Annotated in this window: 47 protein-coding genes and 2 pseudogenes (1 of these 49 running past the window's edge); 21 read left to right on the top strand and 28 right to left on the bottom strand. The window is 72.3% G+C overall.

All coding sequences use genetic code 11. The annotated features are described in order from the left end of the window. Window positions 1-303 carry the beginning of a ferritin-like domain-containing protein gene (locus AB0472_RS39690; protein WP_366364171.1) on the bottom strand. It extends 492 nt beyond the left edge of the window, so 303 of the gene's 795 nt are visible here — the first part of the coding sequence; it begins with the start codon at window positions 301-303; the stop codon falls past the left edge of the window. Between the two features lie 166 nt (window positions 304-469). Between AB0472_RS39690 and AB0472_RS39685 the strand changes: the two genes are divergently transcribed. The 3 genes and pseudogenes from AB0472_RS39685 to AB0472_RS39675 all read left to right on the top strand — a co-directional run. Continuing rightward, window positions 470-967, top strand: a complete 498-nt coding sequence (locus tag AB0472_RS39685) for a hypothetical protein (RefSeq protein ID WP_366364169.1) — start codon at window positions 470-472, stop codon at window positions 965-967. 148 nt (window positions 968-1,115) lie between these two features. Next, window positions 1,116-1,682, top strand: a complete 567-nt coding sequence (locus AB0472_RS39680) for a DinB family protein (RefSeq protein WP_366364167.1) — start codon at window positions 1,116-1,118, stop codon at window positions 1,680-1,682. Window positions 1,683-1,923: 241 nt separating this feature from the next. Then, a pseudogene (locus tag AB0472_RS39675) lies at window positions 1,924-2,049 on the top strand (GntR family transcriptional regulator); the annotation flags it as partial. Here AB0472_RS39675 and AB0472_RS39670 read toward each other — a convergent pair. Next, the gene (locus AB0472_RS39670) at window positions 2,046-2,579 is read right to left on the bottom strand and encodes an HAD domain-containing protein (protein ID WP_366364194.1); all 534 of its coding nucleotides are present in this window, start codon (window positions 2,577-2,579) and stop codon (window positions 2,046-2,048) included. The pseudogene AB0472_RS39675 and the gene AB0472_RS39670 overlap by 4 nt on opposite strands. Window positions 2,580-2,810: 231 nt before the next feature. Between AB0472_RS39670 and ettA the strand changes: the two genes are divergently transcribed. From ettA to AB0472_RS39655, 3 genes are read left to right on the top strand one after another with little or no spacing between them, the layout of a single operon-like run. After that, window positions 2,811-4,475 carry an energy-dependent translational throttle protein EttA gene (gene ettA, locus AB0472_RS39665; protein WP_366364166.1) on the top strand — a complete coding sequence of 555 codons (1,665 nt, stop codon included), beginning with the start codon at window positions 2,811-2,813 and terminating at the stop codon, window positions 4,473-4,475. Between the two features lie 6 nt (window positions 4,476-4,481). Continuing rightward, entirely contained in the window at window positions 4,482-4,895 is a 414-nt protein-coding gene (locus AB0472_RS39660; protein ID WP_366364164.1) for a thioesterase family protein, read from the top strand. Then, a complete protein-coding gene (locus AB0472_RS39655) occupies window positions 4,892-5,572 on the top strand; it encodes a hypothetical protein (protein WP_366364163.1) in 681 nt (226 codons plus the stop codon). The genes AB0472_RS39660 and AB0472_RS39655 overlap by 4 nt, the downstream gene beginning before the upstream one ends. Window positions 5,573-5,590: 18 nt before the next feature. On the opposite strand, the gene AB0472_RS39650 is transcribed toward AB0472_RS39655, so the two are convergent. The 15 genes from AB0472_RS39650 to AB0472_RS39580 all read right to left on the bottom strand — a co-directional run bounded on the left by AB0472_RS39650 (window position 5,591) and on the right by AB0472_RS39580 (window position 25,285). Continuing rightward, the gene (locus AB0472_RS39650) at window positions 5,591-5,995 is read right to left on the bottom strand and encodes a globin (RefSeq protein WP_366364161.1); all 405 of its coding nucleotides are present in this window, start codon (window positions 5,993-5,995) and stop codon (window positions 5,591-5,593) included. A 96-nt stretch (window positions 5,996-6,091) separates the two neighbouring features. After that, window positions 6,092-7,849 (bottom strand): FHA domain-containing protein, encoded by a 1,758-nt coding sequence (locus AB0472_RS39645; RefSeq protein ID WP_366364159.1) that lies wholly within the window; start codon window positions 7,847-7,849, stop codon window positions 6,092-6,094. A 68-nt stretch (window positions 7,850-7,917) separates the two neighbouring features. Continuing rightward, complete coding sequence (locus tag AB0472_RS39640) at window positions 7,918-9,258, bottom strand: VWA domain-containing protein (RefSeq protein WP_366364157.1); 1,341 nt, start codon at window positions 9,256-9,258, stop codon at window positions 7,918-7,920. A gap of 154 nt (window positions 9,259-9,412) precedes the next feature. Further along, window positions 9,413-10,828, bottom strand: coding sequence for a protein phosphatase 2C domain-containing protein (locus tag AB0472_RS39635; RefSeq protein ID WP_366364155.1), 1,416 nt, complete (start codon window positions 10,826-10,828; stop codon window positions 9,413-9,415). A 3-nt stretch (window positions 10,829-10,831) separates the two neighbouring features. Then, entirely contained in the window at window positions 10,832-13,348 is a 2,517-nt protein-coding gene (locus tag AB0472_RS39630) for a tetratricopeptide repeat protein (RefSeq protein ID WP_366364153.1), read from the bottom strand. 3 nt (window positions 13,349-13,351) lie between these two features. Then, window positions 13,352-14,677, bottom strand: a complete 1,326-nt coding sequence (locus AB0472_RS39625; RefSeq protein ID WP_366364151.1) for a hypothetical protein — start codon at window positions 14,675-14,677, stop codon at window positions 13,352-13,354. A gap of 47 nt (window positions 14,678-14,724) precedes the next feature. Then, on the bottom strand, window positions 14,725-15,765 hold the full coding sequence (locus AB0472_RS39620; protein ID WP_366364192.1) for a glutamate ABC transporter substrate-binding protein: 1,041 nt from the start codon (window positions 15,763-15,765) through the stop codon (window positions 14,725-14,727). A gap of 14 nt (window positions 15,766-15,779) precedes the next feature. Further along, window positions 15,780-17,135: a hypothetical protein gene (locus tag AB0472_RS39615; protein ID WP_366364190.1), complete on the bottom strand. Its 1,356-nt coding sequence runs from the start codon at window positions 17,133-17,135 to the stop codon at window positions 15,780-15,782. A 335-nt stretch (window positions 17,136-17,470) separates the two neighbouring features. Continuing rightward, window positions 17,471-18,442 carry a BadF/BadG/BcrA/BcrD ATPase family protein gene (locus AB0472_RS39610; RefSeq protein WP_366364149.1) on the bottom strand — a complete coding sequence of 324 codons (972 nt, stop codon included), beginning with the start codon at window positions 18,440-18,442 and terminating at the stop codon, window positions 17,471-17,473. Next, entirely contained in the window at window positions 18,433-19,701 is a 1,269-nt protein-coding gene (locus tag AB0472_RS39605) for a 6-phospho-beta-glucosidase (protein ID WP_366364147.1), read from the bottom strand. The genes AB0472_RS39610 and AB0472_RS39605 overlap by 10 nt, the downstream gene beginning before the upstream one ends. A gap of 7 nt (window positions 19,702-19,708) precedes the next feature. Further along, complete coding sequence (locus AB0472_RS39600; RefSeq protein WP_366364145.1) at window positions 19,709-20,602, bottom strand: carbohydrate ABC transporter permease; 894 nt, start codon at window positions 20,600-20,602, stop codon at window positions 19,709-19,711. 2 nt (window positions 20,603-20,604) lie between these two features. After that, a complete protein-coding gene (locus tag AB0472_RS39595; RefSeq protein ID WP_366364143.1) occupies window positions 20,605-21,546 on the bottom strand; it encodes a sugar ABC transporter permease in 942 nt (313 codons plus the stop codon). 2 nt (window positions 21,547-21,548) lie between these two features. Further along, on the bottom strand, window positions 21,549-22,892 hold the full coding sequence (locus tag AB0472_RS39590) for an ABC transporter substrate-binding protein (RefSeq protein ID WP_366364141.1): 1,344 nt from the start codon (window positions 22,890-22,892) through the stop codon (window positions 21,549-21,551). Between the two features lie 66 nt (window positions 22,893-22,958). Continuing rightward, window positions 22,959-24,170 (bottom strand): ROK family transcriptional regulator, encoded by a 1,212-nt coding sequence (locus tag AB0472_RS39585; RefSeq protein ID WP_366364139.1) that lies wholly within the window; start codon window positions 24,168-24,170, stop codon window positions 22,959-22,961. A gap of 287 nt (window positions 24,171-24,457) precedes the next feature. Beyond that, window positions 24,458-25,285 (bottom strand): hypothetical protein, encoded by an 828-nt coding sequence (locus AB0472_RS39580; protein WP_366364137.1) that lies wholly within the window; start codon window positions 25,283-25,285, stop codon window positions 24,458-24,460. Window positions 25,286-25,534: 249 nt separating this feature from the next. Between AB0472_RS39580 and AB0472_RS39575 the strand changes: the two genes are divergently transcribed. Next, entirely contained in the window at window positions 25,535-26,071 is a 537-nt protein-coding gene (locus AB0472_RS39575; RefSeq protein WP_366364135.1) for a hypothetical protein, read from the top strand. Between the two features lie 167 nt (window positions 26,072-26,238). On the opposite strand, the pseudogene AB0472_RS39570 reads toward AB0472_RS39575, so the two are convergent. Together AB0472_RS39570 and AB0472_RS39565 are read right to left on the bottom strand one after the other, a co-directional pair. Continuing rightward, a pseudogene (locus tag AB0472_RS39570) lies at window positions 26,239-26,376 on the bottom strand (ABC transporter permease); the annotation flags it as partial. A 385-nt stretch (window positions 26,377-26,761) separates the two neighbouring features. Further along, the gene (locus tag AB0472_RS39565; RefSeq protein WP_366364133.1) at window positions 26,762-27,865 is read right to left on the bottom strand and encodes a mechanosensitive ion channel family protein; all 1,104 of its coding nucleotides are present in this window, start codon (window positions 27,863-27,865) and stop codon (window positions 26,762-26,764) included. A 365-nt stretch (window positions 27,866-28,230) separates the two neighbouring features. On the opposite strand from AB0472_RS39565, the gene AB0472_RS39560 reads away from it, so the two are divergent. From AB0472_RS39560 to AB0472_RS39545, 4 genes are all read left to right on the top strand, one after another. Continuing rightward, window positions 28,231-28,767, top strand: coding sequence for an HNH endonuclease (locus AB0472_RS39560; RefSeq protein ID WP_093502957.1), 537 nt, complete (start codon window positions 28,231-28,233; stop codon window positions 28,765-28,767). A 331-nt stretch (window positions 28,768-29,098) separates the two neighbouring features. After that, window positions 29,099-29,308 (top strand): hypothetical protein, encoded by a 210-nt coding sequence (locus tag AB0472_RS39555; RefSeq protein WP_366364196.1) that lies wholly within the window; start codon window positions 29,099-29,101, stop codon window positions 29,306-29,308. Next, the gene (gene malQ, locus AB0472_RS39550; RefSeq protein ID WP_366364131.1) at window positions 29,309-31,354 is read left to right on the top strand and encodes a 4-alpha-glucanotransferase; all 2,046 of its coding nucleotides are present in this window, start codon (window positions 29,309-29,311) and stop codon (window positions 31,352-31,354) included. 125 nt (window positions 31,355-31,479) lie between these two features. After that, on the top strand, window positions 31,480-32,523 hold the full coding sequence (locus AB0472_RS39545; protein WP_366364128.1) for a WYL domain-containing protein: 1,044 nt from the start codon (window positions 31,480-31,482) through the stop codon (window positions 32,521-32,523). Here AB0472_RS39545 and AB0472_RS39540 read toward each other — a convergent pair. Then, window positions 32,514-33,533: an SDR family oxidoreductase gene (locus tag AB0472_RS39540; protein WP_366364126.1), complete on the bottom strand. Its 1,020-nt coding sequence runs from the start codon at window positions 33,531-33,533 to the stop codon at window positions 32,514-32,516. The genes AB0472_RS39545 and AB0472_RS39540 overlap by 10 nt on opposite strands. A gap of 133 nt (window positions 33,534-33,666) precedes the next feature. On the opposite strand from AB0472_RS39540, the gene AB0472_RS39535 reads away from it, so the two are divergent. Then, window positions 33,667-33,918: a hypothetical protein gene (locus AB0472_RS39535; protein WP_366364124.1), complete on the top strand. Its 252-nt coding sequence runs from the start codon at window positions 33,667-33,669 to the stop codon at window positions 33,916-33,918. A gap of 143 nt (window positions 33,919-34,061) precedes the next feature. Here AB0472_RS39535 and AB0472_RS39530 read toward each other — a convergent pair whose 3' ends face one another. After that, window positions 34,062-34,673 (bottom strand): TetR family transcriptional regulator, encoded by a 612-nt coding sequence (locus tag AB0472_RS39530; RefSeq protein WP_366364122.1) that lies wholly within the window; start codon window positions 34,671-34,673, stop codon window positions 34,062-34,064. Window positions 34,674-34,817: 144 nt separating this feature from the next. Between AB0472_RS39530 and AB0472_RS39525 the strand changes: the two genes are divergently transcribed. Next, entirely contained in the window at window positions 34,818-36,311 is a 1,494-nt protein-coding gene (locus AB0472_RS39525) for an FAD-dependent monooxygenase (RefSeq protein WP_366364120.1), read from the top strand. A gap of 29 nt (window positions 36,312-36,340) precedes the next feature. On the opposite strand, the gene AB0472_RS39520 is transcribed toward AB0472_RS39525, so the two are convergent. The 4 genes from AB0472_RS39520 to AB0472_RS39505 form a co-directional block, all read right to left on the bottom strand. Further along, window positions 36,341-36,799, bottom strand: coding sequence for a DUF5707 domain-containing protein (locus AB0472_RS39520; protein WP_366364118.1), 459 nt, complete (start codon window positions 36,797-36,799; stop codon window positions 36,341-36,343). A 210-nt stretch (window positions 36,800-37,009) separates the two neighbouring features. Continuing rightward, window positions 37,010-39,583 (bottom strand): aminopeptidase N, encoded by a 2,574-nt coding sequence (gene pepN / locus AB0472_RS39515; protein ID WP_366364116.1) that lies wholly within the window; start codon window positions 39,581-39,583, stop codon window positions 37,010-37,012. 101 nt (window positions 39,584-39,684) lie between these two features. Then, entirely contained in the window at window positions 39,685-40,473 is a 789-nt protein-coding gene (locus tag AB0472_RS39510) for a glucose 1-dehydrogenase (protein ID WP_366364114.1), read from the bottom strand. A 258-nt stretch (window positions 40,474-40,731) separates the two neighbouring features. After that, window positions 40,732-41,748, bottom strand: a complete 1,017-nt coding sequence (locus AB0472_RS39505; RefSeq protein ID WP_366364112.1) for an aspartate-semialdehyde dehydrogenase — start codon at window positions 41,746-41,748, stop codon at window positions 40,732-40,734. A 329-nt stretch (window positions 41,749-42,077) separates the two neighbouring features. On the opposite strand from AB0472_RS39505, the gene AB0472_RS39500 reads away from it, so the two are divergent. Together AB0472_RS39500 and AB0472_RS39495 are read left to right on the top strand one after the other, a co-directional pair. Then, on the top strand, window positions 42,078-42,605 hold the full coding sequence (locus AB0472_RS39500) for a sigma-70 family RNA polymerase sigma factor (protein WP_366364110.1): 528 nt from the start codon (window positions 42,078-42,080) through the stop codon (window positions 42,603-42,605). Window positions 42,606-42,607: 2 nt separating this feature from the next. Beyond that, window positions 42,608-43,390 carry a hypothetical protein gene (locus tag AB0472_RS39495; RefSeq protein WP_366364108.1) on the top strand — a complete coding sequence of 261 codons (783 nt, stop codon included), beginning with the start codon at window positions 42,608-42,610 and terminating at the stop codon, window positions 43,388-43,390. 66 nt (window positions 43,391-43,456) lie between these two features. On the opposite strand, the gene AB0472_RS39490 is transcribed toward AB0472_RS39495, so the two are convergent. Beyond that, window positions 43,457-46,765, bottom strand: a complete 3,309-nt coding sequence (locus AB0472_RS39490; protein WP_366364188.1) for a S8 family serine peptidase — start codon at window positions 46,763-46,765, stop codon at window positions 43,457-43,459. Window positions 46,766-46,976: 211 nt separating this feature from the next. Here AB0472_RS39490 and AB0472_RS39485 point away from each other — a divergent pair, with 211 nt between their 5' ends. The 5 genes from AB0472_RS39485 (at window position 46,977) to AB0472_RS39465 (ending at window position 52,653) form a co-directional block, all read left to right on the top strand. After that, complete coding sequence (locus AB0472_RS39485) at window positions 46,977-47,441, top strand: NUDIX hydrolase (protein ID WP_366364106.1); 465 nt, start codon at window positions 46,977-46,979, stop codon at window positions 47,439-47,441. Between the two features lie 244 nt (window positions 47,442-47,685). Further along, the gene (locus AB0472_RS39480; protein ID WP_366364104.1) at window positions 47,686-49,461 is read left to right on the top strand and encodes a TIGR03767 family metallophosphoesterase; all 1,776 of its coding nucleotides are present in this window, start codon (window positions 47,686-47,688) and stop codon (window positions 49,459-49,461) included. A gap of 96 nt (window positions 49,462-49,557) precedes the next feature. Then, window positions 49,558-49,974 carry a YciI family protein gene (locus tag AB0472_RS39475; RefSeq protein ID WP_366364102.1) on the top strand — a complete coding sequence of 139 codons (417 nt, stop codon included), beginning with the start codon at window positions 49,558-49,560 and terminating at the stop codon, window positions 49,972-49,974. Continuing rightward, a complete protein-coding gene (locus AB0472_RS39470) occupies window positions 49,974-51,131 on the top strand; it encodes a DUF6596 domain-containing protein (RefSeq protein WP_366364100.1) in 1,158 nt (385 codons plus the stop codon). Before AB0472_RS39475 ends, AB0472_RS39470 begins: the two co-directional genes overlap by 1 nt. 310 nt (window positions 51,132-51,441) lie before the next feature. Continuing rightward, on the top strand, window positions 51,442-52,653 hold the full coding sequence (locus AB0472_RS39465) for a glycosyltransferase (protein WP_366364186.1): 1,212 nt from the start codon (window positions 51,442-51,444) through the stop codon (window positions 52,651-52,653). 203 nt (window positions 52,654-52,856) lie between these two features. Here AB0472_RS39465 and AB0472_RS39460 read toward each other — a convergent pair whose 3' ends face one another. Then, window positions 52,857-53,894, bottom strand: coding sequence for a hypothetical protein (locus tag AB0472_RS39460; RefSeq protein ID WP_366364098.1), 1,038 nt, complete (start codon window positions 53,892-53,894; stop codon window positions 52,857-52,859). 207 nt (window positions 53,895-54,101) lie between these two features. Continuing rightward, window positions 54,102-56,687: an aminopeptidase N gene (pepN, locus tag AB0472_RS39455; protein ID WP_366364096.1), complete on the bottom strand. Its 2,586-nt coding sequence runs from the start codon at window positions 56,685-56,687 to the stop codon at window positions 54,102-54,104. Between the two features lie 148 nt (window positions 56,688-56,835). On the opposite strand from pepN (AB0472_RS39455), the gene AB0472_RS39450 reads away from it, so the two are divergent. Beyond that, window positions 56,836-57,498, top strand: a complete 663-nt coding sequence (locus tag AB0472_RS39450; RefSeq protein WP_366364094.1) for a DsbA family protein — start codon at window positions 56,836-56,838, stop codon at window positions 57,496-57,498. Window positions 57,499-57,671 lie beyond the last annotated feature (173 nt).

Below are 57,671 nucleotides of genomic sequence, written 5' to 3'. Positions count from 1 at the left end.
GTGCCCGCTCAACGTCGGCACGCCCCCCGCGGCCAGCAGCAGGGCCAGCAGCCGGGCGTGGTTCTGCTCCTCGGCGACGAAGAGCCGGACCGCCTCCCCGTAGTCGGCGTCGCCGGCCTGGTCCGCCTTGCCGATCAGGTTGGCGCCGTCCCCGTCCTCGCCGACCTGGAAGCGCTGGATGCTCGCCCACACCGCCGGATGCAGCGCCGCGCCCCGCCCCCAGTCCGGATCACCCTGGGCATCCCTGCGCGCACGCTCGTCCTCGAACCGTCTTGTCCACCCCGCGAAGCCGCCCGTACGCACCCGGTCTCCCCTCTCCGGTGCACGATCACCGTGCCCCGGAGAAGGACGACGCAGCCCGCCGCCGAAGCGTTCCGCGAACGGCCGCCTTCCCGGCGCTGTCGGTGCCGCCTGCTCTACTCGAACCCAGAACCCAGAACCCGTAACCCGGTGACCTACGGAGACCTGCATGGGCGTGCTGTACGACTACTTCCGCGCGAGTGACCACACCACGGCGGTCGACCGGGCCATCGGGCCCGGCGGGGACTGGCTGCGCGGGACGCCGCTCGCGGAGTCGGGCGCGGACTGGATCGACGCGAAGGGCCTGGACCCGGACGTGGTCCTGGGCCAACTCGTCGCCCACGCCGAGGGGATACCGTTCGCCGACCGGCAGGACGCCCCGGAACTGGTCTGGCCCGAGCCGCCGTACCCCCACGGCGAGCCGACCGGCCCCGACTCCCCCTGGGACACGGGCCTGGTCCTCCAGCAACTCCCCGACCACTGGCGGGACGTCCTTGCCGACCTCCCCGAGGACGCCGTCCCGACGGTGACGGCCCAGTGGTACGAGATCGAGGAGGTCGCCTTCGCCGACCCCCTCGACGCCGAGCACACCGTCCTCACGTTCACGGCCCTGGCCCTACGGGCACGAACGGCGGGCGACCACCTCTACTGCCGCTGCAGCCTCTGACCCCACCCGCCGGAAGCACCGGCGTCCACCGGGCCGGCCGGCTCAGCATCCTCACTCCCCTCCGGTCATTTAGGTCAGGATCTGGCCTCCATGCCTCCTAGTGTCCTTCTGGCCCGGCTGAACACGAACTACGGAAGGCAGAGCGACCATGAGCGAGACCGCTGTCAACCAACTGGCCACGCACGACTCGGCCCATGAGCCCACCGCTACCGGCGAGCGCGCCGACTTGCTGGAGGCCCTGGCCAAGCATCGGCACTTCCTGCGATTCACCACCCGTGACCTCACTGACGAGCAGGCGGGGCGCCGGACCACCGCCAGCCGGCTGTGCTTGGGCGGCCTGATCAAACATGTCACTGCGGTCGAGCGAGCCTGGGCGCAGTTCATCCTGGACGGGCCGTCGGCGATGCCCGACTTCACCACCATGACCGAGGCCGACTGGGCCCGACGGGCCGACGAGTTCCGGATGCTGCCCGGTGAGACGCTGACCGGCGTGCTGGCCGACTACGCCGAGGTAGCCCGCCGAACCGACGAACTGGTCGCCACCCTCCCCGACCTGGACGCCGCACAACCGCTACCGAAGGCCCCGTGGTCCGAACCGGGTGCGCGATGGTCGGCCCGCCGGGTACTGATGCACATCATCACCGAGACCGCCCAGCACGCCGGCCACGCCGACATCATCCGCGAGTCCCTGGACGGCGCCAAGACCATGGGTTAGCCAGCGGCGCGGCAGGGCGGATCGCCCCCTACATGGGGGCGACACGCCTGTGACCTCGCAAACGCCTTTGCCTCACGATCCGCGGGGCAGGGACGTCAGCGAGCCGGCTGACACGCAGTCCTGACATCAACGGGCGCGAACGCCGGCGTGTCAGTGCAGCTGAGGGCGCACCCACGAACAGCGGTACGAAGCCGCTGTGCAGGCCGAGAAGGGCCGCCGGATCGAACTCCTAAAGCGGTTGGCCGCTCTCGTCACCCACATCCGGCGGACGTACTACAGCGACCAGGGGCGGCCCGTGGAGACGGCGGACATCGTGGTGCCCGCGGCGCACTGCGAAATCGTGTACGAGATCCCGATCAACCGTTAGTCGGCGCCCTCGGCGTCGAGCCAAGCGGAGAGCGCGGAGAAGTCGGCGTCCATGAGCCCTTTGGTCGGGTCGACGCGGTGAAGCAGCGACGCGCCGGGGTGTTGCGCAGAGACCCAGACGCGGTCCATGGCGCTGATCTCGTCGTCGACCCAGATGAACGGCTGGCCGTCGGCCCACTCGACCAAAGGACGGGTCTTCCAGTGCAGGCCACGGGGCCCGTCGTGGGCGCCGGAGCCCGGCCACTCCACCACCCGGAGCTTCGGCAGTCCGAGGCGCGGCGCGACCGCCTCGTTCGCATCTTCCATCCATGTCGTGGCCCACACGAGATGGCAGCCCAGGGCCAGGAGGCGCGGTCCGATTTCGGGATCAAGCCGATCGAGTAGCGGGTTCCCCCGATCGAGAGACGCTGAGGAGTCGGAAACAGCGGCTCGCAGCGGACCACCCGACGAACCGAATGAGATCAGCGGGCCGTCGACGTCGAGGAAGAGGATGGGGCGGTCCGCTGCGCTTGTCGCAACGGCACGATAGATCCGGAGCGGTGAGCGGTGGGAGGACTCTGTTTCTCGGGCCGTCCCTGGGCCGTGCGAGGGTGCCCGAGGCCACTCATCGGCGACCGACAGTGACAGATGAGCTACCGCCGCACTCGCTGAACCCCCAGGTCACAGCCCCCGGACCAAACGGGTTAACACCCGAGGCTGGACGTCAGGCAAGATGGGGTGTATCTGCCCACTGCCAGATTTCAAGCTGCCGGACGGTTTCTCTTGGCTGAGTTCATTTACACCATGCGCAAGACGCGCAAGGCGCACGGCGACAAGGTGATTCTCGATGATGTCACCCTGAACTTCCTGCCGGGGGCCAAGATCGGCGTCGTCGGCCCGAACGGCGCCGGCAAGTCGACCGTGCTGAAGATCATGGCGGGGCTGGAGCAGCCGTCCAACGGCGACGCCTTCATCTCGCCCGGTTACAGCGTCGGCATCCTCATGCAGGAGCCCGAGCTCAACGAGGAGAAGACCGTCCTGGAGAACGTCCAGGAGGGTGTCGCCGAGATCAAGGGCAAGCTCGACCGGTTCAACGAGATCGCCGAGCTGATGGCGACCGACTACTCCGACGCGCTGCTCGACGAGATGGGCAAGCTCCAGGAGGACCTGGACCACGCGAACGCCTGGGACCTCGACGCCCAGCTGGAGCAGGCCATGGACGCGCTCGGGTGCCCCCCCGGCGACTGGCCCGTCACCACGCTCTCCGGTGGTGAGAAGCGGCGTGTGGCGCTGTGCAAGCTGCTGCTGGAGGCCCCCGACCTGCTGCTCCTCGACGAGCCCACCAACCACCTCGACGCCGAGTCGGTGAACTGGCTGGAGCAGCACCTCGCCAAGTACGCCGGCACCGTGGTGGCCATCACCCACGACCGGTACTTCCTCGACAACGTCGCCGAGTGGATCCTGGAGCTCGACCGCGGGCGTGCCTACCCGTACGAGGGCAACTACTCCACGTACCTGGAGACCAAGGCCACCCGTCTCAAGGTCGAGGGCCAGAAGGACGCCAAGCGGCAGAAGCGGCTCAAGGAAGAGCTGGAGTGGGTGCGGTCCAACGCCAAGGGGCGCCAGGCCAAGTCCAAGGCCCGTCTCGCGCGGTACGAGGAGATGGCAGCCGAGGCCGACAAGATGCGGAAGCTGGACTTCGAGGAGATCCAGATCCCGCCGGGCCCGCGCCTGGGCAACGTCGTGGTCGAGGTCGACAAGCTGAACAAGGCCTTCGGTGAGAAGGTCCTCGTCGACGGGCTCAGCTTCACGCTGCCGCGCAACGGCATCGTCGGGGTCATCGGTCCGAACGGCGCCGGCAAGACGACGCTCTTCAAGATGATCCAGGGCCTGGAGACGCCGGACTCCGGCGACATCAAGGTCGGCGAGACCGTCAAGATCTCGTACGTCGACCAGGGCCGCGCCAACCTCGACCCGAAGAAGACGCTGTGGGAGGTCGTGTCCGACGGGCTCGACTACATCAACGTCGGGCAGGTCGAGATGCCGTCCCGGGCCTACGTCTCCGCCTTCGGGTTCAAGGGGCCGGACCAGCAGAAGCCGACCGGTGTCCTCTCCGGCGGCGAGCGCAACCGCCTCAACCTCGCGCTCACCCTCAAGCAGGGCGGCAACCTGCTGCTCCTCGACGAGCCGACCAACGACCTCGACGTGGAGACGCTCTCCAGCCTGGAGAACGCGCTGCTGGAGTTCCCCGGCTGCGCCGTCGTCGTCTCCCACGACCGCTGGTTCCTCGACCGGGTCGCCACCCACATCCTCGCCTACGAGGGCGACTCCAAGTGGTTCTGGTTCGAGGGCAACTTCGAGTCGTACGAGAAGAACAAGATCGAGCGACTGGGACCGGACGCCGCGCGTCCGCACCGCGCCACCTACAAGAAGCTGACCCGGGGCTGATCGAACTTGCGTCATCTCTACCGCTGCCCCCTGCGCTGGTCCGACATGGACGCGTACGGCCATGTCAACAACGCGGTCTTCGTCCGCTACCTGGAGGAGGCCCGGATCGACTTCCTGTTCCGCCCGGACAAGGAGTTCAAGCAGGGGTCGGTGGTGGCGCGCCACGAGATCGACTACAAGCGGCAGCTCGTGCACCGGCACCACCCGGTCGACGTCGAGCTGTGGATCACCGAGATCAGGGCCGCGTCCTTCACCATCACCTACGAGGTGAAGGACGCCGACCTGGTCTACGTACGGGCCTCGACGGTCGTCGTGCCGTTCGACTTCGACGCCGGACGGCCGCGCCGGATCACCGCCGAGGAGCGGGACTTCCTGGAGGAGTACCGCGACGACGACAAGGAGGAGGCCGTCGCCGCATGACGGTGCTCCACCTCGCTGACGACGGGGAGGCGGCGGACCTCGCGGCCTTCCTCTCCCGGCTGCTCCACTACGACCGCTCGGCGGCGGTGCGGCTGCAGGCGGCCGGCACCGCGCTCGCCGTCTTCGGCCGGCCGCCCTCCTTCGAGGTGCTGGCGATCCGCGCGGTGCGGCTCGCCAAGCCGTACGAGGACGGGCTCGACGTCACCCTCGACGTGACCGTGTCGGCGGGCGAACTGCTGGAGTCGCTGGACGAACGGGCCGCCACGGCCGCCGTACCGAAGGCGGTGACCGGGCCGCCGTGGGCCGGCGTGCTGCCGCCCCGGAGCGGCTGGCGGGCCGAGCCCGGGCTGCCATCACCCCAGGCGCTGGTCGCCGCGGTCTCCGCCGCCGTCGGCGAATTCCGGTCCCGTACCGAGGAGTTGGCCCCGGACGGCCGTACCCGTGCCGTACTCGACCGGATCGGCCGGGACATCTGGTCCCGGACCGTCGGCGGCACCCGGCTGCCGGTCCGGGCCGTCCACGCGGCGCAGTCCCTGGGCTTCCTGCGCCCGCGCACCGAGCCGGGCGACGAGGCCGTACTGCTCTCGGCGGGGGCCTGGCTGCGGCTGCGGACCCCGTTCGGGTCGATCGCCGTGCGCCGGGCAGGGCTCGGGGCGCTCGACGTCAGCGTCCGCTGAGCGCCGCGCCGTCGGTGCTCACTCGGGGGTGTTGACCATCGAGGCGGCCGCGTAGGTGAGGTAGTTCCAGAGGGTCTCCCGGTGCTCCTCGGTGAGGCCCAGTTCGTCCACGGCCACCTGCATGTGCCGCAGCCAGGCGTCGTGCGCCGCCCGGTCCACGGTGAAGGGGGCGTGCCGCATCCGCAGCCGGGGGTGGCCGCGGTTGTCGCTGTACGTCGTGGGGCCGCCCCAGTACTGCATGAGGAACAGGGTGAGCCGTTCCTCGGCCGGGCCCAGGTCCTCCTCCGGGTACATCGGCTTGAGGAGCGGGTCCCCGGCGACGCCCTCGTAGAAACGGTGGACGAGCCGACGGAAGGTCTCCTCCCCGCCGACCTGCTCGTAGAAGGTCTTCTCCTGAAGCGTGCCGCGCCGAATCTCTCTCACCCCTCCATGGTCTCAGACGGGGTGGCCGAGGACTCGAGGCCTAGGACCTCGAACGCGTGCGGGGACGGGTCGGCGCCCCCGCAGGGGCGCCGCGGCTCAGCCCCGTCGCACGGTGATCGTCGTCCAGGCGCCCACGTGCACCCGGTCACCGTCCTGCAGCGGCACCGGGACGAACGGCTGGATCGGCTCCTCGCCGCCGTTCACCGTCGTCCCGTTCGTCGAGTTCTGGTCGACGACCGCCCAGCTGCCGTCCGGCTGCTGCACCAGCACCGCGTGCTGGTGCGAGACGCCCGGGTCCTCCGGCGGCACCGACAGGTCGATGTCGGGGGTGTCGCCGGTGGAGTGCCGGCGGCGGCCGATGGTGACCTGGTTGCCGGTGAGCGTGCGCTGCTGCTCCGGGGAGTACGCGGGCAGGTTGAGACCGGCCGCCTCGGGGCCCGAGCGCTGCATCATCGCCATGAAGTACTCGCGGTCCGGGCCGATCGTCGCCGTCCAGGTCGCCGGGGCCTGCGGGGCCTGCGGGAAGGCGGGGCCGGGCGGGGCCTGGGTGACGCCGGGCTGCGGGTAGCCGTAGCCGCCGGGACGGGCGGGTGCGCCGGGGCCCCCGGCCTGGCCGGGCGGGGAGATCACCCAGTCGTCGTCACCGCCGCCGAAGGACGGGCCGCCGGCCGGCGGCCTGGTCTCCTGCGGGAAACCGGGCGGCGCGGGCGGCGCCGACTGCTGGAAGGCGCCGGGAGCCCCGCCGGTGGTCGCACCGGGGCCGCCGGGCGGCGGCGGAACCGGCGGCCGGGACGGGTCCGAGCCACCGAAGGGCCCCGCGGCGGGGCCGCCGGAGGGATCACGGGTGTAGGGGCCGGAGGCCTGACCGGCGCCGGGCGGGGCACCGAACGCGGACCCGCCGCCGGCGTTCTGGCCGGGGGCGCCGCCGTAGGGCGGGGGAGCGGACTGGCCGCGGTCGCCGCCGCCAAAGGCGGGCGGGCCGGACTGCCCGCGGTCGGCGAACGCCGGAGGGCCGGACTGCCCGCGGTCGCCTGCGCCGAAGCCCGAGGGGCCGGATTGCCCTCGGTGGCCTCCGCCGAACGCCGGAGGACCGGACTGCCCCCGGTCGCCTCCGTCGAAGCCCGAGGGGCCGGACTGCCCTCGGTCGCCTCCGCCGAACGCCGGAGGGCCGGACTGCCCTCGGTCGCCTCCGCCGAAGCCCGAGGGGCCGGACTGCCCGCGGTCGCCGCCGAACGCGGGCGGACCCGCCTGGCCGCGGTCGCCGCCGAAGCCCGGCCGGCCGGCGGGACCCGACGGACCCGGCGGGCCGGACTGGCCGCCGCGCTCGCCCGCGAACGGCGTCGGGCCCGAGGGCTCGCTGCCGAAGGACGGGATCGGCTCGGCCGGACGGTTCACCTGCGAGGGGCGCGAGCCCTGGTACTCGTACGAGTCGCCGCCGCCGAAGGACGGCGGGGCCGGGGGCCGGAAGGTCGGCGCGGCCGGGCCGCCGCCCGCGGGCGGGCGCGGGGCGGCCGGGGTGTACGAGGTGGCCGTGTTGGTCAGGAAGTTCCACCGGCATTCCTCGCAGAACGGCGCACCGCCCTCACGGGGCGTACGGCACTGCGGGCACAGCTCCGGCTCGGGGGAGTTCGGTACGGCGGACAGGTGCCGTCCGCCCCCCATCGGACCGCCGGCCATCGGGCCACTGCCCATCGGGCCGCCGGCCGGGGCGCCGGACGCGGGCGGCGGGAAGCCGTAGCCGCCCGCGGTCGGCGGGGGCGGAGGCGGCGGAGGTACGGCACCGGCCATGCGGTGACCGCACACCTCGCACCAGTCGTCGGAACCCGACTGGTGTCCGTTCGGGCAGGTCGGCATGGCGGGCTTCCCTCTCTGTCAGGATCGTCCTGAGCCTGTCTGGGTGGTCCTGCGTGTGGACTGTCAGATCACTTCTTTACACGAACAGTCTTTGTGGACCGTGTCTCGAGAGTCATCTCGTCGGCCTCCTCGACCTTCGCCTTCAGTCGCACAGTACCTGTCGTGGCATCGACCACGTCCACCACCTTCGCAAGCAGTTTCGCAGTATCCGCGTTCCCGGAAGCGCTTGCCAACTGAACGGCCCGACCCAGTTTGGCCGTTGCCCCGTCCATATCGCCCGCTTTGCGCAGGTCGAGCCCCTGCTGGATGGCTTGTGCCAGTTCGGCCTGGCCTGTGTAGTGCGCGACTTGGGGGTTGATGGAGGTCGAGGCGACCATGTCGTCCGTCCATACCGCCCTGATCAGGCCCTGCGCGCCGAGATTCTGGGCGCTTCCGTCGGACTGCGGGACGACCAGCGAGACGCGCGCGGCGAGCATTTCCTGGCCGAGGCCGGCCGTGGGGACCTCCACGCAGACGTGGTAGTCACGCGACTCGTCGCCCCAGGAACCGGTGGGGTAGTCCCCGGCGCGCGGCCCGGCCTCGACGCGGCGGTCGGTCAACTGCGCCACCGTGGGCGCCACTTGCTTGACGAACTTGATGGTCGTGCCGACCGGCGTCCACAGCCGCAGCGCGACGTCCGCGACCTCCTTGCCCATCGCCGTCTCCATCATCTGCGTGAAGTCGGCGGCCAGGCCGGTGGGGTCGGCGACTATGTCGGCGGTGCCGAGCAGCGCGGAGGCGATCCCTGTGACTTCTTTCACTTCCCAGTCGGTGCCGACTCCGCGCGCGTCACACGTGAACCGCCCGGCGCAGGAGTCCAGGGCGGCCTTGAGGTCCTCCGGCGACTCGTGCTCGTTGCGGCCGTCGGTGAGCAGGATGCCGTGCCGGATGGTGACGTCCGCGGAGGACAGGAGCCGGTCCGCGAGCCGCAGCCAGGTGCCGATCGCCGTCCCGCCGCCCGCGCTGAGCCGGCGCAGTGCCTGCTTGGCCTGCTCCCGGGTGGCGCGGTCGGCCACCGCGAGCCGGCCGCCGCCCGGGTAGACCTCCTTGGCCACGTGCGTGCCGCCGATCACCGCGAAGTGGGTTCCGTCGCGCAGGGTGTCGATCGCGGCCGCGGTGGCGTCCCGGGCGTTGCGCATCTTGGTGGGCGGGTAGTCCATCGATCCCGAGCAGTCGACCATGAGCGCCACCCCGGCGGCGGGCCCCTGCCCGGGGGCGTACGACGTGCCGACCGCGGTCCCGACGGTGCCGCCGCCGGTCGCCGTCACCGTGACGATCGCGTTGACCTCGCGACCGCCCTCGGGCAGGTACTCGTTCTGGTACACGTCCACCGAGAACTGCGGCACGCTCGATTTCGAGAAATTGGCCATGACTGCTCTGGTCCCCCTCCACCCCACGCGTGGTGGGTGCTGACGATTGTGCGGACCGGTCCCCTCCGGTCCGCCGGTGCTTCCCCGTACGTCTGTCGCCGTACGGCTCGTTCCCCGTGCGTCTCCCTGCCGTTTGCGGCCGTTTTGCGCGGCCTCAGGCGGATCCTGCCCCCTGAGGCGGTTCCGGGAACGGCAGCAGCGCCACTGTTACGTTGTCGTGGCCCCCGCCGTCCAGGGCGTGACCGACCAGCACCCGGGCCGCGTGCAGCGGTCGTACGTCCGCATCGGCGGGGACGACCTCGGCCATCTCCTCGGCCGTCTCCGCGTAGTTCCACAGGCCGTCGGTGCACACCACCACCACGCCGGGCCGGTCCGGCTTGAAGGAGGCGGTGTGCGGCTCCAGCTCGTAGGCGTCCGCGCCCAGCCAGCCGGTGATCGCGTGCGCGCGCTCGTCGGCGTACGCCTCCGCCTCGCTCATCAGGCCCGCGGCGACCATCTGCGCGGCCCAGGAGTCGTCCTCGGTGAGCCGGGCCGCCGGGGCGCTCCGGTCCACCGGCACCCAGTAGACGCGGCTGTCGCCGACCCAGCCGACCACGAGCAGGCCCGAGGCGACGATCGCGGCGACGATCGTGCATGCCGGGGCGTTCTGGTGCGGGGTGTGCTCACGGGCCGACGGGGGCTCCTCGGCGAGGGCGTTGACCGCCTGGGAGGCCACGACGATCGCGTCGTGCAGCGCCTGCTGCGGATGGGTGCCCTGCGGCAGCGCGGCCAGCAGCGCCTCGCCGGCGGCCCGGGACGCGGCCATGGAGGCCTCGTCGGGCCGGGTCGCCGAGGAGACGCCGTCGCAGACGACCGCCAGCGCGGCCGGGGTGCCGTCGGGCAGCGCGGTGTGGCCGACGGTGAACGCGTCCTCGTTGCGGTGGTGGCGCAGCCCGCGGTCGCTGACGGCGGCCACCGGGCCCGACTCCTGCTCCATGTGGTCGCGCTCGCGCGGCTGGGCGTGCCCGCAGTTCTCGCAGTAGCCGTCGTCGTCGACCCGGCCCGCGCGGCAGGCCACGCAGACCTTCGGCAGCTCCGTGGTCTCGGCCGTGCCGGTCGCCCCGGTCGCCCCGGTCGCCCCGGCCGGTTCGGCGGCGGAGGCGGCCACCCGCGGGTCCGGCGCCTGGAGCGGGTACTCGTCCGGCTCCGGCGGCCGGTCGAACCGCACCCCGGAGGCCGGGGACACCGGCGAACCGTGCCCGGGCGCGCCGTGCGGCGGCGGGGAGGCCGGCGAACCGTGCGCGGGCGGCGACACCGGCAGCGAGTCGCCACCCGAGTCGGTGCCGGGCAGGTCGGTCGGCAGATGCGGTGCCGCGGGCGTACCGGAGCTCTCCGGCTCGGGCGGGGGCCAGTCCACGCCCGAGGATCCCACACCGGCGGCGCCCATGGTGAGAGTCGGGTGGTCCTGCGGCGCGGCGGGCATGGCCGACAGGTCGTACCCGCACGCGCCGCAGAACAGGTCACCCGATTCGAGCGGCTCCGCGCAGCTCGGGCACTTCGCCGGTGCGGCCTGCTGGGGCATCTGCGACATCAACTACACCCACGTCCGGGGGCGGTAACGGTTGGCCCGTTCCACCAGGTCGATCCTCTCCGCACCGCCGGTCGCCAGTCTGGCCAGCGTGCGGTACGAGCGTTCCAGGCCGAAGCGGAGGCCCCGCTCGTCCAGGCCGCTGCCCAGCAGCTCCCGGCCGCCGACGACGGGCTGGGAGTCCTGGCCCCCGGAGAGTATCCAGTCCAGCGCGCAGCCGAGGACTTCCGCCGACAACTGCTCGCGACGGGCCGGATCCAGACCGTACGCGTCCAGCGCCTCGATCTGCCCGGCGGCGGCCGTCAGGTCCTCCAGGAACGGCGTGTCGTCGGCCGCCGCGGTCCGGTGCCGCAGCCGCGCCCGTACGGCCGCCACCCGGGCCGCCGTGTAGTGGATCGAGGCCTCCGGCACCGACTCCAGCGTCCGTACGGCGCCCCGCCGGTCCCCGGCCGCCAGCTGCACCCGGCCCAGGCCGAACGCGGAGCTGACGAAGCCCGGGTCGGTCGCCCACACCAGCCGGTAGTACTCGGCCGCGTTGTCCAGCTGGCCGAGCACCTCCGCGCACAGGCCGAGCGCCAGCTTCGGCGCGGTCTCGCCGGGGAAGGCGTCGTAGATCGCGTCGAAGGAGAGCGCCGCGCCCTCGAAGTCGCCGGTGACCAGGCCGGCCACGCCCCGGCACCAGACCACCCGCCAGTCGTCGGGCCGCTCCTCCTCCAGCCGGCCGAGGCTCACCTGCGCGGCCTCGAAGTCGCCGTTGTCCAGCCGGGCGCGGATCTGCCGCAGCTCGGTCTCGACCGTCTGCACCGGCGCCGCGGCCAGCGCGCTGAGCAGGCTGACCTCGCCCACCAGCGAGGTCGACAGCCCGGCCAGGAAACCGGCGTTCGGGTCGCTCTGGTCGACCAGCGGGACCGGCAGCGCGAGCGCGGCGGCGGCGGTGTCGATGGGCCTGACCAGGGCCGGGTCGGCCGGGGCCGCGCCCGGCCCCGGGGGGTCCAGCGCGAGCGGTCTGGAGGCCACCTTCCGTCCGCCCAGCCGGGACACGTCGCCGTCCAGCTTCGGGAACAGCTCGGTGTCCGTGACCTTCACCTCGGGCCCGAACAGCGTCGACAGCGCGGGCCGGGAGGTCCCGGTCTGCACCGAGACGACCTCGCGCAGCACGCCGGTCAACTGCTCGGCCATCTCCTGCGCGGAGGCGAACCGGCGGGCCGGGTCGGGGTCGGTGGCCCGCACCAGCAGCCGGTAGAACGACTCGTACTGCCGGAACACCTCGATGTTGTCCGGGTCGGGCAGCGAGTCCACGAAGACGGTCGTGTAGCCCTGGAAGTCGAAGGTGAGGACGGCGAGGGTCCGCCCGACCGTGTACAGGTCGGAGGCGACGGACGGGCCGACCTCGGCGACCTCGGGCGCCTGGTAGCCGACCGTGCCGTAGATGGCCGACTCGTCGTCGTCCATCCGGCGCACCGCGCCCATGTCGATCAGCTTGAGCTGGTCCTCGGCCTGGATGGCGTTGTCGACCTTGAAGTCGCAGTACAGCAGGTTGCGGCTGTGCAGGTGGCCGAGGGCCTCCAGAGCCTCGATGCCGTACGCGCACGCCTGCTCCACCGGCAGCGGGTCGCGGCGGCCCTCCGGGGTGCGCCGGTCGTTGGCGATCTCCTTGAGGGACTTGCCGCCGACGTACTCCATGACGATGTAGCCGTCGAGGGAGCCCGTGCGCTGGTCCAGGTGTTCGACGAAGTTGTAGATCCGCACGATGTTGGCGTGCTCGATCTCCGCGAGGAACCGCCGCTCGGAGATGGCGGCGGCCATCGCGTCCTGGTCGCCGGTGTCCAGCAGGCCCTTGAGGACCACCCAGCGGTCCGAGACGGCCCGGTCCACCGCGAGGTAGATCCAGCCCAGGCCGCCGTGCGCGAGACAGCCCACGACCTCGTACTGGCCGTGCACCACGTCGCCGCCCTTGAGCTTGGGCACGAACGAATACGGGTTGCCGCACTTGGTGCAGAAGCCCTCGGTCCGGCCCGGCCGCTCCCCGCGGGCCCGCCCGACCGGCGCCCCGCAGTCCGCCCGCGAGCAGAACCGCTTGCGCTCCGGCACCTCGGGGTTCTCCTGGACCATCTCGCGCGGGTCCGGCTTCGGCACCTGCGGCACCGTGACCAGACCGGCGCCCAGCCTGCTGCGCCCCGACGTGCTCGCCGACGAACCGGAGCTGCGCACCGACACCGAACGGCCCGTCGACTTGCCCGACAGGGACCGCGACAGCCGCCCGGAGACCGAGCGTCGCGACTTCGAGGACTGCGACGAGGTACGCGAACTGCTCCGGCTGGAGCGGCTGCTGGACCCCGAACTCCCGCTGCCCGCCGAGCCCCTGCCGCCTGCCGTGATCCCGGTGGGCGGCGAACCGACCATGCCGCTCTCGGAGACGACCGGCGCCAGCCCGCAGGTGTCGCAGTACAGCTCACCCCCGCCGACGTCCTCGTACGTCCCCTCGCAGTCCGGCCGCTGGCAGCTCTCTCCCGCCTGACTCACGGCTTACTCCCCCCTCCGGTCCTCGGGCCCGCTCTGCTGCGGCACCCGCGGCGCCCCGAGCGCCTCGGCCACCGACCGCTGATAGCGCAGCACCGCCTGCTCCGCGACCCTGAGATCGCAGGGCGCACTCCACAGCATCCGCCGGGCCGCGTCGTACCGCTCGACCAGGAACGGGTCCTCCGCCAGCCCGTGCCGGGCCACCTTCGCCTTGTACGCGTCCAGCCGGCCGCGCAGCTCCGCACGGACCGCGAGCGGCGCGGTGACCGCCGTCAACGACTCACGGGCGCGCAGCAGTTCGTCCTCCGCCTTCTGCTCCAGGGACTCCAGGAGCGGCGACAGGCGGTGCCACTGGGCCCCCCGGCGGTACTCGGCGGCCGTCGCCAGCTGCTCCTGCAGCGCGGTCGGCGGGCCGCTGACCACCGGCACCTCGGTCGCCGCGATCTTCGCCAGCACCTCACCGCGCGCGGTGCGCGCCTCGGCGAGGGTGCGGTCCGCGCGGGACAGCACGTCCCGCAGCCTGATCAGCCGGGCCTCGGCGTCCTGCCGTACCGTCAGCACGGCGTCGATCTCCCGCCGCACCTCCTCCAGCGCCCGCGCCTCCCGGTCGTACACCGTGGTGTCGGGACGGCCGCCGCCGGGCGCCGAACTCCCCGGCGCGGGAACCCAGAACGCCAGCGGATCGGAGACCACGTCCGCGCGCAGCTTCGTCAGTATGCGGGTGATCCGCTCCAGGTCGTCGCCGGCCGGGTGCTCGCCGGGGCGCACGCCGACGGAGTGCGCCAGCGTGCGGGTGCGCTGCAGCTCGGCGGCGAGTAAATCGATCCGCGCGGGCAGCGCCGACCACACCGCGTCGGCGGTGACGACCATGTCCAGCGAGGTCGCGTACAGCTCGTTCATCCGGTCGACCAGACCGGTCAGCGAGAACCGCTCGCTGAGCCGGCCGGCCGCGGACAGCAGGGTCGGCGCGTTCGCCGTCGCGGTCGCGCTGCCCGCCACCGTCACGCACTCGCCGCGCAGCAGCTCGGTCAGCTCCACCAGGTCCTCACGGCTGGACCAGCGGCGCCGGGCCCTGATCTCCCGTGCGGAGCGCAACGCGTCGGTGTAGGCGTCGAAGTACGCCCACAGCAGGGTGATCGAGGCGTCGGCGGACGTCCACCGCTCCCGGGTCGTCCCGGTCAGCTCGGCGCCTTCGAGGAGCCTGCGGCCCGCGTGGTCCTGCAGGGCGAGCAGTGAGGTCTCGATCGCCTCGTGCTCCGCGCCGAGCCGCGCCAGCGCACGGTCCACCTCGTCCCGGTCCATCACCGGCCCGGCGGGGTCCGTGACGCCCATCGATCACCTCTCGCTTGCTCGTCGGGGCTGGGCCTCGCGGATGCGGGTCAGCTGGTGCGCAGGTACTGCGGCGCGGGTGGCTTCGACGCCGTCGAGTCCGCCCCCAGTGTCGCCGACAACCACTTGTCGTACGACGCCTGCCAGCCGTCGGACCGGTACTCCACCAGGATCTGGTTGACCCGGCGGACCAGATCGGTCGCGTCCTTCTTCATGGCCACCCCGTAGTACTCGGTCGTGAAGGCGGCGCCCTTGAGTTCGACGGTCGGGTCCTGGGCGGCCTGGCTGGCGGCCAGCGCGCCGTCGGTGACCACCGCGTCGACCTCGCCGAGCTGCAGCCGCACCAGGCAGTCGAGCTGGTTGGGGACGGTGGTGGAGATGTCCGCCGAGGCGGCCGGCCCCCCGGCCTTCCGGTCGGCGGCCAGCTTGGTGTGCGCCGTCGAACCGGCCGCCGTGCAGATCCTCTTGTGCGCCAGCGTGCCGTTGTACCCGGTGATCGACGACGACTTGGGGGCGAGGACCTGCTGCCCGGTCTTGAAGTACGGCGCGGAGAACGCGACGTCCTTCAGCCGGTCGCAGTTGATGGTCATCGTGCGCACCACCATGTCGACGCGGCCGTCCTGGATCGCCGGTATCCGCTGGCTCGTCGGAATCGCCTTGAACTGCACGGCGTTCGGGTCGCCGAGGATGTCCTGGGCGATCCGGTGCACCAGGTCGATGTCGAAGCCCTCCAGCTCCGCGTCCGAGGTGTTCGGGTTGCGGTAGCCCCAGCGGTAGCTGTTCTGGTCGACGCCGACGATCAGCTTCCGCTTGGCGCCGGTACGGGCCTTGATGGCGTCGATGGTGGACCCGTCCGCGCCCGACGGCGACCAGGTCTCGTCCTGCGCCCGGGAGTCCACGCACGTGTCGGCCTTCGCCGGGCTGCCGGTGGCCAGCCCCGGACCGCCGAGCCCCACGCCCTGGCCGCCCGCACCGCGGGACTGGGTGAGCGGCAGCAGCAGGACGAACGCCAGCGCCAGGACGCAGCCGACCGCCATCGCGCCCACCCCGCCCCAGCCGCGCAGGGAGATCCTCATCCGCCGCACGAACATCGCCACGCCCCCTCTCACCGGTACTCCGAAAGCCTGCGCCCGATGCCGAACAGCGCGCCGGCCGCCGCCGCGACCCCCAGCATGGCGGCACCGATCGGCAGCCCGGACATGGCGTCCCGCCCGTCGGTGGCCTGCTCCTTGAACTCGGCCTCCTCATGGACCAGCGCGTTCTTCAGGTTGGTGTCCACGCTGTCGAAGCACTCGGCGGTCGCGCCCTTCGCGCCGATCACCCTGTCCAGCGCCGCCTGGTAGTCGCCGTTCTCGTCCTCGGTGCGGGCGGCCGCGTGCCGCTGCTTCCACACCTTCATGTTCCCCTCGGCCGCCACCACCGGCCTGCTGCCCGCCGAGTCGTTCGCGAGCGCCGCGGCCTCGGTGAGGCCCTTGCCGAGCGCGTCCATGTCCTTGTCGAAGTCGTAGTAGTACGCGTCGTACGTCTGCCCGCCGACCGTGACCGTCTCGGCGCCGCGCGCCACCAGGCTCAGGTTCTCGTTCCCGCGCGCCTTCAGGGAGGCGATCCGGGCGTCGTGCAGCACGTTCAGCGAGCGGACGCCGTGGTCGTAGGAGCCGTCCAGGCCGGAGCGGGCGACGGTGTGGCCGACGACCAGCCACAGCAGCGTGACGACCGTGGCCGCGGAGGCCGCGACCAGGCCGTGGTTGAGCAGGCGGTTGGTCCGGCGGTAGTGCCGCAGCTGGGCCCAGGCGAGCGCGGCGAGCGCGAGGAGGCCCAGGACGATCGCCGCCCAGGGGTACGGCGTCGCGTCCGAGTAGTCGGAGGCGAGACGCGCGTTCTCCTTCGTGTAGAGGTCCTCCGCGGCCGGGAGCATCTCCTGCTCCATCTTCTCGTTCGCGTACCGCAGGTAGGCGCCGCCGACCGGATAGCCCTGCCGGTTGTACACCCTGGCCCGCTCCACCAGCCCCTTGTACTCCGGCAGCAGCGTGTTCAGCTTCGCGACGGCCGCCTCGGAGGGCGAACCGGGCTCGGAGTTGGCGGCGGCGGTGACCAGCTTGGCGGCGGCGGTCCGGATGTCCTGCTCGTAGCGCGCGCGGGAGGCGGGCGTCTCCTGACCGCCCGCCAGGAAGCCGCTGGAGGCCGCGGTGTTGGCGTCCGCCAGCGAACGGTAGATGTCGGCCGCGCTCGAACTCAGCGGCTGGCTGCGGTGCAGGACGTCGTCGGCGGCGGCCGCGCGGTCGGTCATCTGCCAGGCGGTGACGGCACCGAAGGCGACGATCAGCGCGGCGAGGACGGCGCCGATGACGCGGAGCCGGCCGGGTTCGGTGGTGGCGGCGGCGCGGAGCCGGTCGGCGCCTTCCGCGAACGCCGAGCGGCGGGGAGGCGTGGGGGTGCCGGGCCGCGTCCGCTGCGCGGGCAGGGCGGTGCCCGTGCCGGTGCCCGGCGGTGCCGCGCTCTTCGTCGGCGGGTGTGTCACTTGACCTCCCCCATGGTCATCCGGTCGCCGCCCAGTATCGCCGCCCGGACTGACATTCGGCACCGGCCTTCACTGGATCTTGATCGGATCGCAGCGGAACCCCTGCCCATGAATACGCCAGGGGGAACGGTTCGGTTCCTGGGGGGTGGTGACGGTGCGTTCCGGGGCACGGGTGCGTGGGGGTCGCTCGCGCGGTTGCTCCCCCAGCCTTCGGCCGGGGGTACCCCCAGCGCCCCTTACGGGGCGCCGCAAGCCTCCCCCCTGGCCCCCACCCCGGGTCACCCCTCGAAGTACGCCCGCACCCTCTCCTGTACGGCCACCTCCGCACCCACCACGTCCAGCCCCAGCAGCGCGGCGCCCAGTACCGGCCGGGCCGTCACCACCCGCGGCACCGCCTTCGGGGCCCGTGCCGCCAGCAACTCCCGGACGCCGTCGTCGAGTTGCGGATGACCGCCCGCCAGCACCCCGCCCCCCAGCAGCACCGGCGTCTCCTCGTCCAGCAGCTCCAGGCGGGTCAGCGCGACCACCGCCATCGCCACCACCTCCTGCGCCAGCCGGTCCACCACCGCCCGTGCGACCGGGTCGCCGTCCGCCGCCGTCGCGAACAGCACCGGCGTCAGCTCGTGCCGCCGGGCGGGCTCGACCTCCTCCCGGTGCAGCGCCTCGATCAGCGCGAGCATGGTGTCGTACCCGAAGTACGCCGGGAGCGCGCGGGCCAGCGCCGTACCCTCACCGCGGCCGTCCTCCGCGCGTGCCGCGTGCCACAGCGCCTCCTCCGCCAGCCCCCAGCCACCGCCCCAGTCACCGGAGATGCGGCCGAGCGCGGGGAAGCGGGCGGTGCGGCCGTCGGGGCGCATGCCGACGCAGTTGATGCCGGCGCCGCACACGACGGCGACCCCGCGCGGCTCGGTGACGCCGGCCCGCAGGATCGCGAAGGTGTCGTTGCGGACCGCCACCGTCGCCCCCCACGCGCGCGTGGCCAGCGCGGCGGCCAGCTGCTCCTCCTCGAACGGGAAGTCGGCGTTGGCCAGGCACGCCGAGACGTGGGCGGCCGAGGTGACCCCGGCGGCGCCGTACGCCTCGGCGACCGCCGTGGCCACCTCGTCCACGGCCTGCTCCACGCCCACCACCGGCGGCCGGAAGCCGCCGGCCCGGGCCGTGGCGAGGACCTCGCCGTCCGCCGCCACCACCGCGACGTCGGTCTTGCTGTTGCCCGCGTCGATGGCGAGGACACTTGCGGTCAGGCCCACGCGAGGTGCTCCCGGTTGTGCGCGATCAGTCGGTCGGTCAGGGCGTCGGCGTACTCGTACTGGCCGATGAGGGGATGGGCGAGCAGCGCCCGGAAGACGCGGTCCCGGCCGCCGCGCAGGGCTGCCTCCAGGGCCAGCTCCTCGTACGCCGTCACGTTCGCCACCAGGCCCGCGAAGAGCGGGTCGACGTCCGGGACGGGCAGCGGCACCGGGCCGTTCGCGCTCACGGCCGCCTGGACCTCGATCACCGCGTCGTCGGGGAGGAAGGGCAGCGTGCCCCCGTTGTAGGTGTTGACCACCTGGTAGGGGTTGCCGGCACCGCCGAGCAGGGCCGCCGCCAGGTCGACCGCCGCCTCCGAGTAGTAGGCGCCGCCCCGCTTGGCGAGCAGCTCCGGCTTCTCGTCCAGGGCCGGGTCGCCGTACATCTCCAGCAGCTGCTTCTCCATGGCGGCGACCTCCTCCGCCCGGGACGGCCTGGTGCGCAGCTCCCGCACCACCTCGTCGTGCGCGTAGAAGTAGCGCAGGTAGTAGGAGGGGATCACGCCGCCGAGGCGGTCGAGGAGGCCCGTGGGCAGCTTCAGGTCGGCGGCGATCGTGTCGCCGTGCTCCGCGAGCAGCTTGGGCAGGACGTTCTCGCCCTCGGGACCGCCGAGGCGGACCGCCGTCTCCCAGGTGAGGTGGTTGAGGCCGACGTGGTCCAGGTGGATCTCGGACGGCGTGACACCGAGCAGGTTCGCGAACTTCCGCTGGAAGCCGATCGCCACGTTGCACAGCCCGACCGCCCGGTGGCCGGCCTGGAGCAGGGCGCGGGTCACGATCCCCACCGGGTTGGTGAAGTCGATGATCCAGGCGTTCGGGTTGGTGCGGCGGACGCGTTCGGCGATGTCCAGCACGACGGGCACCGTGCGCAGGGCCTTGGCGAGGCCGCCGGCGCCGGTGGTCTCCTGGCCGATGCAGCCGCACTCCAGCGGCCAGGTCTCGTCCTGCTGCCTGGCGGCCTGGCCGCCGACCCGCAGCTGGAGCAGCACCGCGTCGGCGCCCTCGACGCCCGCGTCCAGGTCCGGGGTGGTGACGATGCGGCCGCCGTGGCCCTGCTTCGCGAAGATCCGGCGGGCCAGTCCGCCCACCAGTTCCAGGCGGTCGGCGGCCGGGTCCACGAGGACCAGTTCCTCGATGGGCAGGGTGTCCCGCAGCCGTGCGAAACCGTCGATGAGCTCAGGGGTGTAGGTCGAGCCTCCGCCGACCACGGTGAGTTTCATGTATGGGTTAACCCTTCACTCCGGTGAGCGTGACGCCCTCGACGAACGCCTTCTGGGCGAAGAAGAAGACGAGGATCACGGGGGCCATGACCAGTACGGTCGCGGCCATGGTCAGGTTCCAGTCGGTGTGGTGCATGCCCTTGAACGACTCCAGGCCGTAGGAGAGAGTCCAGGCGCCCGGGTTCTCCGAGGCGTAGATCTGGGGGCCGAAGTAGTCGTTCCAGGCGTAGAAGAACTGGAAGAGGGCGACGGCGGCGATGCCGGGCTTCGCCATCGGGATGACCACGCGCAGCAGCGTCCTGAGGTCGCCGCAGCCGTCCACCTTCGCCGCGTCCAGGTACTCGTTCGGGATCGTCATCAGGAACTGGCGCAGCAGGAAGATGGAGAACGCGTCGCCGAACGCCATCGGCACGATCAGCGGCCACAGGGTGCCCGACAGGTCCAGCTGCTTCGCCCAGAACAGGTACATCGGGATGATGACCACCTGCGGCGGCAGCATCATCATCGAGATCACCAGCATGAGCGACAGGTTGCGGCCCCGGAAGCGGAACTTGGCGAGCGCGTACGCCACCGGGAGCGAGGACACGACGGTCAGGACGGTGCCCAGGCCCGCGTAGATCAGGGTGTTCTTCCACCAGGTCAGGAAGCCCGGGGTGTCGAACACCTTCCTGTAGTTGCCCCACTCCCAGGTGTGCGGGATCAGGTCCCGGCTCAGTGCCTGGCTGTCGCTCATCAGGGAGGTCAGGAACACGAACACGAAGGGGAGGGTGAAGAACAGGGCGGCGGCGACGCCGAGGGAGTGCACCGCCACCCAGTTCAGCAGAGCCTTGCGGCGGGCCGTGCGTTCGGCCTCCGACACCGGGGCCCGCACCTCCGCCGGCCGGTCCAGTACCTGGGTCATCGTCAGTCACCTGCCTGGATGAGACCGCCCCGGCGCCGCATCAGGATCGCGGTGAACGCCATGGACAGGGCGAAGAGCACGAGGGCGACGACACACGCGGAGCCGTAGTCGAAGCGCTGGAAGCCGAGGTTGTAGACCAGCTGGGGAAGGGTGAGCGTCGACTTCTCGGGATAGCCGGGCTCGAACTGCGTGCCCGCGCCCTGGATGACGCCCGAGGCGACCTTTCCGGCGATCAGTGGCTGCGTGTAGTACTGCATCGTCTGGATGACGCCCGTGACCACCGCGAACATCACGATCGGCGAGATGTTCGGCAGCGTGACGAACCGGAAGCGCTGCCAGGCCGACGCGCCGTCCAGCTCCGCCGCCTCGTACTGCTCCGTCGGCACGTCGAGCAGCGCGGCCATGAAGATGACCATCAGGTCGCCGACGCCCCACAGGGCCAGCAGGGTCAGGGCCGGCTTGGACCAGGTCGGGTCGTTGAACCAGCCCGGCGCCGGGATGCCGACCTTCTCCAGGATCGAGTTGACCGGACCGGTACCGGGGTTGAGCAGGAACGCGAAGGCCATGGTCGCCGCGACCGGCGGGGCCAGGTAGGGCAGGTAGAAGAGGGTGCGGAAGACCCCCGTACCCGTCTTGATCTTCGTGATGAGCATGCCGACGCCGAGGCCGAAGACGACCCGGAGCGAGACCATCACGATCACCAGCCACAGCGTGTTGCGCAGCGCGGGCCAGAAGTACGGGTAGTGCTCGAAGACGTACGTCCAGTTCTTCGTGCCGGACCACATCGGCGCCTTGAAGCCGTCGTAGTGCATGAAGGAGAAGTAGACCGTGGAGATCAGCGGGTACGCGAAGAACACCGCGAAACCGATCAGCCAGGGCGACATGAAAGCGACCGTGCGAAGCGCCGACCGGCGGCGCTTCGACGCCAACGTGATGCTGCTCATCGCTACTTGGCCTGCGCGATGTCCGTGTCGATCTGCTTGGCCGTGGCCTCCAGACCGGACTTGAGGTCCTTGGCCTTGCCGCTCTCGTAGTCGTACCCGAAGTTCTGGATCGTCGCCAGGTACACACCGCCGTTGATGGAGGCGGGCGACGTCGTCGAGTCCGGGTTGGCGGCGATGTCCAGGAAGGTCTTGAAGCGCGGGTCGTACTTCAGCTTCGGCGACTTCAGGGCGGCCAGCGTGGACGGCACGTTGTGGATGGCGTTGGAGAAGTTCACCACCGCGTCCGTGTCCGTGGTGATGTACTTGACGAACTCCCAGGCCGCGTTCTGCTTCTTGCTGTTGGCGGCGATGCCGGCGATGGTGCCGGTGATGTAGCCCTTGCCGTACTGCGCGACCTGGTCGTCGGGCACGGGCAGCGGAGCGACGCCGATGTCGAACTTGGTCTTGGCGTCCAGGGCCATGCCGAGCCGCCACTCGCCGTCGAGCTGCATGGCGACCTGACCGGTCTGGAAGGGGTGCTTGTCGCCCCACTCGTCGCCCAGCGTCGCGCGGTACTTCTCCAGCTTCTGGAATCCGCCGAGTTCGTCGACGAGGTCCTTCTGCAGCGTGAACGCCTCGGTGAAAGCGGGGTCCTTGGCGATGTTCGACTTGCCGTCGGACGTGAAGTACGTCGGGGAGAACTGCGCCGCGTAGTGCTCGGTCGTGGTCTCCCAGCCATGGTAGTCCGGCATGAAACCGAGCTGCTTGTAGCTGTCGCCCTGGTTGACCGTCAGCTTCTTTGCGTCCGCCTTGAACTCGGTCCAGGTCTTCGGCGGGCTGGTGATGCCGGCCTTCGCGAACGCCGTCTTGTTGTAGTAGAGGCCGTAGGCGTCACCGAGCAGCGGCGCCGTGCAGCGGTTGCCGTCGTACTGGGTGTACTCGTTCATCGCCTTCGGGAACGTCGTCTCCGGGTCGATGCCGGACTTCTTGAAGAACGGGTTCAGGTCGACCAGCGCGCCCGAGGAGCAGAACTTGCCCACGTTGTTGGTGGTGAACGACGAGATGACGTCGGGGGCCCTGTCGCCGCCGCTGCGCAGCGCCTGGTTGATCTTGTCGTCGGTCATGTTGCTGACCACGTTGACGTGGATGTTGGGGTGCGCCTTCTCGAAGCCGGCGATCAGTGCGTTGACCGCCTTCACCTCGTTCGGGGCGCTCCAGGCGTGCCAGAAGTTGATGGTGGTCTTCGCCGAGGCGTCGTCGTCGGCTCCGGAGGACGACTGGCCGGTGCAGGCGGTGAGCAGGGCCAGTGAGCTGGCCGCCGAGGCCAGGGCAAAAGCCGTCTTTCGGGCAGCGGAGGGTATGGGCATGGCGAGATCTCCCGGGGCGGGCGGTGTGCGTGGGAAGGACTGGCTGTGCGGGGGTCTGAGGTGGGCTCAGCGCGAGGTGTCGAAGACCTCGTCGCGGGTGGTGGCCAGCGCGCTCTCCAGCGCGCCGCGCAGCACGGGGTGTTGACGGACGTCGCCGACGACGAGGCGCGGCCGGGCGGCCGCCAGCTCCTCCAGTTCGGCCTGGACGAGGGCGCGCAGCACCTCGCCGCCGGCGGTCAGGGCGGTGCCGCTGAGGACGACGAGTTCGGGGTCGAGGACGGAGACGAGGGAGGCGAGACCGGTGGCGAGCCGGGTGGCGTAGGTGCGCAGCAGCTGGTGGTAGGGCCCGGTCGCGTGGTCGGCGGCGCGCGCGACGAGTTCGGCGGCCACCTCGTCGTACGGCCCGGTCGGCAGGTCCTCGATGCCCAGCTCGCGCGCCAGCCTGGGCACCGCCTGCGAACCGGCGAGTTCCTGGTAGCCGCCGCTGTTGGCCTTGGTGACCTGGCGGACCAGCGGGGTGCCCGGCACGGGCAGGAAGCCGACCTCGCCGGCGCCGCCGGTCCAGCCGCGGTGCAGCCGGCCGCCCAGGACCAGGGCGGCGCCGAGGCCCTCCTGGCTCCACAGCAGCACGAAGTCGCCGTGGCCGCGGGCCGCGCCGAGCCGCTGTTCGGCGATGGCGGCGAGGTTGACGTCGTTCTCGTACTCGACGGGCATCGGCAGCGCGGCGGCGAGTTCGTCGAGCAGCGCGGGGGAGTGCCAGCCGGGCAGGTGCGAGGCGTACCGCAGCCGGCCGGTGTTCGGGTCGAAGGCGCCCGGCGTGCCGACGACGACCCGGTGGACGTCGTCCCGGGCCAGTCCGGCCGCCTTCACGGCGCCGTCGAGGGCGTCGGTGACCTGCCGTACGACGGACTGCGCGGACCGGCGGCCGGGGGTCGGCAGCTCGTACTCGCCGACGGTGCGGCCGGTCACGTCGGCGACGGCGGCGCGGATCCGGCCCGGGTTCACGTCCAGGCCGGCGGCGTGGGCCGCCCCCGGATTCACCGAGTACAGCTGGGCGTTGGGGCCCGGTCGGCCCTCGCTGGTGCCGGTCGCCAGTACCAGCCCGGCCGCCTCCAGGCGGGCCAGCAGCTGGGAGGCGGTCGGCTTGGAGAGGCCGGTGAGCTTGCCGATCCGGGTGCGCGAGAGCGGGCCGTGCTCCAGCAGCAGGTCCAGTGCGGCGCGGTCGTTCATGGCGCGCAGGACGCGCGGGGTGCCCGGCGTACCGGCGGTTCCTGCCATGGGATTCGACACCTGCCTTTCCAGCCGCTCAGTTTCCCAGTGAACTGGACGTTCGGTCCACCCGGGTGACCGGCTGGAACCGTCCATCCGTTGATCACTGTTAGGAAAGTTTCCTGTTGGCTGGAAAACGTAAGCCGCCGGAAGGGGAGCGTCAATAGCCCGCCGCGGCGGCAACCCAGTCGTTACCTGCGCTTGGGCATGCGAAGGCCTGGGTGAGGGGGGCATGCGAAGGGCCCGCCCGGAGCGTCCGGACGGGCCCTGCTGGAGAGGTCGGCGGCGGTGGGCCGTCACTTCACCTTGATGTGGTCACCCGTGGCCGTCGCCGCCGCGGTGGTCGTCGTACCCGCGAAGACGTACCGGTAGTAGCCGCTCTTCGACGCCTTCACCGTGGTGGACAGGGCGCCGCCGGTGCCGGAGGTGATCGTCTTCACGTTCGCGTAGGTCCTGCCGCCCTCCGCGCGGAACTGCAGGACGGCCTTCTGGCCCGAGTAGCCCTTGTACGACAGGGAGTCCCAGTCCGCCCGGGTCAGCTTGCCCCTGACGGTGATCGTCTTCCCCTTGGCGACCGGCTCCGGCGAGGCGTCGGCGGTCAGCCTGGCGGCGCGCTGCACCTTCACGCCGGCGAGGCTGCCCCACATGGCCACGTCGGACTCGGAGCTGAGGAAGTCGTCCGAGACGGTGCCGTCGAAGTGGGCGTACAGGCCCCCGGCCTTCCAGGTGGTGGCGTCCGCGGCCTCGTACAGGGAGTCGCCCGGGTCGACCGGGACGGTCTCGGTGCAGCTCTCGGTGACCGTGGTGTCCGTGGTGGCGGTCGTCGTGCAGACCGGCATGACCGCCGGGTCCAGCTCGTTGTCGAGCGTCCGCAGCGTGCCGCGGTAGAGCACCACCGCGGCGAACGTCTTCTTGTTGTCGACGACCAGGCCGGCGGGCCGGGTCAGGGTGTAGGTCACCGGCACGTTCACCGTCCTCGCGGTGCCGACCACGATCGCCTTGCCCTTGTTCACGGTCACGCCGGAGAAGACCAGGTCCGGAGTGGCGGCCGAGGCGGCGGGCGCCGCGATGCCGGCCAGGGCCAGGGCACCGGACACGGCGGCGCCTATGGCGAGCTTTCTCATGTTTCCCCACATTCGAGACGGGCCCCCGGGCGACGTCGCGCTCCAGAACAAGGGCCCGCAGTGGGCTGACCATAGATCATCGCGGATGCGGGGAGAGCGCGGGGGACCCGTGAAGATCGTCTGAATCCGGCCGGCGGCCGGTTTGTGATCACGGCTGCGTCACGATGTCCGTCGCCCCTGGTCAAGCAGGCCCTTCGTACGGCTTGCTGCTCTTGGACCCGATACCGACCCGGAGAACGGCGGCTGGACATGACCCCTCGAAGAAGGCTCTTCGTACGACTGCTGCGGAGCACCTTCGCCGACTTCGTGTCCCTGATGCTCACGATGTGCGTCATCGCCTTCATCGACGACGGCATCACCTGGTCGGCCCTGGGTGAGGCGGCCCAGCTCGGGCTGGTGTGGCTGCTGCTCTCCCTGCTGTGGGCGGCCTGGCGGACCCGATCGCTTGTGCGCGTGGCGCGCGGACTGGGCGTCGAGGTCTCCGCGAACGCGCTGAACGGCACCCAGACGCACACCCTCTCCGGCATTCCGCTCTCCCGCGTCCGCGCCGAACTGGACCTGGCCCGGCGGGCGTCCGAGGTCGGCGGCGGCAACCCGGTCCGCTTCGGGTGGCGCCCGTTCCGGAGCCGGGCGTGCGCCGACGGGACGGCCACCTACGTCGAGTCGACGGGGGAGACCCACGTCGAGGTCCGCGCCGGCCGACGCCTCGGCGCTGATGTCGTCCTCTTCCGGGGCGCCGCGTTCATCGCGCTCTGCCAGATAGTGCGCACGCTCGAAGGCCGTTGAGCCGAGGCCCTTCAGTCGCCGTGGAAGGCGGCGGTGCCGAGGGTCGGGCAGGGCGCCGGGAGGGGAAGCGGATCGCCGAGGTCCACCTTCTCGTCGGTCCTGTAGTAGGCCTCGGTCGGGTCGTCGCCGGGGAGGACGGGGTCGGTGTAGCGGTGGGCGGTCTTCGTGCGGCGGGCGATGCGCCAGGCGCTCCAGCCGCTGAGCCGTGCGGCGGCGACGTGGTCGAGCCCCTTCAGGGTGAGTGTCTGGGCGCGCACGATCTTCGCGATGGTGCCCCAGGCGATGAACCCGATGACGAGGGCCATGGTGCTGCCGTCCTGGTGTGCTCCTCGACAGCCATTGCCCATGCCCGCCATATCGAGCCCCGCCGTGAAGAACTGGACAGCGAGCTTGACGGCGCCGTCGCTGTGCTGGTTGTCCGGCTGCGGCGGCACGATGACCGTCCCCTCGATGTACTCGGGTCGAATCGGCGCTGACGACGCCTCCTCGATCGCGATCAGCGGATCGATGGGGTCCTGCTCCGTCATGATCTTCTCCATGATCGGCTCGGCGCTCGTCCCTGGTTCTCCTCACGCTGACGCCAGGCCAAGCCCGCCATGGGTGCCCCGGCAGAACGGTGGGGCACCCCGGACGTCGTAAGACGCCGGAATGCCCCACCGTTCACTCGAACGAGTGTGCTGAACCGTTCCGCTACTTCCCGGGCGTCGCCGACCGGGGTGAAGTGATCGGGGTCGCCGCGGCCGCCTGCGGGGAGTCCGCGTTGGAGAAGGCCGACGGGGCGGCCACCGCGGCCGTCGGGTCGGGGACCTCCTCGTCCAGGAGGACGGCCGTCTCGCCGCCCACGATGCGGATGTGCGCCGCGTCGAACGCCCGCTTGATCCGCCAGCGCAGCTCGCGCTCCACGGTCAGCGCCTTGCCCGGCATGGTCTTCGCGGAGACGCGGACCACCATCGAGTCGATGAGCACGGAGTCCAGGCCGAGCACCTCGATCGGGCTCCACAGGACCTCGTTCCAGGGCTCTTCCTTGGCCATCTTCTCGGCGACCTCGTCGAGGGTGGCCCGGACCCGGTCCAGGTCCTCGCCGGACCGCACGGTGACGTCGACGCCCGCCGTGGCCCAGCCCTGCGAGAGGTTGCCGATCCGCTTGATCTCGCCGTTGCGCACGTACCAGATCTCCCCGCTGGCCCCGCGCAGCTTCGTCACACGCAGGCCGACCTCGACCACCTCGCCGGAGGCCACGCCCGAGTCGATCGAGTCACCGACGCCGTACTGGTCCTCCAGGATCATGAACACGCCGGACAGGAAGTCCGTGACCAGGTTCCGGGCGCCGAAGCCGATCGCGACACCGGCGACACCGGCGGAGGCCAGCAGCGGGGCCAGGTCGATCTGGAAGCTGCTCAGCACCATCAGCGCGGCCGTGCCGAGGATCAGGAAGCTCGCCACCGACCGCAGCACCGACCCGATCGCCTGCGACCGCTGCCGCCGCCGCTCGGCGTTGACCAGCAGCCCGCCGAGGGTGGTGCCCTCCGCCGACTCGACCGTCCGGTTCATCCGGTCGATGAACTTGGTTATCGCCCGCAGCACGACCTTTCTGAGCACCACCGCGATCACCAGGACCAGCAGCACTTTCAGCCCGATCGCCAGCCACGTCGACCAGTTCTGCTCGACCCAGCTGGCCGTGTGTGCGGCACTCTCCTGGGCGTCCTGGAGCGTGGGCACGGTCGCTGTCTCCGACTCCGAGGGAGACGGCGACGGCGACGAACCGGCGGCCAGCAGGGCGGCGGGCAAGGACACGGCGGGTACCTCCAGGCGGTGCGGTACTGCCCTCCGGCACGGCGATCAGGGTCAGATACGGCGTTCCAGGTCACGGAAAGGTCACCGGACGGACAGGAACACCACACTAACGGGGCATCGTGTGTGGGCCGGGCCGATACCAGAAGGAGAGACCGCGCTCACGCCCGCTTCTCACCAAGGCGTGAACAGGCCCGCTGAACAGGCCCGCTTGAAACAGGGTGCGACCGGGGGATGAATGCGGTGTGGTCGAAAACACTCCCAGCCCGTTACCGGGAGATGGTGGCGCGTCCACCAGGCATGAGGGGAGACTGGCCACAGATCGTCCCGGCGCGAGCCACGCGCCGCCGACGCCCAAGGAGGCACCCGTGCCGCATGTCCTGGTCCTCAACGCGTCGTACGAGCCGCTCGGCGTCGTACCGCTCCGCCGCGCGCTCATCCTCGTCCTGGAGAACAAGGCCGTCGCCTTGGAGGAATCGGGCGCCTATATGCACAGCGCGACCGTCACAGTCCCCGCACCCAGCGTGGTCCGGCTCAAGCGATTCGTACGGGTTCCCTACCGGGGGCCCGTTCCTCTCACCCGCAGGGCGCTCTTCGCGCGCGACGGGGGCCGGTGCATGTACTGCGGTGGCGTCGCAACCAGCGTCGACCACGTCATCCCGCGCAGCCGCGGGGGTCAGCACGTCTGGGACAACGTGGTGGCGTCCTGCCGCCGCTGCAACCACGTCAAGGCCGACCGCCATCTCTTCGAGATCGGCTGGCGGCTGCGGCACAAACCAGCCCCACCCACCGGCCTCGCCTGGCGCATCATCGGGACCGGCCATAGGGACCCGCGCTGGCTGCCGTACTTGCAGCCGTACGGCGCGGACGACGCCCTGGCCCGGATCGACGGCATCTCCGCCTGACGATCCGGGCTTTCGCATACCCCGTGGCTGCCCGCACGGCCACGGGGTCCTCCGGCACGCGCACCCCGTACGCCGCACAGCGCGCCGCCCGCCGCGGACGCGTCCACCGCGGGCGCCCCGGCGCCCGGCTGCGCCCGCACCGCCACCGCGCTTCCGTGCGCCCCCCCGCCGAGCCGAGGCGCACGGCGCCGCCCCGACCCTCCGCCTGGCCCGACGCGGTCCGTTCGCGGGGCGGTGCCGGGCGTCACGCGTGCCCTCGCGACGACGGGGTAGGGCTCCTCTCACCCGGCGGCAACCGCCGCCCCACCCGAGGACAGACGAGGAGGCCGCCGTGGCCGCAACGGTTCATCATCCGATCCCGGCCCAGTTCAAACCCCCGGTGCGGACCGAGGAGGAGCCCCACCTGTGCGTGTTCAGCGCCGAGAGCGCCTGCGCCGAGGCCCCGCTCACCAGCGAGCCGCCGCTGCCCGACGCCGAGCCCCTCACCAGTGAGCCGCCGCTGGCCGACGCGGTGCCGCTGACCAGCGAGCCGGGGTTGTAGATGAACGAAGCCCTGGACCCCGGGCTGTGCCGGCTCGCGGAGCTGCACGGCGTCGCCACCTCCTACAGCCCCGCCCCGGACCGTACGGTCGCCGCCTCCGCCGGTGCCGTGACCGCCGCGCTGGGCGCCCTGGGCGTCGACGCGAGCGGCCCGGAGGCCGTCCGCGCCGCCCTCGCCGACCGGGAGCGGGAGCTCGCCGGGCGGCTGCTGCCGCCGACCGTCGTCCACTGGGCGGGCACCGGCGGGATCGACCTCGGCCTGCCCGCGGGCACCCGCCTGGAGGTGCGGACGGAGGACGGGGAGAGCCGGGCGGACGTGGCGGGCCTGCCGCCCGGGGTGCACCTGCTGACCGCCGCCGCACCCGACGGCCGCGTCGCCCGCTCCCACCTCGTCGTCGCCCCCGACCGGCTGCCCACCCCCGCCGGCCGCTCGTACGGGATCCTCGTCCAGCTCTACTCGCTGCTCTCCCGCCGCTCCTGGGGCATGGGCGACCTCGGTGACCTCGCCGACCTGGCCGACTGGGCCGGACGCACCGCGGGCGCCGGGTTCGTGCAGGTCAACCCCCTGCACGCGGCCGTACCGGGCGCCCCCACCGACCCGTCGCCCTACCGGCCCTCCTCCCGCCGGTTCCCCGACCCGGTGCACCTGCGGCCGGAGGCCGTACCCGAGTACACCGGGACCGGCTCCCTCACGGACCGCGCCGGTCACCTGCGCTCCGCCGTCCTCGACCAGGGCGCCCTCATCGACCGGGACGCCGTGTGGGAGCTGAAGCGGGAGGCGCTGGAGACAGCGGCCGCCGCGCCGCTCGCCCCGGACCGGCAGGCCGCCTACGACGCCTTCCGCGCCGCGGAGGGGCAGGCCCTGGAGGACCACGCCACCTGGTACGCCCTCGCCGAGGTGCACGGCTCCGACTGGCACCGGTGGCCCGGGGCCCTGCGCGACCCGCGCTCGCCGGAGACCGCCCGCGCCCGCACCGAGCTGGCCGCCCGCGTCGGCTTCCACGCCCGCCTCGCCTGGCTCACCGTCACCCAGCTCACCGCCGCCCAGCGGGCCGCCCGCGCGGCCGGGATGCCGGTCGGGATCGTGCACGACCTCGCCGTCGGCGTGCACCCCGCGGGCGCCGACGCCTGGGCCCAGCAGGACTACTTCGCGGCCGGGATGTCCGTCGGCGCCCCGCCCGACGCCTTCAACGCCCGCGGCCAGGACTGGGGCCTGCCGCCCTGGCGCCCCGACCGCCTCGCCGCCTCCGGCCACGCCCCCTTCCGTGAACTCCTGCGCGCCCTCTTCCGCTACGCAGGCGCCCTGCGTATCGACCACGTGATGGGCCTGTTCCGGCTGTGGTGGGTGCCCGAGGGCCGGCCGCCCACGGAGGGCACCTACGTCCGCTACGACGCCGAGGCCATGCTCGCCCTGCTGGCCCTGGAGGCGACCCGCGCCGGAGCGGTGGTGATCGGGGAGGACCTGGGCACGGTGGAGCCCGGGGTGCGCGAGACGCTCCAGCGGCACGGGGTGCTCGGCACGTCCGTGCTCTGGTTCGAACGGGACTGGGCGGGCGACGGCCGCCCGCTGCCCCCGGAAGCCTGGCGCGCCGACTGCCTCGCCACCGCCACCACCCACGACCTGCCGCCCACCGCCGCCCGCCTCACCGGCGAACACGTCGAACTGCGCGACCGCCTCGGGCTCCTCACCCGCCCGCTCGCCGAGGAACGGGCCGAGGCGGCGGCCGACATCGCCGAGTGGCTGGCCCTGCTGACCCGCCTGGGCCTGATCGCCGCGTCCGAGTCCGGCGACGAGGAGGCCGAGATCCGGGCCGTGCACCGCTTCCTGCTCCGCACCCCGGCCCGCATGATCGGCGTCTGGCTCCCGGACACCGTCGGCGACCGCCGACCCCAGAACCTCCCCGGCACCTGGGACCAGTACCCGAACTGGCGCCTGCCGATCGCCGACACGAAGGGCCGCCCGGTCACCCTGGAGGAGCTGACGGCCTCCGAGCGGGTACGGGCACTGTTCCGGACCCTGCACACGGACAGCCCGTCCACGGCGTGACGACGACCCGGCGTCGGGCGGCCCCCCGACGCCGGGCCCCGTCGTGGCCCCGAAAACCCGTCATGGCGCCGGGCACCGTCATGGCCCCGGGACCGGTCATGGCGCCGGTCGACGATCCTTGAGGCATGCGTGCCGCCCGCCTGATCCGCATGGCGCTTCTCGTCCAGTCGAGCCCCGGACTGACCGCCGACGCCCTCGCCCGCGAGCTGGACGTCTCCCGGCGCACCGTGATCCGTGACGCCCAGGCCCTCCAGGAGGCGGGCGTCCCCATCCGGTCCGAACGCGGCCGCGCGGGCGGGTACCACCTGGCGCCGGGCCACCGCACCCGGCTCACCACGCTGCACCCCACCGAGGCGGAGACGCTCTACCTCTCCGGCCTGCCCACGGCCCTGCGCGATCTGGGCCTGTCGGACGCGGCGGACACCGCCCGGCTGAAACTGTCCGCCACCCTGCTCCCCTCGCTGCGCGCGGCGGCCGAGTCGTCGGTGCGCCGCTTCCACCTGGACGCCCCGGCCTGGTTCCGCGAGCCGTCGGCACCGGAACTGCTCCCGGAGCTGGCCCGGGCCGTGTGGTCCGACCGCACCGTCGAACTGGACTACGCGCGGCCGGGCCGGGACGGCGCGCCGCCTCGCACGGTGACCCGCCTGCTGGAGCCGTACGGGCTCGTCCTGAAAGCGGGGGTCTGGTACGTCGTGGGGCGCGTCCCCGCCGAGCGGACGACGGGCCGGGACGGCGTCTGGCGCACCTACCGCGTCGACCGCGTCACGGCACTCTCCGCCGCTCCCGGCGCCGGCGAACCCTTCGTCCGCGACCCGTCCTTCGACCTGGCCGCGCACTGGCAGGCCCACGCGGCCGGGTTCGCCCGGGCGCTGCTGCGCACGACCGTCACCGTGCGGCTGACCGGGACCGGGCTGCGCCGGCTGCCCGCCGTGGCGGACCCGGCGGGCGTGGCCGTCGCGCTGGCGTCCGCGTCCGCGACCGCGCCGGACGCCGCCGGGCGGGTCACGCTCGACCTGCCGGTGGAGTCCGAGGACGTCGCCTTCGGCCAGCTGACCGGGCTGGGCGCGGACGTGGAGGTGCTGGCCCCGGCGAGCCTGCGGGCCCGTTTCCGCGCGCACGCGCGGGCCCTCGCCGCCGTCTACGCCGCGGAACCGGAGGATCAGCGGTAGTCGTCCGGGGAGCCGGCCTTCCCGCCGTACACGACGTCCTCGAAGTACGCCAGGGCGTCCGGCCGGCTGCCGTCCACGTCCCGTACGCCGTAGGTCCGGGCGAGCTCCGCGCTGGAGGTGGACCCGCCGTTCCAGCGGGCGGCCCGGTCGGGGTCGGCGGCGAGCGCGGCGACCGCGCGGGCGAGGTAGTGGGGCGACTCGGCGATGGCGAAGTGCGGGTCCCGGGTGACCGCGTCGCGCCAGTTCTCCTCGGCCACCCCGAAATGGGCGAGCATCTGCTCCGAGCGCAGGAAGCCCGGCGTGACCGCGACCGCCGTGCCGCCGTACTCCGCCAGCTCCTGGCCCAGCCCGAAGGCGATGCGGATCGGCGCGGTCTTCGCGAGGTCGTAGTAGAGGTTCTCCCGGTACCGGCGGTTGAAGGCCGCCGTGCCGTCGGTGACCTCCACGTGCAGCGGCGCGTCCGAGCGGACCAGGAGCGGGAGGGCGAGCGCCGCGGTGATCACGTGCGAGCGCACCCCGAGGTCCAGGATGCGCAGGCCGTCGGCGAGCGGTGTCTGCCAGCTCTTCCTGCCGAAGACGGAGCCGGTGAGCAGGTGCTCGCCGCCCCAGAGGTCGTTGACGAGGATGTCGAGCCGCCCCTGTTCGTGGTCGATCCGCTCGACGAGGACCGTCACCTGGTCCGGGTCCAGGTGGTCGGTGGGGACCGCGGTGCCGGTGCCGCCGGCCGCGGTGACCAGTTCCGCGGTCTCCTCGATGGTCTCGGTGGTCCGGCCGACCTCGCTGGCGCGCTCGCGGGTGGTGCGGCCGGTGACGTACACGGTGGCGCCGGCGCGCCCGAGCTCCACCGCGAGGGCACGTCCGGCGCCGCGGGTGGCCCCGGCGACGAGCGCGATCCGGCCGCCGAGCGGGGCTTCCCGGCCGGTGTCCCGGCCGCCCGGGTCCCGCCTGCCGGTGTCCTGCCTGCCGGTGTCCTCTGTGCCGGTGTCCTGTGTGCTGGTGTCCTTGTCCATGGCACCACGGTGCCCGCCAAGGGTGACAGTTCGTGTCACCTTTTCCGGTGGATCCGCCGGTGCCACGGGCGAGGGCGGCTTACGGGTACCCCCGGACGCGCGCCCCCCAGGTCGGCCCGCTAACTTTGGCTTCGTGGACAAGAAGAACGCCCTGCGCGCCGGCGCCCTGGCTGCCGGTACGACGCTGATGATGCTGCTCATGTCGTCGCCCGCCCTCGCGCTCACGCGTGACGACGGTGACGACCCCGGCAAGGGCCTGAGCGTCATCCAGACGCTGGGCCTCTACGTCCTGATACCGCTCGTGCTGTTCGCGGTCATCGCGGGCCTGGTGATGGTGCTGGACAAGTCCAAGGTCCGGGTCACCAAGCCGAAGGCCAAGGCGTAGGCCGACCCGAAGGCCAAGGCGTAGGACCGAGGGGTGGTCCCCAGGCCCCCGCCGCACCGAGGCCCCCCGCTTCACCGAGGGCGCCGGCCGCCTTCCGTACGTGGCGCACGTACGGGGGCCGACCGGCGCCCTCGGCGCGTTCCTCAGGGGCTCGGCGCGGTCAGGTACCGCTGCACGGTCGGCCCGAGCCACGCCACGACCTCCTCGCGCGCGAGCGCCACGACCGGCGGCAGCCGCACCACGTACCGGGTCAGCGCGAGCCCCATCAGCTGGGCGGCGCACAGTCCCGCCCGCGTCACCACCTGCTCGGGATCCGGGCACACCCGCGCCGCCACCGGCACCACCTGCTCCCGGAAGATGTCCTGCAGGCGCTCCGTCCCCGCCGTGTTGGTGACGGCGACCCGCAGCATCGCGGTGAGCTCCTCGTTCGCCTCCCAGATGTCCAGGAAGTGGTTCACCAGCGCGTGCCCGACCTCGGTGCGCGGCACCTCGGACACGTCGGGCATCCGCAGGTCGAGCGTGACGGCGGCCGCGAAGAGGCCGTCCTTGCTGCCGAAGTAGCGCATGACCATCGAGGGGTCGATGCGGGCGTCCTTGGCGATGGCGCGGATGGTCGCGCGCTCGTAGCCGTCGGCGGCGAAGCGTTCGCGGGCGGCGGCCAGGATGGCGGAGCGGCTGGCGTCGGAGCGGCGCGCCGCCGGGCCGCCTGCCGGGCCGTTCGCGGGGCCTGTGGTTCCACTGGGAGTGCCGGTCATGCCAACAAGCGTAGGCCAACACGTGTAGGCCAACAAGTGTTGACCGTGGAACGGAGCCCGTCCTAGGCTTGTCAACAAGCGTTGGCCAACAAGTGTTGGTCATCGGATGTCGGCAAACGCCGCGCAGACATCCAGGAGGCCCCCATGAACGGCACACCCGCCACGCCCGGCACCCCGGGAACGACCGGCCCGGCCACCGGCCCGACCCCCCGCGTGATCGTCGTCGGCTCCGGCCCCACCGGCCTTCTGCTGGCCGGTGACCTCGCCGCCGCCGGCGTCCCGGTCACCCTCCTCGAAAAGCGCCCCCACAAGATCAGCAACCTCTCCCGCGCCTTCGTCCTGCACGCCCGCGCCCTCGAACAGCTCGACGCCCGGGGCCTCGCCGACGAGCTGGAAGCGGTCGGTGAGCCGCTCGCCCGCCTCAACCTCTTCGACGGCCTCACCCTCGACCTGGGCGATCTGCCCTCCCGCTTCCGGCACGTCCTCGTCCTCCCGCAGTACGAGGTCGAGAAGGTGCTGGAGCGCCGGGCGGCGAAGGCGGGCGTCGACTTCCGCAACGAGTGCGAGGTGACCGGCCTGACCCAGGACGCGGACGGGGTCACCGTGCACGTCGAGGGCGGCGAGAGCCTGCGGGCCGCGTACGTGGTCGGCGCCGACGGCATGCACAGCGCGGTCCGGGAGGCGGTCGGGCTGCCGTTCCCGGGCAGGTCGGCGATCCGGTCCGTCGTCCTCGCCGACGTGCTGCTCGCCGAGCGGCCCCCGACGCTGCTCACGGCCGCCGCGGTCGGCGACGCGTTCGCGTTCCTCGCGCCCTTCGGCGACGGCTACTACCGCGTCATCTGCTGGCACCGCGGCCGCGACGTCCCCGACCACGAGCCGGTCGGCCTCGACGAGGTCAGGGAGATCACCCGACTCGCCCTGGGCAAGGACTACGGGATGCACGACGCCCGCTGGATGTCCCGTTTCCACAGCGACGAGCGCCAGGTGCCCAGCTACCGGGTCGGCCGGGTCTTCCTGGCCGGCGACGCGGCGCACGTGCACACCCCGGCCGGCGGTCAGGGCATGAACACCGGCCTGCAGGACGCCGCCAACCTGAGCTGGAAGCTCGCCGCGGTGCTGCGGGGCCACGCGGATCCCGGCCTGCTCGACACCTACCAGAGCGAACGCCACCCGGTCGGCAGGTCCGTGCTGCGCAGCAGCGGCGCGATCGTCCGCCTGGCGATGGCCAAGGGCCCCATGCTCGCGGTGCGCGCCGGACTCATCCGCGCGTTCGGCGTCGCCGCGCCGGTCCGCCGCCGGGCCATGGCCCAGATCACCGGCATCGGCTACCGCTACCCCGCCCCGCGAGGCGCCCACCCGCTCACCGGCATCCGCGTTCCCGACCTCGCCCTGGCCGGCGGCGGCCGTCTGTACGAGGCGCTGCGCGGCGGCCGGTTCGTCCTGGTCACCGCGGGCTCGGACCCCGGCCCGGATCCGCACGGCACGGGCACGCGGTACGGCGACCGGCTGGCCGTGGCGCACTGGAGGAGCGGGCGCCGTACGGCCGTCCTGGTGCGTCCCGACGGATACGTGGCCTGGGCGGGCGAGGACGCCCAGGCGCCGGACGTCGAGCGGGCGCTGGCCACCCACGTCGGCTGAGAGCCGGGGGCGGCCGCGGACGACCGGGTTCACGCGAGGGTGAAGTCCGCCGCCCTGGTGTCGAGAGTGGTGTGCCCGTCCTTCGCCGTGGCGAGCACCGCGATGTGCCAGGCGCCGTGCGCGGACGACGCGGCATCGGCGGCGGACACCGGGGTCCGGTACACGCAGCGCACGGTGCGAGCGCCGGCCGGCGTGCAGGTGGCCGACTCCACCGAGGCCATGTCCTTGGCGGTCAGCGGCTTGTCGGCGAACTCGGACTTCTCCGGCCAGGCCAGCACCTTCAGGCTCTGCACGCCGGAGGGCGCGGTGACCTCGGTGGTGAAGGAGAGCGAGCCCTGGTGGCCGGCGCCGGGGGCCGCGTAGTGGACGGTGCTGTGCGACAGGGCGGGCGCCGGGGCCTGGTCGCCGGCGTAGGCGACGGCGACGGCCCCGGCACCCCCGAGCACGACGACACCGGCGACCACGGACAGGGCGATACGACGGGACATGGCGAGTTCTCCGCAACTGGCTCGGGCCGGCTCGGACCGTCCGAGCCGATGGGACCCGGCGCGTACTGCCGCGCCGTTGCGTCGATCCTCGCAACGCGCGGACGCCCCCGGCGTGAGCACGGATACTCAACCCGCCCTGGGTGATGGGTACTTCGCGCATAGGGCGGGGCGTCCGGTGGAACTCCCACCGGACGCCCCGACGCGGTACGCCTACTCGGCCGCGGCGTCCGCCGCCTGGGCCTTCAGGGCGCGCTCGACGCCCGCCCGGGACTCCGAGACGAGCCGGGCCAGGGCCGCGTTCGGCTGGGCCGCCGCCAGCCAGGTGTCCGTCTTGGCCAGGGTGTCCTGGGAGACCTGGAGGGACGGGTAGAGGCCGACCGCGATCTGCTGGGCGATCTCGTGCGAGCGGGAGTCCCACACCGACTTCAGGATCTCGAAGTACCTGTCGGTGTACGGCGCCAGCAGTTCACGCTGGTCGGTCTGGACGAAGCCGCCGATCACCGCCTCCTGCACGGCGTTCGGCAGCTTGTCGGAGTCGATGACCGACGCCCAGGCCTCCGCCTTCGCCTCCTCGGTCGGGCGGGCGGCGCGGGCGGTGGCCGCGTGCCGCTCGCCGGCGGCGGTCCGGTCCCGCTCGTACTCGCCCGCGATCTCCGCCTCGTCGAAGCGGCCGACCGTCGCCAGCCGCTCCACGAACGCCCAGCGCAGTTCGGTGTCGACGGCCAGGCCCTCGATGGTGTGGGTGCCCTCCAGCAGGCTGTCCAGGAGGTCCAGCTGCTCCGGGGTGCGGGCCGTGGCCGCGAAGGCGCGGGCCCAGGCCAGCTGGTGGTCGCTGCCCGGCGCGGCGGACCGCAGGTGGGCCAGCGTGGCGTCGGTCCAGCGGGTGAGCAGGGCCTCGCGGGCGGTCGGGTCGGCGTACAGCTCGATGGCGAGCTTCACCTGGCGGTGCAGGGACTGGACGACACCGATGTCCGACTCCTTGCCGATGCCGGACAGCACGAGGGACAGGTACGCGCGGGTGGGCAGTTCCGCGTCCCGGGTCATGTCCCAGGCCGAGGCCCAGCACAGCGCGCGCGGCAGCGAGGACTCGAAGTCGCCGAGGTGCTCGGTGACGAAGCGCAGCGACTCCTCGTCGAGGCGGACCTTGGCGTACGACAGGTCGTCGTCGTTGAGCAGGAACACCGCGGGGCGGCGGCGGCCGGACAACTGCGGTACGGCGGTCAGCCCGCCGTCCACGTCCAGCTCGATCCGGTCGGTGCGCACCAGCTTGCCGGTCGCCTCGTCGAGGTCGTACAGGCCGATCGCGATCCGGTGCGGGCGCAGGACCGGCTCGCCCTTGGCGCCGGCCGGCAGCGCCGGGGCCTCCTGGCGGATGGCGAAGGAGGTGACGACACCGTCGGCGTCCGTCTCCACCTCCGGGCGCAGGACGTTGATCCCTGCCGTCTGCAGCCACTTCTGCGACCAGGTGCTCAGGTCACGCCCGGAGGTCTCCTCCAGAGCGCCCAGCAGGTCGGACAGGCGGGTGTTGCCGAACGCGTGCCGCTTGAAGTAGGCCTGCACGCCCTTGAAGAACTCGTCCATGCCGACGTACGCGACCAGCTGCTTCAGGACGCTCGCGCCCTTGGCGTACGTGATGCCGTCGAAGTTGACGAGCACGTCGTCGAGATCCCGGATCTCGGCCATGATCGGGTGCGTGGAGGGCAGCTGGTCCTGCCGGTACGCCCAGGTCTTCATGGAGTTGGCGAACGTCGTCCACGAGTGCGGCCAGCGCGAGCCGGGGGCGTACGCCTGGCAGGCGATGGAGGTGTACGTGGCGAACGACTCGTTCAGCCACAGGTCGTTCCACCACTCCATGGTGACCAGGTCGCCGAACCACATGTGGGCCAGCTCGTGCAGGATGGTCTCGGCCCGCGTCTCGTACGCCGCGTCGGTCACCTTGGACCGGAAGACGTACTGGTCGCGGATGGTCACCGCGCCTGCGTTCTCCATCGCGCCCGCGTTGAACTCCGGCACGAACAGCTGGTCGTACTTGGTGAACGGGTACGCGTAGTCGAACTTCTCCTGGAACCAGTCGAAGCCCTGCCGGGTCACCTCGAAGATCGCGTCCGAGTCGAGGAACTCGGCGAGCGAGGGCCGGCAGTAGATGCCGAGCGGCACGCTCTGGCCGTCCTTCTCGTACACGCTGTGCACCGAGTGGTACGGGCCCACGATGAGGGCGGTGATGTACGACGAGATGCGGGGCGTCGGCTCGAAGACCCAGACGTCGTCCTTGGGCTCCGGGGTCGGCGAGTTCGAGACGACCGTCCAGCCGTTGGGCGCCTTCACGGTGAACTGGAAGGTCGCCTTCAGGTCCGGCTGCTCGAAGGAGGCGAAGACCCGGCGGGCGTCCGGCACCTCGAACTGGGTGTACAGGTAGGCCTGCTCGTCGACCGGGTCGACGAACCGGTGCAGGCCCTCACCCGTGTTGGTGTACGCGCAGTCGGCCACGACCCGCAGGATGTTGCGGCCCTCCAGCAGCCCCGGCAGCGCGATCCGGGAGTCCGCGAAGACCTCGGCGGGGTCGAGGGCGTCACCGTTCAGGGCGACCTCGTGGACCGCGGGGGCCACCAGGTCGATGAAGGACGCGGCGCCGGATTCGGCGACGTCGAAGCGCACCGTGGTCACGGACCGGTAGGTACCGCCCTCCTGCGCGCCGGAGAGGTCGAGATCGATCTCGTACGAGTCAACGGTGAGCAGCTTCGCCCGCTGCTGTGCCTCTTCGCGAGTCAGGTTTGTGCCAGGCACGCGGTCATCTCCTCGTTATGTGTGGGTTGCGCCATCCTTCCACGGGACCGGGGAGGAGGGCGACGAGGGAAAACCCCAGAGATCGCGCGGGGCCGCCGCCGTCAGGCCGCCGTCGTGCCGCCGTCGACCGGCATCGCCGCGCCGGTGACGAAGGAGGCGCGGTCGCTGCACAGCCAGAGCGCGGCCTCGGCGACCTCCGCCGGTCCCGCCATGCGCTTTTGGAGCGTCTCGTCCTCGAACCGCTCCCGCAGCTCCGGCATGGTCCGCACGGCCCGGTCCATCATCTCGGTACGGGTACTGCCCACCACCAGCGCGTTGACCCGGATGCCGCGCTCCGCGTACTCGGCCGCGGCCGCCCGGGTGAGCCCGAGGACCGCGTGCTTGGCCGCCACGTACGCCGCCGACGCCCCGGTGGCCCGCTGCCCCGCGACACTCGACGTGTTGACGATCGTGCCGCCGCCGGCCCCCAGCATCTCGGGGATCTGGAAGCGCAGGCAGTTCCAGACCCCGCGCACGTTGACGTCCATGGTCTGCTCGTAGACGTCCTGGCCGGTCTCGTGCAGCTCGGTGCCCGCGGTGCCGAACCCGGCGTTGTTGAAGGCGCAGTCCAGGTGCCCGAAGGCGTCGACGGCCGAACGGACCACCCGCTCGACGTCCGCGGCCGAGGCCACGTCCGCCGGCACGGCCAGCGCCCGGCCGCCGCCGGCCGAGATCTCCTCGGCAAGCGCCCGCAGCCGCTCCACGCGCCGCGCCGTCACCACGACCGCCGCCCCCTCCCGCGCGAACAACCGCGCGGCAGCCGCCCCGATCCCACTGGACGCCCCGGTGATCATGGCGACCTTGCCGTCGAGGACAAGCGACCTGTCACACGACGGTCGGCTGTTGCTCATATGTGGTGGCTCCCCTGGATGACGAACGTGAGCATCCGCGCCCCTTCAGGGGCGCGGGGCTGTGCCGACATGCGGCTCCGCCGCGTGGGCGCGACCAGGCAGGACGGGCGCTCACCCGTCCGGACGCGGCCACGGCAGCGCCCCGAAAGGGGCGCTGGGTACCCCCGGCCGAACGCCGGGGGAGGAACGGCGCGAGCAGCCCCCGCACACCCGCACCCGCGCGACGGCCGGTCCCGCATCCCCTTGGGCGCCCGGCGCCTAGGCCGACAGCTCCTCCGCCACCAGCTCGGCGATCTGCACGGCGTTCAGCGCGGCCCCCTTGCGGAGGTTGTCGTTGGAGACGAACAGCGCGAGTCCGTTCTCCACCGTCTCGTCGCGCCGGATCCGGCCGACGTAGGACGGGTCACGCCCGGCCGCCTGCAGCGGGGTCGGGATGTCGGACAGCTCGACCCCCGGGGCCTGCGCGAGCAGCTCGGTCGCGCGCTCCGGGGAGATCGGCCGGGCGAACCGGGCGTTGATCTGGAGGGAGTGCCCGGAGAACACCGGAACGCGCACGCAGGTGCCGGAGACCTTCAGCCCGGGAAGCTCGAGGATCTTGCGGGACTCGTTGCGCAGCTTCTGCTCCTCGTCGGTCTCGTTCAGCCCGTCGTCGACGAGGTTGCCGGCGAACGGCAGCACGTTGAAGGCGATGGGCCGCTTGTAGACCTGCGGCTCGGGGAAGTCGACCGCCGTGCCGTCGTGGGTGAGCTTCTCCGCGTCGGCGGCCACCTTCTGCACCTGTCCGTGCAGCTCGGCGACGCCCGCGAGACCGGAGCCGGACACCGCCTGGTAGGTGGTGGCGACCAGCGCTTCGAGGCCCGCCTCCGCGTCCAGCACCTTAAGGACCGGCATCGCCGCCATGGTCGTGCAGTTCGGGTTGGCGATGATGCCCTTGGGACGGTCGGCGATCGCGTGCGGGTTCACCTCGGAGACGACCAGCGGGACCTCGGGGTCCTTGCGCCAGGCGGAGGAGTTGTCGATCACGACGGCACCCTGGGCGGCGACCTTCTCCGCGAGCGCCTTGGAGGTGGCCCCGCCCGCCGAGAACAGCACGATGTCCAGGCCCGAGTAGTCGGCGGTCGCCGCGTCCTCCACGGTCACACCGTCGAGCACGGTCCCGGCCGAGCGGGCCGAGGCGAACAGGCGCAGCTCGGTGACGGGGAAGTTCCGCTCCGCGAGGATCCCGCGCATGACCGTGCCGACCTGACCGGTGGCTCCGACGATTCCGACCCTCACAGCGACTCCCTCTGCAAACGTTGACGTGTGCCTACGGCCTTTCCATCATGCGGCCGACCAGGGCCAGCCTGTCCAATTCTTTGCGCGCCATGCCCACCGACCGGACCATCCGGCCCGTGGAACTCCCGCCCACACCCTCGCTGAGCTGCAGAAATTACCTCCGCGTGGCCGCCGTGCCGCAAGCTGTGCTGCGCCGCGCGCCGGTGTGACGTACGCCTCGGAGGTCTTCCGGAACACCTCCGGAGCACCGCGCGGAAGATTTCCGGGACGTGCGGCGAACGTTTCCGGGGGCTGCGGCGTCGTAGGAGAAACGCGGGAGGGGGTGGGTCGTGCTGCGCAGAAAGGCCCGCCGCGCCCAGGGGGACCAGCACGGTGATCCCCTGGACGCGGACCAGGAGCGCCGGGTGCGGGCGGTGCTCGCGCTGGGCGGCGTACCGCAGGCGGACCTGCCGGACGGGGTACAGCAGGTACGTCTGCGGTTGCTGGAGCGGGCCGCGAGCGGCCAGGAGGCACCGCGGGACGTGTCGGCGTGGGCGGCGGTCGTCGCCTCGCGGCTCGCCATGGACTGGCACCGCGCCAAGCGCCGCCAGGAACGCCTCGGCGAACGGCTGGCCTCCCTGCGCCAGCCCGACCACGCCGCCGGCGAGGACAGCAGGCTGCTCTCCGTCGCCGTCGCCCGGGGCCTGGACGAGCTGCCGGACGCCCAGCGCCAGATCCTCGTCCTGCGCTTCTACGCCGACCTGCCGGTACGCGACATAGCCGGGGAGCTGGGCATCCCCGAGGGCACGGTCAAGAGCCGGCTGCACACGGCGGTACGGGCCCTGCGCGCCCGCCTGCACGAGGACGAGGTGGTGTGACCATGCCCGCCGAGCAGATGCCCGCCGGACACGACGGCGATCCCGGGGCGCCGGACGGCCTCGACGCCCTGTTCGCGGTCCTCGCGGACGAGCCGCCCACCGTGGAGCAGCGCGCCGACCCCGTCTTCATGGCCGAGCACCGGGCGGCGAGCGCCGATGTGGCGCTGCTGCGCGAGCAGCTCGGGATCATCGGGGACACCCTGGCCGCACCGCTCCCGCGGCCGGAACACCGCCCGCGCCCGGCCGGGCGCCGCCACCCCCGGCAGCACCGGGGCGTCCGGGCCCTGGGCCTCGCCGGTGCCCTCGCGGCCGCGTTCACGGGGGCGGTGTTCGGCATCGGATGGCTCGCGGCGCACACGGGTTCCGGCGCGCTGTCGAACGGCGCCAGTTCCGACAGGGCCGCGAGCAGCGCGGCCGGCTCGGCCGGCCAGGGCGGCAAGGAGCAGGCAGGCGGCCCCGGCTACCTCGCCTGCGCCCGGCTGGTCGTCGAGGGCACGGTCACCGGGGTGCGGCAGCTCGCGGACACCGGCCGGGAACGCGTCACCCTGCACGTCTCCCGCTCCTACAAACCGGCGCGGACCGCCGGCGAGGTGGAGTTCCTCCTCGACACCGGCACCGATGCCCGGATCCGCACCGGCGCCCGCCTCCTGGTGGGCATCACGGCCGGGCAGCAGGTGCCCGACCGGTACGCGGTCGGAGAGGCCCGGATCGCGGCGGAGCGGACCTGGATCCTGCGCGACCTGCCCGCGTCGCGGACCATGACCTGCCCGGACAGCACACCGTGACCCGCCCGGACAGCCGAGGGGGCGGGCGCCCCGCAGGACGCCCGCCCCCTCCAGCACCTGGCCCCGCTACTGCGTGACCTTCTCGATCTGCACGCTGCCGGTGCCCGCGACCGTGCCGCGCGCGTCGACCAGCTGCACCCGGCCGAAGAACTCACGTCCCTCGGGGGCCGCCGCGGCCGCCGTGACCTGGCCGGTCACCGTGGCCGAGGCACCCGTGCCGAGCTTGACCGGCGTCGCGCCGTCGACCGTGACGGAGCCGAGCGCGGCGGAGAAGAACACGTCCCGGTAGTCGTAGTCGGTGGAGCCGGCCGGGACCGAGTAGCCCACGACCTCGATCGTGTAGGTCCCGGCGGCCGGCGTGGCGATGGAGACCGCCTCCTCCGAGTCGCCGTCGGCGGACTGCGCGACCTGCTTGCCGGACGCGTCGTACACGGTCAGGTCCAGGTCGGCCGAGGCGTCCGACACGCTGCCGATCGCCACGTCCAGCGAGTTCGCGCCCGCCGGCACGGTCACCGTGGTCGTCCGGGTCTCGCCCTCCCTGATGGCCGGGCGGGCCGTCTTCGAGGAGCCGAGCGGGCCGCCGACCAGCTTGCCGTCGAGGGCGGCGAACTTGTTGGTCACCTTCCAGGAGGCGGTGACCGGGGTGCCGACCTTCGCCTCGGGCACCGTCACGGTCGCCGGGTCGAAGACCGCGCCGAGCACGGTCACGCCCAGCCTGTACGGGTTGTCGAGCAGCGGCGAGGTGCGGCGCGCCTCGACCTCGATCTCCCAGACGCCGGCCTGCGGGTCGGCGTACGAACGGACGTCGGGCCTGCAGCCGTTGCCGTTCAGGTAGTTGTTGTAGCAGTACGGGGTGCCGGTGTTGTCGACCGCGACGCCGTACGGGTGGATGGAGATGAACCGCGTCTGGCTCTTGTCGGCGAGCCCGCTCATCGCGACCTCCAGGGACGTGGCGCCCTCGGGCACGGTCACGAAGTACGACGTGGAGCTGTTGCGCTGCACCGAACCCGACGCCGAGTAGGTGTAGTGGACCGGGTCCGACACCACGACCGTCGTCAGGATCTGCTTGTCGACGCCCTCGGTCCTCGGGTCGTCGACCTCGAGGATCGCGGACTTGATGCCCGAACCCTTCGGCCTCGCCTGCACCTTGACGGTCACCGGCCGGTTCAGCGGCAGCCGCACCTCGTCGGAGCCGAGGATCTTGAAGGTGTGCCCGGCGTTGTTGACCAGGCGCAGCTCGTGCCGGACCGCCTTGTCCGCGCCGGAGGTCCGGGTGATGGTGACGTCATACGTCTTCTTCTGCCCGGCCTTCAGGCCGCCCTCACGGTCGTACAGCCCGGTGCCGTAGCCCGGGGTCTTCAGCGCGTAGTCGATCGCGGTGTCGACGGGCGCCTTCACCGTGTAGTCGTGCGCGGTGGCGTGGTCGCGGATCGACTCCCACGCGTCGACGATGTCGATCCGGCCCGCGCCCTCCTCGTAGGCCTGAACACCCTTGATGTGGTGGGCGGTCGAGGTCAGCGCGGTACGCAGGTCGGCGGGGGAGAGGGCGATGCCCTTCTGCTCGGCGGCGCTCAGCAGCAGCGCGCTCGCGCCCGCCGCCTGCGGGGACGCCATCGAGGTGCCCTGGAGCATCGAGTAGCCGGCCGGGAGGGAGTAGCCCGCCTCGGCGACCGGGGAGCCGGGCAGCCAGGTCTGGGTGGAGTTGATCGCCGCGCCCGGCGCGACCAGCGTCGGCGTGAAGCCGCCGTCCTCGCGCGGGCCGCGCGAGGAGAACGGCAGCAGCTGGTACTTGGTCGTCACCTGGGAGCCGTAGTCGGCGGCCCAGGTCTGCCTGGAGATGGCCGCGCCGACCGAGATGACCTTGTCGGCCAGGCCGGGGTCGCCGATCGTGTTGGCGCCGGGGCCCTCGTTGCCGGCGGAGATGACCAGCTGCACGCCGTAGGTGTCGATGAGCCGGGTGTACAGCTCGGCGCGGGCGTTGTTGCCGTCGTTCAGCGCCGGGAGGCCGCCGATCGACATGTTGACGATGTCGACGCCCCGGTTGGCGACCAGGTCGATCATGCCCTCGGTGAGGGCGACGTTGGTGCAGCCGCCGGTCCAGGTGCAGGCCCGGGAGGAGACGATCTTCGCGCCGGGGGCCGCGCCGTTCATCTTCCCGCCGAACAGGCCGTTGGCGGCGGTGATGCCGGCGACGTGGGTGCCGTGCTCGGACTCGATGACCCCGATGTTGACGAAGTCGGCCGTCTTGCCGACCCAGTCCCCGCCGTACGGGTCCATGGGGACGTCCTTGCGGATCTGCACGACGAACGGCTGCCGCTCGGCGACGTCGGTCGCCGGGTTGTCGGTGCCGAACCAGCCGACCTGGTAACCGTCCTTGTACGGCTTCATCGGCGTGTCGTCGGAGAAGTCGTAGTTGTTGTTCAGGTCGACGGTGACCGTGCCGGCCGCCGGGTCGTAGAGCACGCCCCAGCTGTCGGTGGTGTCGCCGTCGCGGTTGGCGTCACCGGCAGCGTCGCCGCCCGTGGTGTACGACTCCTTGAAGGTGCTGATCTCGTACGACCCGGCGGGCGCCGTCCAGCTCCTGCCCCCGTAGCTGAAGTCCGGCCCGGAGACGGCCGTGACCATCGGCCGCCAGGTCTGGTCGTTGTCGACGATCGGGTCGGTCGAGGTCACCCAGTCGACGATCTTCCGCTCGCCGGTGGTGGTCCGCTGCAGCGCCGGGTGGCCGAGGTCCACGCCGGAGTCCAGGATGCCGATGGTGATGCCCCGGCCGTCCGCCTTCGGGTGCTCCTTGACGAAGTCGACGGCGCCCGTCTCGAAGGACGGGTTGTAGGGGTTCTCGGCGGGGGTGTTCCTGTTCGGCCCCGGGTAAGGGGCAGTGGGCTTCGTGGACCTGGCGGTCCTGGCGCCGGTCCCGTTCACCGTCGGGTCGTCGAGCCTGATCTCCTGGCGCAGGTCGATCCCGTGCACCGAGGACAGTTTCGCCGCGGCGGCGATCGCCGCGTCCGCCCGCCCGGTGGGGACGGTCGCCCGGACGTAGCCGAGCCTGTCGTACGTACGGCCCACCGAGCCGCCCTTGACCGCGTCCAGCTCCTCGGCGACCTGTTCGGTCTGCCCGGGCGCGGTCGCGATCATCATCGTGACGTTCTTGGCGCCCGCGGCCTTGGCCTCGGCGAGCAGTTCGGCGTCGTCCGAACCGAGCTTGTCGTGGGCCGACTTGGTGCCGGGGTCGGCGGCCGCGGCGGCCGGGGTGGCGGCGGCCGCCAGGGGCGTCGGCCCGGCGGCGGCGAGCGCGGCCAGGACACCGACGGCGGCGGCCATGCGGCCCAGGCGTCTGTGGCCCGGTATCGGGTCGTGCTGGGGGCTGAGGGTCATCTGCATCCCTTGTAGGTAAAGGAACGAGCATGGAGAGGCCGGAACTTGGTCAAGGACCGGCGTGTAAGCGCACAGCTTTACCCAGGGGGACGGTCTTTTGGGAACGTTGACCGAATCGATATGAACGTATGGGGAAAACCCCCTATCTGTGTCCTTGCTGTGGAAGGAAATCCCGTTGGCCCGGGGCCGCCGTCGGCCCTACCGTGCCGACGTGCGCGAGAAGCTCAGGGTGGCGGCCTACGCCGTGTGTGTCCGTGACGGCCGGATCCTGCTCGCCCGGTCACCGGCCGACGACGGCACTCCCGAGTGGGTCCTGCCCGGCGGCGGCATGGAGCACGGCGAGGACCCCTACGACACCGTCCGCCGCGAACTCATGGAGGAGACCGGCTACCGCATCGAGGTCACCGGCCTGCTCGGCATCGACTCGAACCGCGTCCGCTTCCCCCGCGCGGGTCTGCGGCGCCCCGCCACCGACCACCACGGCGTGCGGATCGTCTACACCGGCGAGATCGTCGGCGGCGAGCTCAGGAACGAGGTCGGCGGCTCGACCGACATGGCCGCCTGGCAGGACCTCGACGCCGTGCCGTCCCTCCGGCGCGTCCCGCTGATCGACGTCGCCCTGCGGCTGTGGCGGGAGCGGCCGGCCGCCGGACGGTTTGCACAAGAGCAGTCGTAAGCGCCGGGGAGCCTCCCCTACCCCGGCAGATGAACGCGGAGTGGCGGGGCCCCGGCCGCCCGCAATCCGCTCCATGGCCGGTCCCCACCTCGGCTGATCCACGTACGGTGATCGGCGCTGCGCGTTGCCGCCGCGTTCACGCGCAGGTCACCCCCGGTGCCAACGATCCACAGTGAGCGGGAAGTTCGCGGAAGCGATCGCCCGTGACCACTGCCGACGCGTTCGTACTCGGGGAGATCGCGCCATGTCGCGCACACGCTCTGTCGCCACCTCCGCGGCCCACAAGGGCCGCGAGGCACTGGAGATCAACCGCCGTACCGTGCTCGCCGCCGCCGGAGCCGTCTCGCTCTCCGCGGGCGTCGGCTACGCACTGCGTCCCACCGACAGCGAGGCCGCCCCCGCCGTGACGGAGGAGCAGCCGGTCGCCGAGGGCCGAAAGGCTCCCGCGGCCGCCCTCGCCCCGTACACCAAGGGCACCACCCTCGCCTCCGTCGCCGCGCCCCGCAACAGCTCCGGATACCGGCGACTCGGAGACGGGCCCGGCTGGTCGCGCGTGCTGCGCTCCGACCTGGCCGCCGCCAAGTCCGGCCGGGAGCACCGCCGCACCGCCCTCGCGGCGTTCGTGCAGTTCACCGACCTGCACCTGATGGACGTCCAGCACCCGCTGCGCCTCGAGTACGTGCGCGTCCACGACCGGCACGCCTGGCGTCCGCACGAGGCGCTCACCGTGCCCGGCGCGGTCTCGCTCGTCGAGCGGGTCAACGCGCTGCGCGGCGCCCCCGTCACCGGCTCGCCGCTGCACTTCGTGATGACGACCGGCGACAACACCGACAACAACGCCCACTCCGAACTGGAGTGGTTCATGAAGGTGATGAGCGGCGGCCGGATCACCCCCAACACCGGTGACCCCCAGCACTACGAGGGCGTCCAGAACAGCGGGATGAAGCTGTACTGGCAGGCCTCCTCGGCCGTCCGCGACCAGGACAAGGCGCTCGGCTTCCCGCACCTGGCGGGCTACCTGGCCGCCGCGATCCGCGAGGTGCGCAGCCCCGGCCTCAACCTGCCCTGGTATTCCACGGTCGGCAACCACGACGCCCTGCCGCTCGGCTGCTACGGCTCGCACGCCGACCCCTACCTGGCCGAGGCCGCGGTCTCCGGCAAGAAGCTGATGTCGGTCGGCGACGCCGAGGCCAAGAAGCTCCAGGACACCATCCGCAACGCCCAGGACCCGACGGGCAGCGGCTACCGCGACTTCCTCAAGGCGCACGCCCGGTCGATGCGTTCGGTCACCGCGGACGAGAAGCGCGCCCCCTACACCTCCGCGGACTACCTCAAGGCCCACCTGGACCCGGCCTACCAGGGCCTCGGCCCGGTCGGCCACGGCTACTCCAGCGCCAACCTGGCGGCGGGCACCCAGTACTACGCCTTCCGTATCTCCGACGACGTCATCGGCATCAGCCTGGACACGACGGACGCGGGCGGCCACTACGACGGATCGATCGGCACGCTCCAGCTGGCCTGGCTGGAGAAGACCCTGCGGGAGAACAAGGACTCCTACGCGGTCGTCTTCAGCCACCACACCAGCCGGTCGATGACCAACACCCGTCCCGACCCGGCGCACCCGAGCGACCGCCGTCACGGCGGCGCCGAGCTGGTCACCCTGCTCAACCGCCACGCCAACGTGCTGGCCTGGGTGAACGGGCACATCCACCGCAACCTCATCACCCCGCACAAGGCCTCCAACGGCAACTCCTTCTGGGAGATCACCACCGCCTCGCACGTCGACTACCCGCACCTCGCGAGGATCGTCGAGCTGGTGGACAACAAGGACGGCACGATCTCGCTCTTCACCACCCTGATCGAGTCCGCCGCCCCGCACCGCACCGACTTCGCCGACCTCTCCCAGACCGGCCTCGCCGCCCTCTACCGCGAACTGGCCTTCAACGCGCCCGGCGCCGGCAAGACCCTCGCGGGCGACACGACGGACCGGAACACGGAGCTGGTCCTGAAGAAGGCCTGAGACGTCCTCGGCGGCGATGTCGAGAACCCGTGGCCGGCTCCGTCCCAGGGGCGAAGGCGGCCACAATGGGCCGCATCGGCACCGAGGAGAACCACCATGGCCAAGTACCTGCTGCTGAAGCACTACCGGGGCGCCCCGGCCGCGGTCCACGACGTACCCATGGACCGGTGGACACCCGAGGAGATCTCGGCCCACATCCGGTACATGAACGACTTCGCGGCCCGACTGGAGAAGAGCGGCGAGTTCGTCGACGGCCAGGCCCTCGCCCCGGACGGGCTGTGGGTCCGGTACGACGGCGAGGGGCGCCCGCCGGTCACCGACGGCCCGTTCGCCGAGACCAAGGACCTCATCGCCGGCTGGATGGTGATCGACGTCGACAGCCAGGAGCGCGCCGTGGAGCTGGCCGGTGAGCTGTCCGCGGCCCCGGGGGCGGGCGGCAGGCCGATCCACGAGTGGCTGGAGGTGCGCCCCTTCCTGACCGCGCCGCCCACCATCGCGGAGTCCTGCCACTGATGGACGAGGTCCTGCTCAGGAGCCTCACCCCGGGCGTGCTCACCGTCCTCGTCCGCCGCGGAGCCGACTTCGCGGCGGCCGAGGACGCCGTGCAGGACGCCCTGGTCGAGGCGATCCGGGTCTGGCCGGCGGATCCGCCGCGGGACCCGAAGGGCTGGCTGGTCACCGTGGCCTGGCGGCGGTTCCTCGACGCGGCCCGCGCGGACACCGCCCGCCGCCGGCGCGAGGACCGCGTGGACGACGAGCCGTCACCCGGGCCCGTCCCCGCCGCCGACGACACCCTCCACCTCTACTTCCTCTGCGCCCATCCCGCCCTCACCCCCTCCGCCGCGGTCGCCCTCACCCTGCGCGCCGTCGGCGGCCTCACCACCCGGCAGATCGCCCGGGCCTACCTGGTGCCCGAGGCGACCATGGCGCAGCGCATCAGCCGCGCCAAGCGCACGGTCTCCGGCGTCCGCCTCGACCGGCCCGGCGACGTCGCCACCGTGCTGCGCGTCCTCTACCTGGTCTTCAACGAGGGCTACTCCGGCGACGTCGACCTCGCCGCCGAGGCCGTCCGGCTCACCCGGCAGCTCGCGGCCCGGATCGACCACCCCGAGGCGGCCGGGCTGCTCGCGCTCATGCTGCTCCACCATGCCCGCCGCGCCGCCCGCACCGCGCCCGACGGCAGCCTGGTACCCCTCGCGGAGCAGGACCGGAGCCGCTGGGACACCCGTCTGATCGCCGAGGGCGTCGGGATCCTCCAGGGCGCTCTCGCCCGCGACCGCCTCGGCGAGTACCAGGCCCAGGCCGCCATCGCCGCCCTGCACGCGGACGCGCCCACCGCCGAGGAGACCGACTGGGTGCAGATCGTCGAGTGGTACGACGAACTCGTGCGCCTCACCGCCAGCCCCGTCGTCCGGCTCAACCGCGCGGTCGCCGTCGGCGAGGCCGACGGCCCCCGGGCCGGCCTCACCGCCCTGGCCGAGCTGGACCCGGGCCTGCCCCGGTACCCCGCGGTCGCCGCCTACCTGCACGAACGCGACGGCGACCCGGTGACCGCCGCCCGCCTGTACGCCGAGGCCGCCCGCAAGGCCACGAACCTCGCCGAACGCGACCACCTGACCCGCCGGGCCGCCCGGATCAACGCCCGGTCCGACGCCGGGCACGGTCTGTGACATCGTCGCGCGTCCGGGTACCCCGCTTGCCGATTTTTTGCCGTCGGCAGCCGTCGTCCGGAGGGCGCGGGAGACCCGAACGGCCTGGTAAAAGTGCAGGTCAGAAGGGTGGCGGCGAGAGAAGTGGAATGATGTCGGCGGCCGTGGGCCCGGTGCTGATCCTGTAAACGCAGCCGACTCCGGCCCGAGACACTCCGTTCATCCGAATGAAACGTCCGTACCGCCTCATATCGGCTAACCCGCGGATCCCGGGGATGGCTCGATCTGGTGCAAGGCAGGTGGTCGTGTGGACGCTCGGCTCGGACTTCGTGTGCTCTCGGTCTACGAGGGCTTTTTCTCCGGGGGAGCCCGGATCGTGCACAGTGATGTGCTGCTGGGCCTGGTGGAGGGCGGACAGCAGTGGCACCGGGTACTGAGCCTGCACGGTGAGGTCCACCGAGAAGCCACCACACAACGCATGGAGGACGACGCGTGTTACCGGGCCCTTACGGCCGGTGGCATCGAGGTCACCTCCCTCGGCCGCACCGCCGGGCTCGTCGACGGCACCGTCGCGGCGTCGGTTTTCAGCGGCCCCGAACTGGCCGATACGGCCCGGGCCATGGCCGGCGCGGACGTCATCCTGTCCCTGAAGGAGCAGCCGCTCGCGCTGCTCAACCAGGCCGGGCTGCCGCGCCGCCCCGTCGTCGTCTGCCTGCACCGGTCCGACCCGGAGAACCAGGGCCCGGCACTCGACGAGCTCAAGGCCGCCATCGCGGACGGCACGGTGGCCGCCTGCGTGTGCTGCGCCGAGTCCACCCGGGACGCGTACGAGGCCGCCGGGATCCCCGGCGAACTGCTGCACGTGATCCCGAACGGCGTCGACCTGCTCCGCTTCCGGCCGGACGCGGCGCTGCGGCTCGCCTTCCGCGAGTCCCTCGGCATCCCCGGCACGGCCGTGGACGCCCCCGTCGTCGTCTTCGCGGCCCGGTACGCCGGCATGAAGAACGTGCCGCTCTTCCTGCGGGCGGCGCGGGCCTGGCTGGCCCGCGAGGGCGGCGGTCACGTCGTGATGTGCGGGGCCGGAATGACCGAGGACAACCCCGCGCTGTGGGCCGACATCGAGGTCGCCTTCGGCGCCGACCGGGCCGCCCTCGGCGACCGGCTGCACCTGCTCGGCGTTCGGCACGACATGGAGACCGTCTACGCGGGCTCCGACGTCGTCGCCCTCACCTCCGCCTCCGGCGAGGCGGCGCCGCTCTGCCTCATCGAGGGCATGATGTGCGGGGCCGTCCCGGTCACGACGGACGTCGGCGACAGCGCCTCGATCGTCGAGGGGCACGGGTTCGTGACGCCCTTCGACCCGGACGCGATCGCGTTCGCCTGGTCGGCGGCTGTGGCCGACCGCGAGCTGTTCGCTCCCGCGCTGGCGGCGAGCCGCGAGCGGTTCAGCCGGACCCGGATGATCGCCGCCTACGCGGACCTGCTCGGCCACGTCGTGGGCGAGGTGCGCGACGGACTGCGTCCGGGCGTCGGCGGGCAGTAGCGGCGAGACACGCACGAGAGGCCGCCGGTTCCCCTCCGAACCGGCGGCCTCTCCTGGTTCCGTGACCCGCGCCCCGTGGCCGGGTGCTGCCGTGTGCCGTTCTTCGGCCGCGGCGCCGTCGTGGCTGGTCGCGCAGTTCCTCCCCCAGCCTTCGGCCGGAGGTACCCCCAGCGCCCCCTCGGGGCGCTGTGTCGGGGTGCTGTTCAGCGCGGCAGGACCACCACGTGCGCGGCCGGGTCGCGGTCGTCCGCCGCCATCAGGGCCGTGCGGACCACCGCCGCCTGCTGTTCCATCGCGTCGCGGAGCTTCCTCGGGGTGAGGTACACGACCGTGATGCCGAGCCGCTCCAGGTGCTCGCGCTTGCGGGCGTACTCGGACCACAGGGCGTCCTCGTCGTGGCGCGGTGCGCGGGTGTCCAGTTCGACGGCGACGCCCTGCTCCGGCCAGTAGGCGTCGACGCCGCCCAGGTGCGGGCCGCCCGGCAGCCTCAGGTCCACGTTCCAGACCGGGTCGGGGAGGCCGTACTCGTGGACCATCCGGTAGAGGCGGTCCTCGGCGATGGCCCGGCCCTCGGCGACCAGGGAGTCGACGGCGTCCACCACGTGGGGACGGGAGAGCAGCTTCGCCTCGTTCAGCTCCCGCACCACCGCGGCCGGTTCGCAGTGGCCGCCGCGCACCGCCTCGGTCAGCAGCCGCCGGACCGCCTCCGCGTCGGTCAGGTCCGCCACCGCGTCCGCGAGGGCACGCGGGACCGGGGCGACCGGGAGGCCCGTCACCTGCTCGGGGGTGGGCAGGGCCGGGGTGCGCAGCACGCGGACGTAGGAGGTGGAGCGCAGCCGGCGCAGCCGCGGGACCAGGACGTCGACGTGGTCCAGGGAGAGCAGCGGCGGGGTCGCGGAGAAGCCGTGCAGGGTCAGCGCCGCCAGGCCCGTGATCATCACGTCCGTGTAGACCGGGCGGTGCGGGGAGTCCGGGGTCGGCTGCGCCGGGACGCCCGGGGCCGGCTCGCGCGCGGTGAACAGCAGCGCACCGTGCAGGCGTTCCTCGCTGGTCGGCGGGCCGGGGTGGAGCAGGACCACACCCGGGAGCAACTGCTGCCAGGGGCCGCCCGGCCGGCACTGCTCGGCGATCTCGGTGGCCGCGACGCCGTGCGAGCGGAGCTGGGCCGTCGTCAGGACCCGGCGGTGGACGTCGGACAGGTGGCGGAGGGGGCGGGGGGAGAGCGGGGTGTTGTGGGTCATGGCCTCGGGATTCCCGGGGCCGGCCGGGTCCTTAACCGGTGTTACGCGTTCGTCGAGAAATGCGGACAACACGGTACTAAAGGACGGGTGTTCGGGTGCCGAGTAGGGAGCCAAAACCCCTGGTCCGGATGGGTGGGGACCAGGGGTTACGGCCATGATGGAATGAATTGCGTAACGGTCACTCGGCGACTGACCTCTGGCCAAAGGTCAGTCGGTGGCGGCCTCGGCCGCCCGCGCGTCGCACTCCTGTCCGCGCAACGTCCGTGCCAGGTCGTCGCGGGCCTCCAGGACCAGCCTGCGCAGCGCCGGCGGCGCGTCGGCGTGCGCCGTCAGCCACGCGTCCGTCGCCGCCAGGGTCTGCGGACGGTCCTGGAGGGAGGGGTACAGGCCGCGGACCACGTCCATGCCGATCTGGATCGAGCGGTCCTCCCAGATCCCGGCGATGACCTCGAAGTACCTCTCGGCGTACGGAGCCAGCAGCTCCCGTTGCGAGGCCTGGGCGAAGCCCGCGATCGTCGCCTCCACCAGCGCGTTGGACAGCGCCTGCGACTCCACGACCTGCGCCCACGCCTGCGCCTTCACCGCCGCCGACGGGCGGGCGGCCAGGCACCGCACCTGGTGGCGCTTGCCGGAGGCCGTGTCGTCCCGGGCCAGTTCGGCCGCCAGGACCGACTCGTCGGCCAGGCCGTGCGCGGCGAGGGGTTCGAGGAACGCCCAGCGCAGCTCCTGGTCGACGTCCAGGCCGTCGATCACCGCCGCCCCCGACAGGAGCTCCTGGAGCAGCCGGAAGTCCGCGCCGTCCGCCGCCGTCGACGCGAAGAACCGCGCCCAGGCCAACTGGTGCTCGCTGCCCGGCGTGGCCGCACGCAACTCCCGCAGGGCGCCCTCGGCGAGCAGCCGCCCGGCCGCCTCCCGGCCCTCGGGCGCCACGTAGTGCACCAGCGCCGACTCCGCCCACGCCTGGAGCATCTGCAGCACGCCGATGTCCGACTCGCGGCTCGCGAACCGCAGCACCAGGCCGACGAAGTCCCGGGCGGGCAGCAGCGCGTCCCGGGTCAGGTTCCACAGCGCCGACCAGCACAGCGCCCGTGCCAGCGGGTCGGTGAGCGAGCCGAGCCGGTCGCGCAGGGTCGCCAGCGAGGTCTCGTCGAAGCGGATCTTGCAGTAGGTGAGGTCGTCGTCGTTGACCAGGACCAGCTCCGGGGCGTCGGCGCCGGCCAGCTCGGTGATCACCGTACGGGGGCCGTCCACGTCCGCCTCGGCACGCGCGTACCGGACCAGGTCGCCGTCCTCCAGCCGGTACAGGCCGATCGCCACCCGGTGCGGACGCAGCTCCGGGTGCGACTCGGCCGCTTCCTGCAGCACCGCCAGCTCGGCCACCCTGCCGTCTGCGTCGAGGAGCACCTGCGGGGTCAGCGAGTTCACCCCCGCCGTCTGCAGCCACTTCCCGGCCCAGGCGCCCATGTCCCGGCCGCTGGTCTCCGCCAGGACCGACAGCAGGTCGCCGAGGCGCGTGTTGCCGTACGCGTTGCGCTTGAAGTAGCGGCGGGCGCCCTCCAGGAACGCGTCCTGCCCGACGTAGGCCACCAGCTGCTTGAGGACCGAGGCGCCCTTGGCGTAGGTGATGCCGTCGAAGTTGAGCTTGGCGTCCTGGAGGTCGCGGATGTCGGCCGTGATCGGGTGCGTGGAGGGCAGCTGGTCGGCCCGGTACGCCCAGGCCTTGCGGCGGTTGGCGAAGGTGGTCCAGGCGTTCTCGAAACGGGTCGCGCCGACGTTCGCGAACGTGCCCATGAAGTCCGCGAAGGACTCCTTCAGCCACAGGTCGTCCCACCACACCATGGTGACCAGGTCGCCGAACCACATGTGCGCCATCTCGTGCAGGATCACGTTGGCGCGCGCCTCGTACGACGCCTGCGTGACCTTGCCCCGGAAGATGTACTCCTCCCGGAAGGTCACCAGGCCCGGGTTCTCCATCGCCCCGAGGTTGTACTCGGGCACGAACGCCTGGTCGTACTTCCCGAACGGGTACGGGTAGTCGAAGTGCTCGTGGAAGAAGTCCAGCCCCTGCTTGGTGACGAGGAAGACGTCGTCCGCGTCGAAGTAGGGGGCGAGGCCCTTGCGGCACATCGCGCCGAGCGGGATCTCCAGCGTCGAGCCGTCCGGCAGGGCGCGCGAGTACGAGTCCGTCACGTAGTGGTAGGGACCCGCCACCACGCAGGTGATGTACGTCGAGATCGGCTTCGTCTCCGCGAACCGCCACACCCCGTCGGCGAGTTCACCGGCCCCGTTGCTCCACACCGTCCACCCCTCGGGCGCCCGTACCTCGAAGCGGAACGGCGCCTTGAGGTCCGGCTGCTCGAAGTTGGCGAAGACCCGGCGGGAGTCGGCCGGCTCGTACTGCGTGTAGAGGTAGACCTCGCCGTCCTCGGGGTCGACGAAGCGGTGCAGGCCCTCGCCGGTGCGGGAGTAGGCGCAGCGGGCGTCCACCACCAGCTCGTTCTCGGCGGCGAGGTCCTCCAGGGCGATCCGGGTGCCGTCGAAGACCTCCCCGGGGTCGAGGTCCTTGCCGTTCAGGGTCACGGCGGTCACGCCCGGCGCGATCAGGTCGGCGAAGCTCGACGCCCCCGGCTCGTTGCAGCGGAAGCGGATCGTGGTCACCGAGCGGAAGGTGCGCGGCTCGTCCTGGCTCCCGCCGACGGCGGACCGTACGTCCAGCGCCACGTCGTACCCGTCGACGGACAGCAGGGCGGCCCGCTCCCGGGCCTCGTCGCGGGACAGATTCTCACCGGGCACGGGCGGTACTCCTTCGGGTCGGTACACGTCGTCGTCGGTAGCCGGAACAGCACCGATCCTCCCACGCGCCCCTGACGGGGGGCACCCGGGAATGAGGCGGCCGGTGACGGTGTTGCCGCTGGAAAAGGCCTGTATTCCGAGGAGAAGCATGTCCGAGACCGCGACCGGCTCCGGCAAGACCCCCGTCGACTTCTGGTTCGACCCGCTGTGCCCCTGGGCCTGGATGACCTCCCGGTGGGTCCTGGAAGTGGAGAAGGTCCGAGACATCGAGGTCCGCTGGCACATCATGAGCCTGGCGGTCCTCAACGAGCCCAAGCTCGACGAGCTGCCCGCGGAGTACCGCGAGCTGCTGGAGACCAAGGCGTGGAAGCCGATCCGCGTGGTCACCGCGGCCTGGCAGAAGCACGGCGCCGACATCCTCGGCCCGCTCTACACCGCGCTCGGCACCCGGATCCACAACAACGGCGAGGGCCCGACCGTGGAGGCCGTCGCGGGCGCGCTCGCGGACGTCGGCCTGCCGGCCGACCTGATCGACTACGCCGACCAGGAGGACTTCGAGTTCGACGCCGAGCTGCGCGCCTCCCACAAGGAGGGCATCGACAAGGTCGGCCAGGACGTCGGCACCCCGGTCATCGCGGTCCCGGGCCCGGACGGCGAGCAGATCGCCTTCTTCGGCCCGGTGGTCACCCCCGCCCCCAAGGGCGAGGAGGCGGCCCGACTGTGGGACGGCACCCTCGCGGTCGCCTCCGTCCCCGGCTTCTACGAGATCAAGCGGACCCGTACCAAGGGCCCCGACTTCAGCAACCTCTAGGAGCCGCTCTCCGCGACCGGTGGCCGTCCCCGCCGGGCGCGGATCCCTCCCGGTGGTCCCGCGCGCCCCGAGTCCCGTATCACCGGTGGCCCGGCGGCAGGGACGACCACCTCGGCGCAGGGTGCGCGTGATCAGGCGCCGCTTCTCGTCCTCGTCGATGTTCGACGGGAACC

The sequence above is a fragment of the Streptomyces sp. NPDC086777 genome (assembly GCF_040702065.1).
GTDB lineage: Bacteria > Actinomycetota > Actinomycetes > Streptomycetales > Streptomycetaceae > Streptomyces.
The sequence above is the reverse complement of the archived record's forward strand: the minus strand, read 5'-3'. Positions and strand labels throughout refer to the sequence as shown.

Bases quoted from the DNA above. Each gene is read 5' to 3' on its own strand.
- AB0472_RS39470 (WP_366364100.1), top strand. From the start codon at position 49,974: ATGGACGAGGTCCTGCTCAGGAGCCTCACCCCGGGCGTGCTCACCGTC.
- AB0472_RS39600 (WP_366364145.1), bottom strand. From the start codon at position 20,602: ATGACCCAGGTACTGGACCGGCCGGCGGAGGTGCGGGCCCCGGTGTCG.
- AB0472_RS39545 (WP_366364128.1), top strand. From the start codon at position 31,480: ATGCGTGCCGCCCGCCTGATCCGCATGGCGCTTCTCGTCCAGTCGAGC.
- AB0472_RS39580 (WP_366364137.1), bottom strand. From the start codon at position 25,285: ATGAGAAAGCTCGCCATAGGCGCCGCCGTGTCCGGTGCCCTGGCCCTG.
- AB0472_RS39475 (WP_366364102.1), top strand. From the start codon at position 49,558: ATGGCCAAGTACCTGCTGCTGAAGCACTACCGGGGCGCCCCGGCCGCG.
- AB0472_RS39525 (WP_366364120.1), top strand. From the start codon at position 34,818: ATGAACGGCACACCCGCCACGCCCGGCACCCCGGGAACGACCGGCCCG.
- AB0472_RS39645 (WP_366364159.1), bottom strand. From the start codon at position 7,849: ATGCCGACCTGCCCGAACGGACACCAGTCGGGTTCCGACGACTGGTGC.
- AB0472_RS39595 (WP_366364143.1), bottom strand. From the start codon at position 21,546: ATGAGCAGCATCACGTTGGCGTCGAAGCGCCGCCGGTCGGCGCTTCGC.
- AB0472_RS39585 (WP_366364139.1), bottom strand. From the start codon at position 24,170: ATGGCAGGAACCGCCGGTACGCCGGGCACCCCGCGCGTCCTGCGCGCC.
- AB0472_RS39635 (WP_366364155.1), bottom strand. From the start codon at position 10,828: ATGTCGCAGATGCCCCAGCAGGCCGCACCGGCGAAGTGCCCGAGCTGC.
- AB0472_RS39495 (WP_366364108.1), top strand. From the start codon at position 42,608: ATGCCCGCCGAGCAGATGCCCGCCGGACACGACGGCGATCCCGGGGCG.
- AB0472_RS39680 (WP_366364167.1), top strand. From the start codon at position 1,116: ATGAGCGAGACCGCTGTCAACCAACTGGCCACGCACGACTCGGCCCAT.
- malQ (WP_366364131.1), top strand. From the start codon at position 29,309: ATGAACGAAGCCCTGGACCCCGGGCTGTGCCGGCTCGCGGAGCTGCAC.
- AB0472_RS39640 (WP_366364157.1), bottom strand. From the start codon at position 9,258: ATGGCCAATTTCTCGAAATCGAGCGTGCCGCAGTTCTCGGTGGACGTG.
- AB0472_RS39460 (WP_366364098.1), bottom strand. From the start codon at position 53,894: ATGACCCACAACACCCCGCTCTCCCCCCGCCCCCTCCGCCACCTGTCC.
- AB0472_RS39480 (WP_366364104.1), top strand. From the start codon at position 47,686: ATGTCGCGCACACGCTCTGTCGCCACCTCCGCGGCCCACAAGGGCCGC.
- AB0472_RS39685 (WP_366364169.1), top strand. From the start codon at position 470: ATGGGCGTGCTGTACGACTACTTCCGCGCGAGTGACCACACCACGGCG.
- AB0472_RS39605 (WP_366364147.1), bottom strand. From the start codon at position 19,701: ATGAAACTCACCGTGGTCGGCGGAGGCTCGACCTACACCCCTGAGCTC.
- AB0472_RS39450 (WP_366364094.1), top strand. From the start codon at position 56,836: ATGTCCGAGACCGCGACCGGCTCCGGCAAGACCCCCGTCGACTTCTGG.
- AB0472_RS39520 (WP_366364118.1), bottom strand. From the start codon at position 36,799: ATGTCCCGTCGTATCGCCCTGTCCGTGGTCGCCGGTGTCGTCGTGCTC.
- AB0472_RS39575 (WP_366364135.1), top strand. From the start codon at position 25,535: ATGACCCCTCGAAGAAGGCTCTTCGTACGACTGCTGCGGAGCACCTTC.
- AB0472_RS39510 (WP_366364114.1), bottom strand. From the start codon at position 40,473: ATGAGCAACAGCCGACCGTCGTGTGACAGGTCGCTTGTCCTCGACGGC.
- AB0472_RS39620 (WP_366364192.1), bottom strand. From the start codon at position 15,765: ATGTTCGTGCGGCGGATGAGGATCTCCCTGCGCGGCTGGGGCGGGGTG.
- AB0472_RS39655 (WP_366364163.1), top strand. From the start codon at position 4,892: ATGACGGTGCTCCACCTCGCTGACGACGGGGAGGCGGCGGACCTCGCG.
- AB0472_RS39540 (WP_366364126.1), bottom strand. From the start codon at position 33,533: ATGGACAAGGACACCAGCACACAGGACACCGGCACAGAGGACACCGGC.
- AB0472_RS39530 (WP_366364122.1), bottom strand. From the start codon at position 34,673: ATGACCGGCACTCCCAGTGGAACCACAGGCCCCGCGAACGGCCCGGCA.
- AB0472_RS39590 (WP_366364141.1), bottom strand. From the start codon at position 22,892: ATGCCCATACCCTCCGCTGCCCGAAAGACGGCTTTTGCCCTGGCCTCG.
- AB0472_RS39625 (WP_366364151.1), bottom strand. From the start codon at position 14,677: ATGGGCGTCACGGACCCCGCCGGGCCGGTGATGGACCGGGACGAGGTG.
- AB0472_RS39490 (WP_366364188.1), bottom strand. From the start codon at position 46,765: ATGACCCTCAGCCCCCAGCACGACCCGATACCGGGCCACAGACGCCTG.